The 56,553-nt window shown below is 63.7% G+C and carries 50 protein-coding genes and 2 pseudogenes; 20 read left to right on the plus strand and 32 right to left on the minus strand.

Features of this window, described 5'->3' with window-relative positions:
- Positions 1 to 241 precede the first annotated feature (241 nt).
- From FFS21_RS19850 to FFS21_RS19870, 5 genes are all read right to left on the minus strand, one after another.
- Positions 242 to 964, minus strand: a complete 723-nt coding sequence (locus tag FFS21_RS19850) for an MgtC/SapB family protein (RefSeq protein WP_137926501.1) — start codon at positions 962 to 964, stop codon at positions 242 to 244.
- 74 nt (positions 965 to 1,038) lie between these two features.
- Positions 1,039 to 2,031 (minus strand): pyridoxamine 5'-phosphate oxidase family protein, encoded by a 993-nt coding sequence (locus FFS21_RS19855; RefSeq protein WP_137926502.1) that lies wholly within the window; start codon positions 2,029 to 2,031, stop codon positions 1,039 to 1,041.
- Between the two features lie 51 nt (positions 2,032 to 2,082).
- Positions 2,083 to 2,694: a glutathione S-transferase family protein gene (locus tag FFS21_RS19860; protein WP_137926503.1), complete on the minus strand. Its 612-nt coding sequence runs from the start codon at positions 2,692 to 2,694 to the stop codon at positions 2,083 to 2,085.
- A gap of 137 nt (positions 2,695 to 2,831) precedes the next feature.
- The gene (locus FFS21_RS19865; RefSeq protein ID WP_137926504.1) at positions 2,832 to 3,740 is read right to left on the minus strand and encodes a LysR family transcriptional regulator; all 909 of its coding nucleotides are present in this window, start codon (positions 3,738 to 3,740) and stop codon (positions 2,832 to 2,834) included.
- 10 nt (positions 3,741 to 3,750) lie between these two features.
- Positions 3,751 to 4,830, minus strand: coding sequence for an AI-2E family transporter (locus FFS21_RS19870; protein ID WP_137926505.1), 1,080 nt, complete (start codon positions 4,828 to 4,830; stop codon positions 3,751 to 3,753).
- 307 nt (positions 4,831 to 5,137) lie between these two features.
- Here FFS21_RS19870 and FFS21_RS19875 point away from each other — a divergent pair, with 307 nt between their 5' ends.
- Positions 5,138 to 7,264, plus strand: coding sequence for a TonB-dependent receptor family protein (locus tag FFS21_RS19875; protein WP_137926506.1), 2,127 nt, complete (start codon positions 5,138 to 5,140; stop codon positions 7,262 to 7,264).
- 16 nt (positions 7,265 to 7,280) lie between these two features.
- On the opposite strand, the gene FFS21_RS19880 is transcribed toward FFS21_RS19875, so the two are convergent.
- The 15 genes from FFS21_RS19880 to FFS21_RS19945 all read right to left on the minus strand — a co-directional run bounded on the left by FFS21_RS19880 (position 7,281) and on the right by FFS21_RS19945 (position 19,566).
- Positions 7,281 to 7,619: a LysR family transcriptional regulator gene (locus tag FFS21_RS19880; RefSeq protein WP_137926507.1), complete on the minus strand. Its 339-nt coding sequence runs from the start codon at positions 7,617 to 7,619 to the stop codon at positions 7,281 to 7,283.
- Positions 7,620 to 7,824: 205 nt separating this feature from the next.
- Positions 7,825 to 8,925, minus strand: a complete 1,101-nt coding sequence (locus tag FFS21_RS19885) for a cytochrome c-type biogenesis protein CcmH (RefSeq protein WP_137926508.1) — start codon at positions 8,923 to 8,925, stop codon at positions 7,825 to 7,827.
- Positions 8,918 to 9,448 (minus strand): DsbE family thiol:disulfide interchange protein, encoded by a 531-nt coding sequence (locus tag FFS21_RS19890; protein WP_137926509.1) that lies wholly within the window; start codon positions 9,446 to 9,448, stop codon positions 8,918 to 8,920. The genes FFS21_RS19885 and FFS21_RS19890 overlap by 8 nt, the downstream gene beginning before the upstream one ends.
- Complete coding sequence (locus tag FFS21_RS19895) at positions 9,445 to 11,430, minus strand: heme lyase CcmF/NrfE family subunit (RefSeq protein WP_137926510.1); 1,986 nt, start codon at positions 11,428 to 11,430, stop codon at positions 9,445 to 9,447. Before FFS21_RS19895 ends, FFS21_RS19890 begins: the two co-directional genes overlap by 4 nt.
- On the minus strand, positions 11,427 to 11,882 hold the full coding sequence (ccmE, locus tag FFS21_RS19900) for a cytochrome c maturation protein CcmE (RefSeq protein ID WP_137926511.1): 456 nt from the start codon (positions 11,880 to 11,882) through the stop codon (positions 11,427 to 11,429). The genes FFS21_RS19895 and ccmE overlap by 4 nt, the downstream gene beginning before the upstream one ends.
- Positions 11,879 to 12,004, minus strand: coding sequence for a heme exporter protein CcmD (locus tag FFS21_RS32715; protein WP_160474071.1), 126 nt, complete (start codon positions 12,002 to 12,004; stop codon positions 11,879 to 11,881). The genes ccmE and FFS21_RS32715 overlap by 4 nt, the downstream gene beginning before the upstream one ends.
- Positions 12,001 to 12,711: a heme ABC transporter permease CcmC gene (gene ccmC, locus FFS21_RS19905; protein ID WP_249359506.1), complete on the minus strand. Its 711-nt coding sequence runs from the start codon at positions 12,709 to 12,711 to the stop codon at positions 12,001 to 12,003. The genes FFS21_RS32715 and ccmC overlap by 4 nt, the downstream gene beginning before the upstream one ends.
- A gap of 52 nt (positions 12,712 to 12,763) precedes the next feature.
- Positions 12,764 to 13,432 (minus strand): heme exporter protein CcmB, encoded by a 669-nt coding sequence (gene ccmB, locus FFS21_RS19910; RefSeq protein WP_137926513.1) that lies wholly within the window; start codon positions 13,430 to 13,432, stop codon positions 12,764 to 12,766.
- Positions 13,429 to 14,070: a cytochrome c biogenesis heme-transporting ATPase CcmA gene (gene ccmA, locus FFS21_RS19915; protein WP_137926514.1), complete on the minus strand. Its 642-nt coding sequence runs from the start codon at positions 14,068 to 14,070 to the stop codon at positions 13,429 to 13,431. Before ccmA ends, ccmB begins: the two co-directional genes overlap by 4 nt.
- Before the next feature lie 4 nt (positions 14,071 to 14,074).
- A complete protein-coding gene (locus tag FFS21_RS19920) occupies positions 14,075 to 14,674 on the minus strand; it encodes a NapC/NirT family cytochrome c (protein WP_137926515.1) in 600 nt (199 codons plus the stop codon).
- Positions 14,675 to 14,695: 21 nt separating this feature from the next.
- Positions 14,696 to 15,247 (minus strand): nitrate reductase cytochrome c-type subunit, encoded by a 552-nt coding sequence (locus tag FFS21_RS19925; RefSeq protein ID WP_249359508.1) that lies wholly within the window; start codon positions 15,245 to 15,247, stop codon positions 14,696 to 14,698.
- Positions 15,248 to 15,256: 9 nt separating this feature from the next.
- Positions 15,257 to 17,752, minus strand: coding sequence for a periplasmic nitrate reductase subunit alpha (napA, locus tag FFS21_RS19930; protein ID WP_137926517.1), 2,496 nt, complete (start codon positions 17,750 to 17,752; stop codon positions 15,257 to 15,259).
- Positions 17,733 to 18,059, minus strand: coding sequence for a chaperone NapD (locus tag FFS21_RS19935; protein WP_137926518.1), 327 nt, complete (start codon positions 18,057 to 18,059; stop codon positions 17,733 to 17,735). The genes napA and FFS21_RS19935 overlap by 20 nt, the downstream gene beginning before the upstream one ends.
- Before the next feature lie 97 nt (positions 18,060 to 18,156).
- Positions 18,157 to 18,339 (minus strand): periplasmic nitrate reductase, NapE protein, encoded by a 183-nt coding sequence (napE, locus tag FFS21_RS19940; protein WP_137926519.1) that lies wholly within the window; start codon positions 18,337 to 18,339, stop codon positions 18,157 to 18,159.
- Between the two features lie 327 nt (positions 18,340 to 18,666).
- Positions 18,667 to 19,566: a LysR family transcriptional regulator gene (locus FFS21_RS19945; protein ID WP_137926520.1), complete on the minus strand. Its 900-nt coding sequence runs from the start codon at positions 19,564 to 19,566 to the stop codon at positions 18,667 to 18,669.
- 110 nt (positions 19,567 to 19,676) lie between these two features.
- On the opposite strand from FFS21_RS19945, the gene FFS21_RS19950 reads away from it, so the two are divergent.
- From FFS21_RS19950 to FFS21_RS19970, 5 genes are read left to right on the plus strand one after another with little or no spacing between them, the layout of a single operon-like run.
- The gene (locus FFS21_RS19950) at positions 19,677 to 20,846 is read left to right on the plus strand and encodes a CaiB/BaiF CoA transferase family protein (protein ID WP_137926521.1); all 1,170 of its coding nucleotides are present in this window, start codon (positions 19,677 to 19,679) and stop codon (positions 20,844 to 20,846) included.
- Positions 20,847 to 20,881: 35 nt separating this feature from the next.
- Positions 20,882 to 21,340: a MaoC family dehydratase gene (locus FFS21_RS19955; RefSeq protein WP_137926522.1), complete on the plus strand. Its 459-nt coding sequence runs from the start codon at positions 20,882 to 20,884 to the stop codon at positions 21,338 to 21,340.
- Between the two features lie 34 nt (positions 21,341 to 21,374).
- A complete protein-coding gene (locus FFS21_RS19960) occupies positions 21,375 to 22,394 on the plus strand; it encodes a tripartite tricarboxylate transporter substrate binding protein (RefSeq protein WP_137926523.1) in 1,020 nt (339 codons plus the stop codon).
- A gap of 30 nt (positions 22,395 to 22,424) precedes the next feature.
- Complete coding sequence (locus FFS21_RS19965) at positions 22,425 to 23,582, plus strand: acyl-CoA dehydrogenase family protein (protein ID WP_137926524.1); 1,158 nt, start codon at positions 22,425 to 22,427, stop codon at positions 23,580 to 23,582.
- Positions 23,583 to 23,594: 12 nt separating this feature from the next.
- Entirely contained in the window at positions 23,595 to 24,569 is a 975-nt protein-coding gene (locus FFS21_RS19970) for an acyl-CoA dehydrogenase family protein (RefSeq protein ID WP_137926525.1), read from the plus strand.
- 75 nt (positions 24,570 to 24,644) lie between these two features.
- Here the strand turns inward: FFS21_RS19970 and FFS21_RS19975 are convergent, their stop codons facing one another.
- Together FFS21_RS19975 and FFS21_RS19980 are read right to left on the minus strand one after the other, a co-directional pair.
- A complete protein-coding gene (locus tag FFS21_RS19975; RefSeq protein ID WP_249359505.1) occupies positions 24,645 to 25,298 on the minus strand; it encodes an MliC family protein in 654 nt (217 codons plus the stop codon).
- A gap of 21 nt (positions 25,299 to 25,319) precedes the next feature.
- Positions 25,320 to 25,706, minus strand: a complete 387-nt coding sequence (locus tag FFS21_RS19980) for a cupin domain-containing protein (protein WP_137926526.1) — start codon at positions 25,704 to 25,706, stop codon at positions 25,320 to 25,322.
- 498 nt (positions 25,707 to 26,204) lie between these two features.
- Between FFS21_RS19980 and FFS21_RS19985 the strand changes: the two genes are divergently transcribed.
- Together FFS21_RS19985 and FFS21_RS19990 are read left to right on the plus strand one after the other, a co-directional pair.
- Positions 26,205 to 28,409: a TonB-dependent receptor gene (locus tag FFS21_RS19985; protein ID WP_502705187.1), complete on the plus strand. Its 2,205-nt coding sequence runs from the start codon at positions 26,205 to 26,207 to the stop codon at positions 28,407 to 28,409.
- Positions 28,410 to 28,454: 45 nt separating this feature from the next.
- Positions 28,455 to 29,138: a Fe2+-dependent dioxygenase gene (locus FFS21_RS19990; protein ID WP_137926528.1), complete on the plus strand. Its 684-nt coding sequence runs from the start codon at positions 28,455 to 28,457 to the stop codon at positions 29,136 to 29,138.
- Positions 29,139 to 29,622: 484 nt separating this feature from the next.
- Here FFS21_RS19990 and treF read toward each other — a convergent pair whose 3' ends face one another.
- The 3 genes from treF to FFS21_RS20005 all read right to left on the minus strand — a co-directional run bounded on the left by treF (position 29,623) and on the right by FFS21_RS20005 (position 33,178).
- The gene (gene treF / locus FFS21_RS19995) at positions 29,623 to 31,392 is read right to left on the minus strand and encodes an alpha,alpha-trehalase TreF (RefSeq protein WP_137926529.1); all 1,770 of its coding nucleotides are present in this window, start codon (positions 31,390 to 31,392) and stop codon (positions 29,623 to 29,625) included.
- Positions 31,393 to 31,468: 76 nt separating this feature from the next.
- Complete coding sequence (locus tag FFS21_RS20000) at positions 31,469 to 32,044, minus strand: shikimate kinase (protein ID WP_237380585.1); 576 nt, start codon at positions 32,042 to 32,044, stop codon at positions 31,469 to 31,471.
- Between the two features lie 192 nt (positions 32,045 to 32,236).
- Entirely contained in the window at positions 32,237 to 33,178 is a 942-nt protein-coding gene (locus FFS21_RS20005; protein ID WP_137926530.1) for a LysR substrate-binding domain-containing protein, read from the minus strand.
- A 103-nt stretch (positions 33,179 to 33,281) separates the two neighbouring features.
- Between FFS21_RS20005 and pcaH the strand changes: the two genes are divergently transcribed.
- The 6 genes and pseudogenes from pcaH to FFS21_RS20030 all read left to right on the plus strand — a co-directional run bounded on the left by pcaH (position 33,282) and on the right by FFS21_RS20030 (position 40,589).
- Positions 33,282 to 33,995, plus strand: coding sequence for a protocatechuate 3,4-dioxygenase subunit beta (pcaH, locus tag FFS21_RS20010; protein WP_137926531.1), 714 nt, complete (start codon positions 33,282 to 33,284; stop codon positions 33,993 to 33,995).
- 3 nt (positions 33,996 to 33,998) lie between these two features.
- Complete coding sequence (gene pcaG / locus FFS21_RS20015; RefSeq protein WP_137926532.1) at positions 33,999 to 34,565, plus strand: protocatechuate 3,4-dioxygenase subunit alpha; 567 nt, start codon at positions 33,999 to 34,001, stop codon at positions 34,563 to 34,565.
- Positions 34,566 to 34,671: 106 nt separating this feature from the next.
- Positions 34,672 to 36,045 (plus strand): annotated as a pseudogene (locus FFS21_RS20020) (3-carboxy-cis,cis-muconate cycloisomerase); the annotation flags it as partial.
- Positions 36,046 to 36,126: 81 nt separating this feature from the next.
- A complete protein-coding gene (gene pcaC / locus FFS21_RS32535) occupies positions 36,127 to 36,516 on the plus strand; it encodes a 4-carboxymuconolactone decarboxylase (RefSeq protein WP_171020453.1) in 390 nt (129 codons plus the stop codon).
- 75 nt (positions 36,517 to 36,591) lie between these two features.
- Complete coding sequence (pobA, locus tag FFS21_RS20025; protein WP_137926533.1) at positions 36,592 to 37,779, plus strand: 4-hydroxybenzoate 3-monooxygenase; 1,188 nt, start codon at positions 36,592 to 36,594, stop codon at positions 37,777 to 37,779.
- A 119-nt stretch (positions 37,780 to 37,898) separates the two neighbouring features.
- The gene (locus tag FFS21_RS20030) at positions 37,899 to 40,589 is read left to right on the plus strand and encodes a tannase/feruloyl esterase family alpha/beta hydrolase (protein ID WP_137926534.1); all 2,691 of its coding nucleotides are present in this window, start codon (positions 37,899 to 37,901) and stop codon (positions 40,587 to 40,589) included.
- A 64-nt stretch (positions 40,590 to 40,653) separates the two neighbouring features.
- On the opposite strand, the gene FFS21_RS20035 is transcribed toward FFS21_RS20030, so the two are convergent.
- Entirely contained in the window at positions 40,654 to 41,604 is a 951-nt protein-coding gene (locus FFS21_RS20035) for a LysR family transcriptional regulator (RefSeq protein WP_137926535.1), read from the minus strand.
- Between the two features lie 141 nt (positions 41,605 to 41,745).
- Between FFS21_RS20035 and FFS21_RS20040 the strand changes: the two genes are divergently transcribed.
- Complete coding sequence (locus FFS21_RS20040; protein WP_137926536.1) at positions 41,746 to 42,861, plus strand: hypothetical protein; 1,116 nt, start codon at positions 41,746 to 41,748, stop codon at positions 42,859 to 42,861.
- Between the two features lie 98 nt (positions 42,862 to 42,959).
- Entirely contained in the window at positions 42,960 to 43,946 is a 987-nt protein-coding gene (locus FFS21_RS20045; RefSeq protein ID WP_137926537.1) for a Bug family tripartite tricarboxylate transporter substrate binding protein, read from the plus strand.
- 223 nt (positions 43,947 to 44,169) lie between these two features.
- Here the strand turns inward: FFS21_RS20045 and FFS21_RS20050 are convergent, their stop codons facing one another.
- Positions 44,170 to 44,409, minus strand: coding sequence for a hypothetical protein (locus tag FFS21_RS20050; RefSeq protein WP_137926538.1), 240 nt, complete (start codon positions 44,407 to 44,409; stop codon positions 44,170 to 44,172).
- A gap of 418 nt (positions 44,410 to 44,827) precedes the next feature.
- Here FFS21_RS20050 and FFS21_RS20055 point away from each other — a divergent pair, with 418 nt between their 5' ends.
- Positions 44,828 to 45,322 (plus strand): BON domain-containing protein, encoded by a 495-nt coding sequence (locus FFS21_RS20055; protein WP_137926539.1) that lies wholly within the window; start codon positions 44,828 to 44,830, stop codon positions 45,320 to 45,322.
- Positions 45,323 to 45,445: 123 nt separating this feature from the next.
- Here the strand turns inward: FFS21_RS20055 and ku are convergent, their stop codons facing one another.
- The 5 genes from ku to ligD form a co-directional block, all read right to left on the minus strand.
- Positions 45,446 to 46,417 carry a non-homologous end joining protein Ku gene (gene ku, locus FFS21_RS20060; protein ID WP_137926540.1) on the minus strand — a complete coding sequence of 324 codons (972 nt, stop codon included), beginning with the start codon at positions 46,415 to 46,417 and terminating at the stop codon, positions 45,446 to 45,448.
- Between the two features lie 12 nt (positions 46,418 to 46,429).
- Entirely contained in the window at positions 46,430 to 46,573 is a 144-nt protein-coding gene (locus FFS21_RS32070; protein WP_171020451.1) for a hypothetical protein, read from the minus strand.
- A 27-nt stretch (positions 46,574 to 46,600) separates the two neighbouring features.
- The gene (locus tag FFS21_RS20065) at positions 46,601 to 48,628 is read right to left on the minus strand and encodes a hybrid sensor histidine kinase/response regulator (RefSeq protein WP_137926541.1); all 2,028 of its coding nucleotides are present in this window, start codon (positions 48,626 to 48,628) and stop codon (positions 46,601 to 46,603) included.
- Between the two features lie 196 nt (positions 48,629 to 48,824).
- Positions 48,825 to 48,971: a hypothetical protein gene (locus FFS21_RS32075; protein ID WP_160474048.1), complete on the minus strand. Its 147-nt coding sequence runs from the start codon at positions 48,969 to 48,971 to the stop codon at positions 48,825 to 48,827.
- A 126-nt stretch (positions 48,972 to 49,097) separates the two neighbouring features.
- Positions 49,098 to 51,704, minus strand: a complete 2,607-nt coding sequence (gene ligD / locus FFS21_RS20070) for a DNA ligase D (protein WP_137926542.1) — start codon at positions 51,702 to 51,704, stop codon at positions 49,098 to 49,100.
- 265 nt (positions 51,705 to 51,969) lie between these two features.
- Here ligD and FFS21_RS20075 point away from each other — a divergent pair, with 265 nt between their 5' ends.
- The 3 genes and pseudogenes from FFS21_RS20075 to FFS21_RS20085 all read left to right on the plus strand — a co-directional run.
- Positions 51,970 to 52,995 carry an SDR family oxidoreductase gene (locus FFS21_RS20075; protein WP_137926547.1) on the plus strand — a complete coding sequence of 342 codons (1,026 nt, stop codon included), beginning with the start codon at positions 51,970 to 51,972 and terminating at the stop codon, positions 52,993 to 52,995.
- A 188-nt stretch (positions 52,996 to 53,183) separates the two neighbouring features.
- Entirely contained in the window at positions 53,184 to 55,907 is a 2,724-nt protein-coding gene (locus tag FFS21_RS20080) for a T6SS effector BTH_I2691 family protein (RefSeq protein ID WP_137926543.1), read from the plus strand.
- Positions 55,901 to 56,553: pseudogene (locus FFS21_RS20085) on the plus strand (hypothetical protein); the annotation flags it as partial. The gene FFS21_RS20080 and the pseudogene FFS21_RS20085, both read left to right, overlap by 7 nt.

The following is a 56,553-nucleotide window of genomic DNA, read 5'->3' on the forward strand; positions in this document are numbered from 1 at the left end:
AATCAATTCCTTCGGGATGGCGGGCAATTCCCGCAATGGGGCTTTCGGTTTGCGTGGCATACATGCTCCTTAACGACATGTTATGCCCTACACACAAAATTCCTGACAGGCCCAATTGCGACAACATCGGCAAGCAGAACCTCCAGCCCTCTCCCCCAACCCCTCTCCCGCAAGCGGGAGAGGGGAGCGCATATCTGCGGGAGAGGGGAGACAACAAGCGCATAGCGAACGCCTTCGGCGTTCAATCCGACGTACTAGCACTCCAGAACGCCTGACTCACCACACTCGTTCCACCTAACCGGGCCACGATCTTGTCGAGCACGTCCCCGTCCACCGACGTCGCAGCCAGCACCGCTTCGATCTCCACGTCCTGTTCCCCGAACGCGCGCACTTCCAGATCTCCCGTGGGATATTGCGCGGCCTCCAGCGCTTCTTCGAGCAAACGCATCGCAGTCTTCTGATACGACCGCGCCGTGATCACATGCACGGTGTGCGTAACTTCCACGGCGGGTGTATCGAGTGGCTGACGGTTGATGCGGTCCACCACGGGGCGCAGCAGTGTATTGGCAGCCAGCACGAACAGCGCGCCAATGCCGGCCTCGACGATCAGATCGGCGCCAGCGCAGGCGCCCACCGCTGCAGAGCCCCACAAAGTGGCCGCCGTATTCAGCCCGCGCACATTCCCTTCCTCGCGCATGATCACGCCAGCGCCGAGAAAGCCGATGCCCGATACCACATACGCCACCACACGCACCGCACCTTCGGGTCCGGTCAAATGATTGGCCATATCGACGAAGATCGCCGCGCCCACGGCCACCAGCACGTTGGTGCGCAGGCCGGCCGTGCGCTGGCGATACTGGCGTTCGAAACCGATGATGCCGCCGAGGATGAACGCGGCGGCCAGGCTGATCGCGGTGTCGAGCAGCGATTGCGGATTGATGTGCTGCAGGGCTTGGAGGGACATGGGCGGTATCCGTTCGGGCCAGAAGTTGGCGCGATTGTGGCACAGCCGCATGTCCGTTCAAATACCCGCCGATTTCACGCCCAGCTTCCCGTCGCCAGCGCCTGCGGCGACTCGCCTCCCGGAATGAAATCCCAACGCAGTGGCAGCGCTCGGGCGCGTCGCACGATGGTTTCGGGCAGAAAGCGCCAGAGCAACTGCGCGCGTTCGAACCGGGCGATGTCCGGGGAGTCGGTGAGCACTTCGGCGCGGCCCGTCATTTGCAGCAGTTCGCCCGTCGCGTAGTTCACAAACACGAGCCCCGCCACGGGATTCACCATCAGGTTGCCGAGCGTGTTGAAGAACGTATTGCCCGGGAAGTCGGGAATCGTCAGCCCGCCATCGTCATCCACGCGCACAAAGCCCGGCTTGCCGCCGCGATGCGAGACGTCGACCTGCCGCTCGCCATCCGCGAGATCCACATACGACGCTACGAAAAACGAATCCGAAGCACGAATCAGCTTGCGCGCATGGTCGTCGAGCGCGGTCATCGCTTGCGACGGCGTATCGGCCGGTTCCGCCGGATCGCGCGTGAACGTGAAGTCGCGCTTCTGGATGTACTGCGGGCAATTGCCGAAGCTCTGTCCCACCTCCACGCTGAAATGCTGCGCATCGTCGCGCCGCACTGTGCCATTCATCCGGTTGCGCCGACGCGTGGCCGGTTCGATGCCGAGCATTCCGATGGGGTCGCCATCCTCCATGCCCGCATCGGCGGGATCGGCGGCATCGCGCACCAGCGACATGTCGAGCACGCGCGGATCGGGCGAGTGCATGAAGCCCGGATGCGCGGCCCGCACGGTGGCCCAGGGGCGGCCATCGGGTGCCACGGTGCCGATCACGATCGATGGCAACTGATGGAAAAAATCGCGATGCTGGTCGGGCATGAAGGGGCGCACCACGCGCGACCCCACTTCCGCGAGCCGTTCTTCCATGCCTGCGTGGGCTTGCAACACGCGCTCACCGGCATGCCACGGCGTGCCCGGTTGGCGTTCCACTTGCGATGGCGAGTGCGAATTCGAATGCGAGGTCATGTCAGGCTCCAGTCGAGGAACGTGCGGCGTGTCTATGCGATGCAGTGCAATTCAGGCGGCCAGGCCGACCGGGGTTTGCTGGAACGGCACGAAGCCGGGCAGCGCTTCCACGCGTGCCAGCCACTGACGCACGTTGGCGTAGCTCGCGAGATCGACGAACCCTTCGGGCGCACGCGCCGTGTAGCTGTACAGCGCCACATCGGCGATGGTCGGATGATCGGCGGCGATCCACTGATTGGCGGCCAGGGCATCGTTCATACGGCCCAGCACCAGATGGGCGCGGGCGATGGCCGCGTCGGCGTCGACGGGGGCGTTGAAAACCGTCTTGAGCCGCGCGGTGGCCGGTCCGAAGGCGATATCGCCAGCGGCCACCGACAGCCAGCGCTGCACGGCTGCCGCCGCAGCGGGCGATTCTGGCAGCCAGTCGGTGCGGCCCAGCTTCTTGCTCAGGTAGACCAGGATCGCGTTGGAATCGCAAACCACGGTCTCGCCATCGACCAGCACCGGCAACTGGCCAAACGGGTTGAGCGCGAGGAATTCGGGGGCCTTGTGCGCGCGGGCTGCCAGATCGAGGTCGATCAGTTCGACGGGCTGGCCAAGCAGCGCCAGGAACAGGCGGGCGCGGTGCGAGTGTCCGGAGAGGGGGTGGCCGTAGAGTTGCATGGCGAGGCGTCCTGGAGTCGATTGTTGCGGCGTCCGGTATGGATCCGCGTTGGAATCGACTATAGATGCGCCTCAGCCGTGGAAAAACGGTCGGCGCGAGAAGGCACTCTTCTGGATTCAGGAAGAATCAAGAAAAATCAGCGCACAGGATTCAGGGCAGGGGAACTGCGCAGGGTATCCACGGCCAGGTCGATAAAGGCGCGCACCTTGTGCATGGCATGGCGGCCTTCGCGGTGGATGATGTTGATGGGCAGCGGCACCGGCTCCACATCCTCCAGCACCAACTGCAGCCGGCCGTCGCGCACTTCATCGGCCACCTGGTAGGACAGCACGCGCACCACGCCGAAACCGGCAACCGCCGCGGCGATGGCCGAGTCATTGGTGGTCGTGGACATGCGCGGCGCCACGCGTATCGGCAACGGTTCGCCGTGGCGCTGGAACCGCCACTCGGGCAGTGTGGAAATACCGGTGGTCTGGATGATGGTGTGTTGCGCGAGGTCCTCGGGCGTAGCCGGGACACCATGCCGTGCGAGGTAGGCCGGCGAGGCGCAGGTCACGCGCCGCACGTACCCCACCGGAATGGCCTGCAGCGATGAGTTCGGCAGCGGGCCGATGCGCACGCCCACGTCGATACCCTCGTCGATGAAGTTCACAACCCGGTCGATGAACAGGCAATCGACATCCACCTCGGGATAGCGATTCAGGTACTCCACCACCACCGGCGTGACATAGTGCCGGCCGAACAATACCGGGGCCGTGATCGACAGTTGCCCGCGCGGCGCCGTGTGTGCGCCGGCAGCGGACAATTCCGCATCGTCGATCTCGCCGAGGATGCGCCGACAGTTCTCGAAATAGGCCACCCCGGTAGCGGTGGGCCGCACCACGCGCGTGGTGCGCGTCAGCAGCCGCACGCCGAGGTGGGTTTCCAGCTCCGTGATCACGCGGCTGACCACGCTCAACGACATATCCAGCCGGCGCGCGGCAGCCGTGAAACCGCCGCTTTCCACGACGGCCACATAGGTCTTCATTGCCTGAAGCCGGTCCATGCCGCGTGCCTCAGTGCGGGGGGTCTTCGAACGTGGGACGGGTGGGATCGTCCGCACCGTTCAGGTCCCAGCAGGCGATGAACAGCGCCGCCACCAGCGGACCGATCACGAAGCCGTTGAGTCCGAACAGCGCCATGCCGCCCAGCGTGGAAATCAGCACCACGTAGTCCGGCATCTGCGTGTCCTTGCCGACCAGGATGGGGCGCAACACGTTGTCCACCATGCCGATCACCAGCACGCCAAAGCCAATCAGCACGCAGCCTTTCCAGATTGCGCCGGTGAGCAGGAAGTAGACGGCCACGGGTGCCCAGATGAGGCCCGCGCCCACGGCCGGCAGCAACGACAGGAACGCCATCACCACGGCCCATAGCAGCGCGCCCTGGATGCCGAGGATCGCAAAGATGCCGCCGCCGAGCATGCCCTGCACCAGCGCCACGACGATATTGCCCTTGACCGTGGCACGCACCACCGTCGTGAACTTCTGCATCAGGTGGGTCTTGTGCCCGGCGCTGAGCGGTACGGCCTGCCGGATCCGGCGCGCCAGCGTGGGGCCGTCGCGCAGCAGGAAGAACAGCAGGTACAGCATGATGCCGAAGCTGATCATGAACTGCGCCGTGTTCTGGCCGATGCTCAGTGCCCGCGTGGCCAGCGTCTGGCTGGCCTGCAGCGCGCTGGCACTGAGCTTGTCCTTGACGTCGGAGATGCTGGCGAGATCGGCTCGCGCGAGGATGTCGCGCACAAAGGGTGGCAGGGCGTCGGCGGCAGACTGGAAGTAGTGGCCGAAGTTGATCTGGCCCGAGCGGATGCTCTCGTAGAGGTTCACGCCTTCCCGGATCAGCGAGGCCGTGATGAGTGTCATCGGCAGGATCACCAATACCAGTACCAGCAGCAGGGTCAGCAGTGCCGCCACGTTGTTGCGGCCCCGCAGGGCTACCACCAGCCGCCGTTGCAGGGGCGCGAAGATGATGGCCAGCACCGCGCCCCAGAACACCGCACCGTAGAACGGCAGCAGGATCCACGCAAATGCGATGGATACCACCGCCAGGAGCAGCAGGAAGACTTTGTGATGCAGACCGGAAGATTCGGTCATGGGCGATTCCCTATGTCGGACGAAGCCAGGCGCCATTCTACGATGCCGGCTGCGTCGCTTCTGTCTGGCGGCCGCCTACATGTCTGTGGCAGGTATGCGCACATGGAATGTCTGGACAACCGGCTGGCTTGCCGCGTCAACAACCCCATCGAGCAAGGGGTAAACAGCATTTCGTCGTGTCCAGGCAACAGTTGGTTTTGGGACGCAAAGATTATCCCCGTCTTTTATTTCAAGACAGACTTCCGCGAACAATTATCATTTACATTCCTCCCTTTCGTATCGCTATCGTTACAAGGAAGGACCGATCATGAATTCGAGCCGCCGCGGCCAGCAGCCCGCCGTTCCTCAATCCGCATTGTGCGCAACGGCGGTGGCCGTCGCGATGCTCTGCATGGCGCCGCTTGGGGCACTCGCCCAGCAGGCCGAGGGGGCAGGGGAATCTGCCGGCAACGAAAAAATGCTCGAAACGGTGTCGGTCAGCGGTAACTGGCTTGGTACGGGCCTGCAGAACAGCGTGAAGACGTTTGCCGGCGCGCGCACCATCGTCGACGAGAAGCAGATCGAGCAGAGCGGTGCCACCAACATCGGCGATGTGATGCGCCGCATCCCGGGCGTGCAGTCCACGGACAACTCCGGCACGGCGGGCAGCTCGATTTCGCTGAACATCGGCGTACGTGGCCTGACGGGCCGCTACACGCCGCGCTCGACAGTACTGCTGGATGGTATCCCGATGGCCGTGGCGCCTTACGGCCAGCCGCAACTGTCGTTCGCGCCGGTGAGCCTCGGCAATATCGAATCGATCGACGTGGTGCGCAGCGGCGGCGCCGTGCGCTACGGCCCGCAAAACGTGGGCGGCATCATCAACTTCACCACCAAGCCGATTCCGGCCGGCCCGGGCATCACCGGCGACGCATCGGTGCGCGAGAACATCTACACCGAAGGCGGTGGCAAGAACACCCAGTACGACGCCTTCGTGGGCACCACGCTCGACAGCGGCCTCGGGATCGCGCTGCTCTACTCGGGCATGACCGGCCGCGACTGGCGCAAGGGCAGCGACGACGACGTGAACGATCTGGCGGTGAAGTTCGCGTACGACATCACGCCGACGCAGCAGGTCTACGGCAAGCTCTCGTACTTCGACGTGAAATCGAAAACGCCGGGCGGCCTGACCGTGGCCCAGTACAACGCCGATCCGTTCCAGAACACGCGTCCCAACGACTACTGGAGCGGCAACCGCTACGGTTTCGACCTGGGTTATCTGAACACGATCTCGGCGAACCAGGAGTTCGAGATCCGTACCTGGTACAACGACAGCTACCGCCAGAGCACCCTGCAGCAGACCGCCACGACCGCATCGTTCCAGCCGCGCAACTACAACACCTTCGGTATCGAGCCGCGCTTCACGCAGCGTTTTGGCGTGGGCCCGACCACGCATGACGTGACGGTCGGCTATCGCTACATCCGCGAGCGCGGCGATGACAACGTCATCACCATCAACACCCGCACGGGCGTCCGGACCCCGAACTCGACGTTCGACAATGCCACCGATGCGCACGCCGTCTACATCGACGACCGTATCGCCTATGGCCAGTGGCGCATCGTGCCGGGCGTCCGCTTCGAGCACATCAGCACCAACCGCCAGCAGGCCGGCACCACGACGCAGTACGACAGCGTGAACAACAAGGCGCTGCCGTCGGTCAACGTTTCGTACCTCGTGAACAATGCCTGGACCGTGTTCGCGGACTACAGCACGTCGTTCGGCCCGGTGCAGAACATCCAGTTGAACTCGCAGACGCCGAACAACCCGCTGCAGCCGGAAGTGGCCAAGACGTTTGAAGTGGGTACGCGCTGGACGGATAGCCGCATCAAGGGCGAGCTGACTGCGTTCAAGATCAAGTTCGACAACCAGATCCTGCAGGTGCCGGGCATCAATCCGGCCACGTTCCAGAACATCGGCGCGACCGACCACGACGGTGTGGAATCGGCCATCGACTACACGTTCGACCGTGCGAGCATGCTGGGCGGCCTGAACGTGTACGCCAACTACACCTACACGCGTGCGATCCAGAAGTCGGGCACGACGGCGGGCCTGGACGTACCGTTCTACTCGCGTACCACCGATACGATCGGCGCGCGCTACGACTGGCGCAACTGGACGTTCAACGTGTCCACCACGCACCAGAGTTCGCAGTATTCGGACACTGCAAACACGGTGGCGGAATCGCCAAGTGCCAATGTGGGCAAGATCCCGGGCTTCCGTACGTGGAATATTCAGGCGATGTTCAAGGTGCCGCAGATGAAGCGGACCGACATCACCATCGGCCTGAACAACCTGTTCGACAAGCGCTACTACACGCGCAATGTCGACGGCAACGCTGGCCGCATGGTGGGTGCGCCGCGCATGGTCTACATCCAGGCCCGCGCAGGCTTCTAAAGGCAGGCGGGCCGCTTCACGCGCTGGCCGGGGCTTCGTCCTGGCCGCGCGTGTCGGCCATCAGGGTGTCCCACATGCTCAGCAGGCGGATCGCGCACGGATAAAGGCGGACTGCAGCAGCCGTGGGATGCATCTGCGTGGATTCGCGCGTGAATAGCGCCACGCCAAGGCGCTCTTCGATGCGGCGCGTCGCGTAGAGAATGCATGCGGCGCGAATGCCGCTGTGCCGCTCCGCTGCAATGGCGGAGCGAAACTGCATCAGCAATACAAACCGGCGCAGGTGATCGGTATTGACGTGGCGGATTGGAGTATTGGGATGCTGGACATCTTCCGGCGGACGTACTGGCAACGCCATGCTAAGCCGCTCACGAGGAGCGGGAGCACCGTCCGGCTGGGACGATCCATCCGGCGTGTGAAACGAATCAGTCGACCACATAAGCCTCGAAGGTCAGATTGGATGCGAGGCATTGTCTGACTAATCCCGGGTATGGCGTTTGCGCTCGCGCAAGGTCGATACGCAGCATCCTGATACCGGTCTGTGCTGTAGCGCGGAGTTTTCGTCACTTGCCACGGGCCGCCGCGAGGTTCGCCGCGACGCGTGCTGCCGTCGATGAGTCGGGCGGCAGCAGTTTCAGAAGATGCTCCCAGTACCTTGTGGCTTCGGCGGCGTCACCACGTTGAGCCGCCGCACTGGCAGCCAGCGCCAGCCCCTTCGGGTCATCGGGGTCTGCGGCGAGCGCGGCCCGGATTTGCACCAGCGCTGGTCCTTGCAGGGAGCCTTCGTTGACACTGGCGAGCACGTCGGCATAGTCCGAACGCAACGACGCCACAGTGGGTTCCAGCGCCACCGCCTTGCCGTATGCAGCGGCCGCATCATCGAACCGTTCCATCACCGTATAAGAGCGCGCCAGCATGGCCCAGCCTTGCGCATCGTTGGGATTGGCCTGCAGGCGCCGCGCCAGTTGATCGACCATGGTTTCGATCTGCGCGATGGTGGGCGTGTGAGCGTCGCCGGACAGGCTATGCGAATCGTCACCTTGGATCACCGCGGCGGGATTGCCGAGGTGGAGGTAGATCATGGCGGCAGCGGGGGGAAGCACGACGCATAGGGTGGCGGTGGTCCATCGGCTTCTCGCTGCGCCACCGGTTTGCGCCCCTCTCCCGCGCGCGGGAGAGGGGTTGGGGGAGAGGGCGGGAGCTCCTGCTTGCCGACTTGTTGCAATTTGATCGGCCAGCCCTCTCCCCCGCCCCTCTCCCGCAGGCTGGAGAGGGGAGACCACCGGGCGGGCGTGGAGCCGTGTACGGCGCAGCCGCTGCCACAACACCGCCACCACCACAACCAACAACCCGAACGGCCCCAACCAAAGCAACCACGTCGACGCCTTGAACGGCGGATCGTAAAGCACGAACTCACCATAGCGTTCGACGAGATACCCCTTGACCGCGTCGTCGCTCGCCCCCTGCATCAACTGCGCACGTATCAGCGCGCGCAGATCGATCGCCAGCGGTGCATTGGAGTCTGCCAGCGTCTGGTTCTGGCACACCACGCAGCGCAGTTGCTGCGCCAGTGCATGCACGCGCGCATCGAGTTCGGCGTCGGTGGCAGCGCTCGCCTGCATCGACATCGCAACAAAGAGAACACCCAGCAGCGCCTTACGCATGCTCTCGCTCCAGTTGCAGCAGCAGCGGCTTGATCTGCCGCTCCAGCGTGTCCTTCGTCACCGGACCCACCTGCCGATACCGCACCACGCCGCGTCGGTCGATGATGTAGGTCTCCGGTACGCCATAGACGCCGAAGTCGATGCCTACGCGGCCATCGGCATCGACCAGCGATTGCACATACGGATCGCCCATCTGCTGCAGCCAGCTTCGCGCCGCTGGCACGGTGTCCTTGTAGTTGAGTCCATAGAGCGGGACCGTGGATTTGCCCGCGAAGTCCACCAGCAAGGGATGCTCGCTGCGGCAAGCGGCGCACCACGACGCCCATACGTTGAGCATCCACACCTTGCCTCGCATATCGGCTGCGCTGACTGAAGAAGGCGCATCCAGTACCGGCAACGAAAACTGTGGCGCCGGCTTGCCGACCAGCGCCGATGGCAGTTCGCGCGGATCATGCCGCAGGCCCGCAGCCAGGGCGAGCACGATGGCGACGAAGACGGCCAGTGGCAGGAGGAAGCGCGTCATGGCCGGGTGTCGAATGAGGGCAGCGGCGTGGCGATTGGCGCGGCATCTGCCACGGGACGGCGCACGCGATAGCGACGGTCGCTCGCGGCAACCAGTCCGCCAAGTGCCATCAGGCCGCAACCGGCCCAGATCCATTTCACGAAAGGCTTCACGTAGATGCGCACGGCCCAGACTTTTTCTCCGGCGGCCTCGCCAATCGCAACATAGAGATCACGCGCAAAGCCCGTGTCGATGCCCGCCTCGGTGGTCGGCATGTCCTGGCTGCGGTAGATGCGGCGCTCGGAAGCCAGCGTGGTGACGGCCTTTCCATTGCGGCTGACCGTGAACACGGCGCGCAACGCCTCGTAGTTGGGACCCACTACCGGCACCACACCATCGAAGCGGAACACATGGCCGTCCACGTTGACCGTATCGCCAGCCCGCATCGGCAGTTCGCGCATGGTCTCCTGGCTGTTCACCATGGTCACGCCGATAATGAACACGCCCACGCCGGCGTGGGCCAGCAGCATGCCCCAGTAACCAGCCGGCAACTGCCGTAGCGACGCGCGCCAACCGTCGCGGTGTTTCAGCTTGCCTGCAAGGCTTACCGCTGCTCCGGCCAGCGACCAGGTGGCCAGCGTCAGGCCGAGCCCCGTCAGCGCCGACGGGTGACGAAGAACAAGCAGCAGACCGATGCCGATCACCACGCTGGCGAGCGCCGCCCAACGCAGCCGCCGTACCATCGGCGGAAACTCGCCACGTCGCCAGCGTGCCAGCGGCGCTGCACCCATGAGCAGCACGGCGGGCGCCATCAACGGCACGAACACCTGCTCGAAGTACGCGGGCCCCACCGAGACCTTGCCCGCACCCAATACATCGAGCAACAGCGGATAGAGCGTGCCGAGCAACACCGCGGCGGCGGCCACGGCCAGCAGCACATTGTTGGCCAGCAGGAAGGTCTCGCGCGAGGCCAGCGTGAAATCGGCGCGACGCGTCAGTTGCGGTGCGCGCCATGCGAAGATCGCCAAGGCGATGCCCGTGACCAGCGCGAGCAGCGTCAGGATGAAGATGCCACGTTTGGGATCGACTGCAAACGCATGCACCGATGTCAGAACGCCCGAGCGAACAAGGAAGGTGCCCAGCAGGCTCAGCGAAAACGTGAAGATCGCCAGCAGCGCCGTCCATGCGCGAAACGCGCCGCGCTTTTCGGTCACGGCCAGCGAGTGGATCAATGCGGTGCCCGCCAGCCACGGCATGAACGAGGCGTTTTCCACGGGGTCCCAGAACCACCAGCCGCCCCAGCCGAGTTCGTAGTACGCCCACATGCTGCCGAGTGCGATGCCGATGGTCAGAAACAGCCACGCGAAGATCGTCCATGGCCGGGACCACCGTGCCCAGGCGGCATCGAGGCGGCCTTCGAGCAGCGCGGCCAGCGCGAAGGAAAAGGCCACTGCAAAGCCCACATAGCCCATGTAGAGGAAGGGCGGATGGAACACCATGCCGGGGTCCTGCAGCAGCGGATTGAGGTCGCGACCTTCCATCGCGCGCGGCAGCAGATGGATGAACGGATTCGACGACAGCAACAGGAACAGCAGCAGACCGCTAGAGATCGCCCCCATCACGCCGAGCACGCGCGCCACGAACGGCAGCGGCAGGGGCCGGCTGAACAGCGCCACCGCGCACGACCATCCGGCCAGCATCAAGGTCCACAGCAACATCGAACCTTCATGGCCGCCCCAGACCGCAGCGATGCGATACATCAGCGGCAGCGCACTGTTGGAGTTGCCGGCCACATAGCGCACGCTGAAATCGTTATCGACGAAGGCGAACGTCAGCGAGAGATACGCGCCCAGTACCAGCAGCCATTGCGCAATGGCTGCCCGCCGCGCCCACAGCATCCACGGCACGACGTTGCGCGCTGCACCGGCCAGCGGCAGCACGGCCTGCACGAACGAGGCCAGCAGCGCGCAGATCAATGCAAAGTGGCCAAGTTCCACGCTCATCGCTGCACCTTCCGATTCACGGCATCATCGTTGGCCGCGCGTTTCAAGGCTTCGGCGGCTTCGGGCGGCATGTAGTTCTCGTCGTGCTTGGCCAAGACTTCGCTGGCGACGAACGTACCGTTGGCATCGAGCGCGCCACGCGCGACCACGCCCTTGCCTTCGCGGAACAGGTCGGGCAGCAGGCCGCGATACACCACAGGCACGGTGTGCCGGGTATCGGTGACCACGAAGTGGATCGTCAGCGATTCGCCTTCGCGCCGGATCGATCCCGGTTCGACCAACCCGCCGACGCGGAACGCGCGTCCCTGCGGCGCTTCGTGCGCGGCGATCTGGCTGGGGCTGAAGAAGAACACAAGGTTCGACTGGAACGCATTGAGCACCAGTGCGAGTGCTACGCCACCACAGGCCAGTGCGGCGAGCAGCAAGCCGAGACGTCGCCGGCGCGGCGTCATGGTGTGTCGTCCTCGTGATCGGCATGCCTGCGACTGCGTCGCCTCAGCAGCACCATTTCCAGCGCAATGGCGACGCATGCCACGCCAAATGCGCCGACGAGGTAGGGAATGTGCCCGCTCATGATGCCTCTCCACGCTCGCGCAGCAGGCAACGCACGCGCACCAGCGCCACGGCGATGGTGTACATCCAGCACGCCAGTGTCATCGCCAGCATGCCGGCGAGCATCGTCGCCGCCATCGACGGAGCGGCGGTCAGACTGACCGATGCGCCTTGATGCAGCGTGTTCCACCACTGCACGGAGAAGTAGATGATCGGGATGTTCGCCACGCCCACGAGGCATAACACTGCACAGGCACGTTCGGCGCGGCGGGGTTCTTCGATGGCGGAAGCGAGCGCAATGTAGCCGAGATACAGGAACAACAAGATCAGTTCGGACGTGAGCCGTGCATCCCACACCCACCATGTGCCCCATGTGGGTTTGCCCCACAAGGCGCCGGTCCACAGTGCGAGGAACGTGAACATCGCGCCGGTGGGGGCGAGTGCCAGCGCCATCATCGACGAGAGCCGCGTGCGCATCACCAGTGCCAGTGCGCTGTAACCGGCCATGACAAGGTAGATGAACATCGACATCCACGCGGCAGGAACGTGGATAAAGATGATGCGATAGACCTCGCCTTGCTGTGCATCGGTGGGCGCTACGGCGAAGCCGATCCAGAGACCGATGACGAGCCACGCAGCAGCAAGCAAAAAGAACCACGGCGCCATGCGTCCTGCCAGCGGATAGAACACAGCGGGCGATGCAAGCCGCGTCCACCGGCTACGCGCCATGTGGTGCTTGCGCGCGGAAGTGTCTTGCAGTGGAATATCGCGGTTCATCGCCTCATTCCATGGCAATGCGCAGGCCCGCCGCCGTCGCCAGCGGGCACACGCACAACGAAAGCGCCAGGCATGCGCCCAGCAACGAAAAATGCGGCATCACATCGAGTCCTGCATCGGCGGCAGCGCCGGCACTGGCGCCGAATACCAGCACGGGAATCGACAGCGGCAGTACCAGTACGCACAGCAACACCGCGCCGCCGCGCACGCCGAGCGTCAGCGCGGCGCCGACGGCACCGATCAGGCTCAGTGCCGGGGTGCCGATCAGCAACGATGCGGTCAGCAACAGCGTGGCACCGCCCGGCAGGCTGTATTGCTGGGCGAGCAGCGGGGTCAGGATCAGTAGCGGCAGGCCGCTCGATAGCCAGTGCGCGCAAATCTTGCCCAGTACCAGCAAGGCCAGCGGATGGGGCGAGAGCAACAACTGGTCGAGGCTGCCATCGGCATGCTCCTGCGCAAAGAGGCGTGACAGCGACAGCATCGACGCCAGCAACGCCGCTACCCACAGGATGCCGGGTGCAAGCATGCGTAGCTGTTGCGGGTCGGGTCCGATGGCCAGCGGAAACAGACTCGACACGATCACGAAGAACACCACGCTCGCCAGCAGGCTGCTGCGCCGTTGCCACGCAATCGACAGGTCATGAGCGATCAGCGAAGCCAGTGTCGCGATCATCGCCGTGCGCTCGTCGTGGGCCCGAGCGTGAGCGTCTGACACGGCAACGGTATCGCCTGGTGTGTGGCGATCACGGCCATGCCGCCATCGGCAAGGTGTTGCGCCAACAGTGTATGAAAGCGATCCGATGCATCGAGGTCGAGCGAGGTCAGCGGTTCGTCGAGCAGCCACAGTTCGCGCGGTGCCAGTGCCAGGCGGGCGAGCGACACACGGCGGCGCTGGCCTTGCGACAGCGCACGCACCGGGACATCGCGCAAGGTATCGAGGCCCAGTCGCGCCAGCGCGTGGCGGATCGCAGTGGCATCGGGTGCGGACAGACCCGCCATGCGCGCCGCAAAGCGCAGATTGGTTTCCGCATCGAGGTCCACATCGATACCGTTGGTGTGACCCACATAGGCGAGCGATGCGAGGAATTCGGCATCGCCAGCCCGCACCACGCGTCCGCGCCACAGCAACCGTCCTTCGGCAGGCGGAACGAGGCTCGACAACACACGCAGCAGACTGGTCTTGCCCGCACCGTTGGGACCGACTACCTGCATGAGCGTGCCCGGTGTCAGCGACAGGTCGAGGTCGCGAAAAATGATCCGGCCCATGCGCCGCACCGTCAACTGGCTGGCTTCGAGCACCGGGGTCGCCATGGCGCTATTTCTCCGGCGCAGCGGCCACATCGGGCAGGCGGTGCGCAATGCCCTTGTGGCAGTCGATGCAGGTCTTTTCCTTGTTGGCCAGGTAGGTGGAGTGCATGGCCTGCGCGCGCGGACTCTGGCGCGTGAAGTCCATCGACTGGTAGTCGTGGCAGTTGCGGCATTCGAGGGAATCGTTGGCCTTGAAGCGTGCCCATTCGTGCTGGGCGAGTTCCAGCCGGTGCGCCTGGAATTTCTCGCGCGTGTTGACCGTGCCGAAGATCTTGGCCCAGACCTCTTTCGACGCCTGCATCTTGCGCGCCATCTTGTCGGTCCAGTTATGCGGTACGTGACAGTCCGAGCATTTGGCGCGCACGCCGCTACGGTTGGTGAAGTGAATGGTGCCCTGCAGCTCCTGGTAGACGTTGTCGCGCATCTCGTGGCAACCCGTGCAGAACTTCTCGGTATTGGTGACTTCCAGCGCGGTATTGAACGCGCCCCAGAACAGCACGCCGGCGATGAAGCCGCCCAGCGTCAGGAAGCCCAGGCTGAAATACGCGCTGGGGCGGTTGATGGTGCGCCAGTAGCGCACGAGGAGGTCCCAGAGTCTGCCTTTCATCGCTCGCCCCGTTCGATCCCGTTATTTGGTGCTCGTTGTACCGGATGTTCCGGCCTTGGCGCTGCCACCCTTGCCGTCCTTCGCGCCTTTCTCGCCGCCCGCGCGCTTGAGCATCGTTTCCACATCCACGAACGAGTTGCCCACCAGCGGCTTGGTGTCGGCCTGCGGCACATGGCATTGCGTGCAGAAGTAGCGGCGCGGCGAGACCTCGGCCAGCACGTTGTTGTCGCGGTCCATGTAGTGCGTGATGCTGACCGGGATCGAACCGGTTTCCTCGCTCTTGGTGCGCGCGTGGCAGAACATGCACCGGTTGAAGTCGCGATCCAGCTGGTAGCCGTCGATCTTGTGCGGGATCGTCGGCGGCTGCATGGTGTAGTTGCGTGTGCGGCGGATGTCCTTGTTCTCGGTCGGGAAGAGCAGCGGCGGCTTGGTCTCATTGGCCACCGGCGTGGGGCCGCGCATGGCATCGACCAGACCCTGCGCATTGGCCGGGGCGATGCATAGCGTGACCAGCGCCAGCAGCAGCCAGACGCCAAAGGCCAGCAGGGCGGGCCAGGAACGTGTCGGCATGATGGCGTCCTCCTAGACCTTGACGATCTTCACCGCGCACTTCTTGAAATCGGTCTGCAGCGAGATCGGGCAGGTGGCGTCGAGCGTCACCTTGTTGATGAGTTGGCTCGCATCGAACCACGGCACGAAGACCAGCCCCTTCGGCGGCGTATCGCGTCCGCGTGTTTCGATGCGCGTGCGCATGCGGCCACGCCGTGACACCACTTCCACTTCGACACCTCGCCGCAGGCCCATGGCGCGCGCATCCTCGGGATGCATGAAGCAGACCGCGTTCGGAAATGCACGATACAGTTCCGGCACCCGGCGCGTCATCGAACCCGAGTGCCAGTGTTCGAGCACGCGGCCCGTGGCGAGCCAGAAGGGATATTCCTTGTCCGGCGACTCGGGCGGCGGCTCATAAGGCAGCGCAAAGATCACGGCCTTGCCGTCAGGATGCCCGTAGAACTGAAAGCCCGTGCCCGCCTTGACGTAGGGATCGCTGCCTTCGCGATAGCGCCAGCGCGTTTCCTTGCCGTTGACCACAGGCCAACGCAGCCCGCGCACCTCATGGTAAGTATCGAACGGTGCGAGGTCATGGCCGTGACCGCGTCCGAAGGTGGCGTATTCCTCGAACAGCCCCTTCTGCACGTAGAAGCCGAATTCCTTCGACTCCGCGTTGTGGTACTCGGCGTTGACTTCCTTGAGCGGGAACTTGTCGACGTTGCCGTTGCGATACAGGACGTCGAACAGGGTCTTGCCGCGCAGTTCGGGTTTCTTCGCGATCAGGTCGGCGGGCCAGACTTCCTCTACCTTGAAGCGCTTGGAAAACTCCATCAACTGCCAGAGATCGGAGCGCGATTCACCGGGGGCATCGACGAGCTGGTGCCAGAACTGCGTGCGGCGCTCGGCGTTGCCATAGGCGCCTTCCTTCTCCACCCACATCGCGCTGGGCAGGATCAGGTCGGCGGACAGCGCGGTCACGGTGGGATACACGTCCGACACGACGATGAAGTTATCGGGGTTGCGATAACCGGGCAGCCCCTCTTCCATCATGTTGGCGGCGGCCTGCATGTTGTTGTTGACCTGCACCCAGTAGGCATTGAGCTTGCCGTCCTTGAGCATGCGGTTCTGCAATACCGCGTGATAACCGGGCTTGTCGGGGATGGTGCCAGCGGGCAGCTTCCAGATGCGTTCGGCTTCCTCGCGATGCTTGGGATTCGTGACCACCATGTCGGCGGGCAGCCGGTGCGAGAAGGTGCCCACCTCGCGCGCGGTGCCGCATGCGGACGGCTGCCCCGTCAGCGAGAACGGGCTATTGCCGGGCGTGGCGATCTTGCCGGTCAGCAGGTGGACGTTGTAGACCATGTTGTTGACCCACGTGCCGCGCGTGTGCTGGTTGAAACCCATGGTCCACAACGACATCACCTTGATGTTGGGGTCCGCATAGAGATCGGCCAGTTGCAGCAGCTTGTCCTTGGGCACACCCGACAGCTTGCTTACGTAGTTGACGTCGTACTTCGAGACGAACTTCGCGAACTCGTCGAAGGTGATGGGCTTGGCGTCGGTGGCATTGCCCGCATTCTTGGCGGCTTTTTGCAGGGGGTTGTCGGGCCGCAGGCCGTAGCCGATGTCGGTGACGCCTTCCTTGAACACCGTGTGCTTGTTGACGAAATCCTTGTTGACGCGGTTCGTGCTGATGATGTGATGCGCGATGAAGTTCAGCATCGCCAGATCGGTCTGCGGCGTGAAGATGATCGGCACATCCGCGAGGTCGAACGAGCGGTGCGTGAAGGTGGAGAGCACGGCCACGCGCGTCTTGGGATGGCTCAGGCGCCGGTCCGTGATGCGCGTCCACAGGATCGGGTGCATCTCGGCCATGTTCGAACCCCACAGCACGAAGGCATCGGCGTTTTCGAAGTCGTCATAGCAGCCCATCGGCTCGTCCATGCCGAAGGTGCGCATGAAGCCGGTGACGGCCGATGCCATGCAGTGCCGGGCGTTGGGATCGATATTGTTGGTGCGGAATCCGGCCTTCATCAGCTTGGAGGCGGCGTAGCCCTCCCAGACCGTCCACTGGCCCGAGCCGAACATGCCCACCGCTGTAGGGCCTTTCTCCTTGAGCACGCGCTTGAACTGCTTTTCCATCTCGTCGAAGGCGCGGTCCCAACTGACCGGTGCGAAATCGCCGTTCTTGTCGTACTTGCCGTTCTTCATGCGCAGCAGTGGCTTGGTAAGCCGGTCCTGGCCGTACATGATCTTCGACAGAAAGTAACCCTTCACGCAATTCAGGCCCTTGTTGACCTCGCATTGCGGATCGCCCTGCGTGGCCACCACCTTGTTGTCGCGCACGGCCACGGTCACGCCGCAGCCAGTGCCGCAGAAGCGGCAGGGCGCCTTCGACCATTTCAGCTTGGTGACTTCGCTGTCCGTGACGAAATTGGCCGCTTCGGCAGCCGTGGGGATGCCGGCCACGGAGGCCGTGGCCGCAATGGCGGTCTGCTTGATGAATTCACGTCGCGTGACTGGCATCGCCGATCTCCTCGTACATGGCTGCGGCATCCTCGTTGTGCTGGTAGACCAGTGTCGCGGAGATCACGCCTTCAAGCTGATGCAGGCAGGTGAGTTGGGCCACGATAGCCTGCGAGGTAGGGGCCTCGGCCGTGACCACGAGCTTGCCGATGTCGCTGACCGCATGGATCTCGACACCCGTCATGGCCGCGATGGCGGCCTGCACCCGATCCAGGCTGGCTGGATGGGCATAGACCATGATGCCGGCGATATGCCACTCGTCGCCCGATGCGACGGGCGTGATGGGGATGGAACGTCTTGCAGGCATGCAGATACCCCGCAAACAAGACTGCTGGTTGGAGTGTTCCAGTCTTTCTGTTTTTTGCCATTGGCCCTTGGACCAAGGGTGCTACCGGTAATGCACGTCAGTGCGTGGGCGGTCCGCTGATCAGTTGGCTCATCCAGACAATGAAGCCATAGCCGGCCACGATGATGACGGACAACACCGGCACCATCACGGCGGTAAGAAACAGGAAACTGCGCAGTTCTTCCTTCTTGCGCTGTGGGTCGTGAGGGTTCCGTGGTTCCTGAACGCTGCCCGAATCCATGTGTTTCCCCGGCTCTTGAACAGGCGCACCCGGCACGAGCGCCGGTGATGCGTAACCCATTAAAGAAACCCGGAGCAGGAGTGTCAAGACATGCACCCGTCCGGAGATGCGGACTTTTCTGCCACTGACCGTGCGATGCCTGCGCGACTTCGCAGGCGGCGCGCAGCCTCCGGCGGCGCGACGATTGGATCAGGCCGTGATGTGAAGAAGTTTTCCGCCGATATCAATAAATTCGACAACAGCGAGTTCAACAGCGAGTTCAACAGCGAGTTCGATTCCGCCGTCGTGAACGGTTGTGGGGGAATACGCACTTTCCCGCGATGTCCGCTATCCCCCGGCCTTCGCAATCTTCTGCGCCGCAGCAACAAAGCGCAGCACGTGGCGATCATCGGTGTCCTCCTTCGTGGCCAGCGCGATGCCGATGGCGGCAGCCGGGCGCGGGCTCGACAGCGGCAGAAAGCGCACACGCCGATTGGTATAGCGCGCGGCCACGCCGGGCACCAGTGCCACGCCAAGGCCGCTCTCCACCAGGCTGACGATAGTCTGCACCTGCACGGCTTCCTGCGCGATTTTCGGCACGAAGCCCGCCTGCTGGCACAACAGCATTGCCACGGCGCGCAGGTTGGGCACATCGGCGCCGGGATGCATGATGAACGGCTCGTTGGCCAGCGCCTTCAGCGCGATGCGATCCTGCCTGGCGAAGCGGCTTTCGGCCGGGACGGCGGCGACGAACGTATCGGACTCCAGTGGCATCAGTGCAAATGGTCCGCTGCTCAGGATGGGAAAGCGCACGAGTCCGGCATCGAGCTGCCCCTGTTCGATGCGTTCGAGGATCGACGCCGAGGTGGACTCATGCAGGATCAGCTCGATGCCGGGGTGTTCGCCGCGAAAGGCGGGAATCAGGCGCGGCAGCAGCGCATAAGTGGCCGAGCCGACAAAGCCGATGCGCAGCGCGCCACGTTCGCCATGTGCGGCAGACAGCGCGGCGGCGCGCGCCTGATCGGCGTGGAAGAGTGCCCGGCGCGCATCGTCGAGCGCGGCCTCGCCCGCCTGCGTCAGCCGCACGCCGCGTGTGGTGCGCACGAACAGCGGCGTGCCCAGCGATGCTTCCAGCTTGCGGATCGAGATCGACAGCGGCGGCTGCGCCATATGCAGCCGTTCTGCCGCGCGGTGGAAGTTGCCGGTTTCGGCGAGGACGACAAACTGCTGGAGCTGACGTAGATCCATGGTGATATACAGCGGATATCGGTTACTAAAAAACTAATATTAGACACGATTGACTGCCGGGCATAGGCTGTGGTCTTCGGAACCCCTAGAAAAAACAAGGAGACCCAGGCATGTTGCCCCTGGCCGGAATTCGCGTAGTGGACCTCTCGACGGTTGTGATGGGGCCGTACGCCAGCCAGTGGCTGGCTGATCTGGGCGCCGAAGTGATCAAGGTGGAGACGCCCGAGGGCGACTCCACACGCCGCACCGGGCCAGCCACCGAGGAGGGCATGTCGGCGATCTTCCTCGGCGTGAATCGCAGCAAGAAAAGCGTGGTGCTGAACCTCAAACAGCCCGCCGCACAGGCTGCGCTGCACAAGCTGCTGGAAACCGCCGATGTCTTCCTGCACAGCATGCGTCCGCAAAAACTCGGCAAGCTCGATCTCGACCCGACGAGCGTGATGGCGCGGCATCCGCAACTGATCTACGTGAGCCTGCTCGGTTTCGCGGAAGAGGGGCCCTACGGGGGCCGGCCCGCCTATGACGACATCATCCAGGGACTCTGCGGCAATGCCGCACTGATGGCGGCGCAGACCGGCACCGTGCGCTATTTCCCGACGATCTCTGCGGACAAGACCAGCGGGCTGGTTGCGGCACTGTCGATCAGCGCGGCACTGGCTGGACGCGAGCGCAATGGCGGCAAGGGCGGCATGGTGGAAGTGCCGATGTTCGAGTCGATGGTGGCGTTCAACCTCGTGGAGCATCTGTACGGCCAGCACTTCGAGCCGCCACGCGCGCAGGCCGGTTATCCGCGCGTGCTGGCGCCGCTGCGCCGCCCCTATCAGACCGCCGATGGCTACGTCTGCATGATGCCGTACACCGACGCGCACTGGCGCGACTTCTTCAAATCCGCAGGCCGCGTCGATCTGGCGACCGATGCGCGCTTTGCCGATATCGCGGCACGTACGCGCCATATCGAAACGCTTTACGAGATCACTGGCGAACTGGTGCGCGAGCGGACCACCGATGCGTGGATCGACGTTTGCGAATCGCTGCAGATACCGGTGGCACGCGTGAACGGTCTCGACGAACTCGTGGACGATCCGCATCTGCGCGCCACCGGATTCTTCGATCAGGTAAGCGATCCGGCCATGGGCACGCTGCGCTTTCCCGGCGCACCGGTGCGATTCGATGGCGAACGCGCACGCGCCAGCGTGCCGCCGCGGCTTGGCGAACACACGCGCGAAGTGCTGGGCGGCGTAGGACTCAGTGACGAAGAGATTGCCGCATTGGGCGGCTGAACACGCATCCATCAAGAATCCATCAAGGAGGGGACATGAGCACGCAGCCGCAACGACTGGGGCAGGGGTTTTACTGGCAGGACATTCAGGAAGGACAGGTTTTCGAGACCTTCCGCCGCACCGTGACCGAGACCGATCTCGTCAATTTCATTTCGGTGACAGGCATGCTCGAAGCAATCTTCATCGAGGAAGGCTACGAGGGGAGTGCGATCAAGGGGCGCCCGGTGCCGGCGGCGCTGACGTATTCGCTGATCGAAGGCTTCATCCTGCAAACGATGATTCAGGGCACGGGGCTGGCGATGCTGGAGTTGACGCAGAAGATCCTCGGCCCCGTACTGGTGGGCGACACCATCCATGCCCGCATCACCGTGACCGGCATTCGTCCAACGTCGAAGAGCGGCCGTGCAGTGGTCGATTCATCGATCGAGGTGTTCAACCAGCGACAGGAACTGGTGATGACGTACACGGCGCGGCGGCTGCTGGCTGGGCGCTAGCCAGCTAACGGATTCACCCGGAGGAGACACAAGCATGCCAATACAGAGCAAGAATGCCAGGCATCCCCAACCCATCGCGCTGCGCCGCAAATGGTTGCGAGCGGTGGCCGCGTGCGGCGTTGCCGTAGCCCTACTGCCGCAAGCCGCGTTGGCAGCAGACTACCCTGATCGTCCTATTCGGCTGGTCGTGCCGTTCCCGCCGGGCGGTCCCACCGATCTCGTCTCGCGCGTGATCGCCAAGAAGATGTCGGAGGATCTGGGCCAGACGGTGCTCGTGGACAACCGTCCCGGCGCGAACGGCAACATCGGCAACGAGATCGTGGCCAAGGCGCAGGCCGATGGCTACACGGTGCTGTACAACACGTCGTCCATCGCGCTCAGTCCCGCGCTCTACAAGAAGCTGTCGTACGACGTGAAGCGCGACCTGCTGCCCGTGGCGCTGACTGCCAACGTGCCGTTGGTGCTCGAAGTCAATGCGCAGGTGCAGGCGAACACCGTGCCCGAGTTCGTGGCGTGGCTCAAGGCCAATCCCGGCAAGATGACCTATGGCTCCGCCGGCAACGGCAACGTGACCCATCTCGCCGCGTTCCTGTTCCTGCAGGCCAATGGCATCGAAGCGGTGCACGCGCCGTACAAGGGCAGCGCGCCGGCGCTGACCGACCTCGCGAGCGGACAGGTGCAGTTCATGACCGACACGATCAACTCGTCGCTGCCGTTTATCCGGGACAAGCGCATGAAGGCGCTGGCAGTGACCAGCAGCGCCCGCAGCGCACAGTTGCCGGATGTGCCGACGCTCGCCGAGTCTGGTCTGAAGGGCTTCGAGGTGGGCGCGTGGCAGGGCATGATGGTTCCCGCAAAAACGCCGCCAGATATCGTGCGTCGGCTCAACGGTGCTGTGCTGAAGGCGCTGGCATCGTCGGACGTGCGCGCCAGCCTGGCCGCGCAAGGGGCTGAACCGCGCGGGTCGTCGCCCGAAGCCTACGGGACGTATCTGTCCCAGGAACTGGAGCGGTGGCGCAAGGTCGTCAAGGACACTGGCGTGACGCTGGACTGACCGACCGCATTCCCTGGAAGGAGATCGATCTTGCGTTCCCTGTTTGACACGTTCGCCCTGACAGCGCTGCCGCGAGAAGCCTCGGCGTTTCGGGGCGAGGTCAAGGCATTCTTGCGCGACCATCTTCCCGATCTGCCGCCCGACCGTCGCGCACGTTCGTGGATGGGATTCGATGCAACATTCAGCCGCGCGTTGGCGCAGCGCGGCTGGGTTGGCATCACGCTGCCGGCGCAATACGGCGGCGCGGGGCTCGATGCGTTTTCGCGCTTTGTGCTCGTGGAGGAATTGCTGGCCTGCGGCGCGCCGGTGAGCGCGCACTGGATTGCGGATCGGCAGAGCGGTCCGCTGATCCTGCGCTATGGCACCGATGCGCAGCGGGCTTTCTACCTGCCGCGCATTTGTCGGGGCGAGGCATTCTTCTGCATCGGCATGAGCGAGCCCAACGCAGGCTCCGACCTTGCGAGCGTGACCACGCGCGCCACGCCGTGCGAGGGTGGATGGCGCCTGAATGGCCGCAAGATCTGGACGACCAATGCGGATCGCTGCCAGTTCATGCTGGCACTGGTGCGCACCTCGGGGCAGCCCGAGGATCGGCAGAAGGGCCTGTCGCAAGTCATCGTCGATCTGTCCGCGCCGGGTGTGAGTGTTCGACCGATCCACGATCTTGCAGGCGACGCGCATTTCTCGGAGGTTGCATTCGACGATGTGATGCTGCCCGCCGATGCGTTGGTGGGGCAGGAAGGCGCTGGCTGGGAACAGGTCAATGCTGAACTCGCCTTCGAGCGCAGCGGGCCCGAGCGGCTGTATTCGAGCGTGGTGCTGCTGGATGCATGGATTGCCGCGCTGCGTCGCTTGCCGGCTGTGCAGCGCGATACCGTCACCATTGGCAGGGTGGTGGGCCGGCTGGCCGTGCTGCGTGCGATGTCGCTGGCAGTCACCGCGCGGCTGGCCGCGGGCGAAAGTCCGCTGATCGAGGCAGCGGTGGTCAAGGACCTTGGCACTGAACTCGAACAGGCGGTTGGCGCGCTGGCGGAAGCGGCGCTCGGGGATGATCCGGTGCTGGCTGCCGATGCCGACTTGTATCGCACCTGCGCGTACATCAGCCAGATTTCGCCGACCTATTCGCTGCGCGGCGGCACCCGCGAGATCCTGCGCGGCATGATCGCGCGCGGGCTCGGCCTGCGTTAACGGGGACTTGTCATGGAAAACGTCTATTCGGATGCCCTGGAAGCGCTGCTGCGTGATGCCTGCACGCCAGCGGTGGTGCGAGACATCGAGGGTGGCAGATCGGCATCGACGCTATGGGATGCGCTGCACGAGAGTGGTTTCGCTGACAGCCTGCTGCCCGATGCTGGGTTGTCGTTGGCCGATGTGCTGCCGATGCTGATGGCGATGGGGCAGTACGCGTTGCCATTGCCACTGGCGCAGACGATGTTCGCGCGCGCGGTGCTGCATGCTGCGGGCCACGAGATTCCTGCTGGACCCATCGCACTTGCTACGTTAGAAGATGTACCTCGCACGCATGTTGCCGACGGGGCGAGTGCTGCGTGGTTTCTCGTTCAGCGCGGGGATGTCGCATGGTTGCTGGCGCGTGACGATGCCACGATGCAATCGACAGGCGTGCATGGTGACCTGACAGTGAGCATTGCTGGAAAGCCGTCAATGTCGTTCCCGCTGCCGCACGGCTTGTTGCGGACCATCGGTGCGACCCTGCACACGGCGTTGATGGCTGGCGCGATGTCGCGCGTGTTCGACCTCACGCTCCAGTACGCCAACGACCGCACGCAGTTCGGGCGCTCCATCGGCAAATTCCAGGCGATCCAGCACCAGATCAGTACGATGGCGGAGCAAGTGGCGGCCGTGCGGATGGCGGCGCAGATCGCATGTTCGGGCGAAGGCTGGCAACCGGACCGGATGCACGCGGCTATCGGCAAGTTCAACGCCAGCGATGCTGTGACATCAGTTAGCGCGGCTGCGCATGCCGTACATGGCGCGCTGGGTATCACCGCTGAATACGATTTGCAGCTATTCACACGGCGGCTTCACGCGTGGCGTATGGCCGATGGATCGGAACGCTACTGGGCGCGGGAAATCGGCACGGTGGTGTGTGAGACGGAGATGCAGACGGTAGATCAGATCCGGCGATGGGCTGGGGAGACGGCAAGCACCACGTAAAGGCGAACGCCCGTAGCTATGCGCTCCCCTCTCCCATGTCAATGGGAGAGGGGAGCAAACCAAACGCGTCGCCGGCTACACTCCCGACATTTCCACCCGGCAACTCGTCTCCGGCTTGCCCGGTATCACCAGTTGCGCATCCGGTCCCTTGTCCCAGAACAGTGCGTCGCCATCCTTCAATGTGGCGGCATACCGCGCGCCAGACGCAGCGCGTGTTTGGGGCAGCACCAGTTGCTGGTCGAGCCAGCGCAGATACGCATAACCGGGATCGGTCTGTATAAACGTGCCGCTGATCACCGCGTCCAACCCTTCGCAGCGAATATTGAAGGGGCCGCGGCTGATGCCCTTGCCGTCCTGCCGACGCGCGCCGGCATAGCTGTGCCGCAACGTGTAGATCCGTTCCAGATACGTCGATACCGTACAGGCCCGTGCGTCGTCGGCGTTCGCGCAGGCATCGCGGCCCTTGATCCAGCCACGTTGCCCGGCGATCAGTTGCTTCTTCTGAGACTTCGGCAAGGACTGCGCATCGAGTGCAAGCCCATACAGCCGCGTGGTTTCGCGGTCGAGCCGGGCAAGGGTGTCGTCCTTGCAGATCAGTGTCTCGACCTCGCCCTGGGCCTTTCGGCAATCGAAAGACGGTGATGGGGTCGCGGCAGTGACCGGTGCAACAGGAACAAGCCAGGATGCGATAGCGGCGCCCAGCATGGCGAAGAACCTGTTCACGGACATGGCAGTCTCCTGCGGAGCGAACTACCCCGCGTTGCGGTCGATGACGACGAAATGTTTGCGCACGGGCTCGATCACCTCGAATACGCCTTCGAAGCCAGCGGGAATCACGCAGGCATCGCCCGGCCCGAACTCGCGGGCGTCGCCGTCGTGGCGGGTGATGCGCAGGCGGCCGCTGATCACATGGAAAAACTCTTCCTTGCCTGCGGGAAATGCAATCCGCCAGGCGCCCGGCTCGCACGCCCAGATCCCGCAATCGAAATCGCCTTGACTGGCGCTGTAGTGCGTCCACGTCGTTCGGTCGGGGTTGCCGTTCACGAGCCGGTCGGGGCGCGGGTTGTCATGAGCCGGTGCGGGATCGGCGCGGAAGTCGGTCAGGAAAGGGGCGGAGGCGAGCGTAACGGCAGACACGATGCGATCAGGGCAGCAGCAAGGTTGCAAAGTCGTAAGTGTAGTGGTCAGACACTTTCGAATCTGCCTGTTTTGGTGTCCTGTCACGCACGGGGCCGCGTTCGATGCCCCTTCGTCCCATACGTGTAATGCGGTCCCTGTCGCGTTCCGTACACGGTTTGTTACCGAACATTACAAGACGATTACAAACGGATGAATCAACGATCCCGAGCAGTTGCCGACAGAAGACATCTGATCGGTCAGATTGTGATGAAGGCGCCGCTACACATACGGATGATTATAAGAATGATTCGTATTTGAGGTTTTAGTGACGCCTCCATACAATCGCGCCCCGAGGAAAGCCGCGTTCAGCGCCCTCGGATGCCGATACGGCGATCAGTGATGACCACTGACGACGCGTGACGGTATCCACACAAGCAATCCACGGGGAAGAGAGTAATGAGCAAGTATTCGGAGGTGTTCCGGCCCAATGTGCTGGTGACGGCGCTCGCCGGCCCGATGGCCGCCATGGCCATGCATGGGGCTGCGGCCCAGGAAGCCAAGCCGGCCACCACGGCCAAGGCCAGCCCGGTTCAGCAACTGCAAGGCGTGACTGTGAAAGCTGCCCGTGAGGATGGCTACAAGGTCGACAGGGCCGAATCTCCGAAATTTACTGCACCGCTGCTCGACACGCCAAAGTCCGTGACGGTGGTGCCCGCCGAAGTGATCCAGCAATCGGGCTCGAACTCCCTGCAGGATGCACTGCGTACTACGCCGGGTATCACATTCGGCGCGGGCGAGGGCGGTAACCCGATTGGCGACCGTCCGTTCATTCGCGGCTTCGACTCCGGCAGCAGCATCTTCGTGGATGGTGTGCGCGACGCCGGTTCGCAAACGCGCGATACGTTCAACATCGAGAACATCGAGGTCATCAAGGGGCCGAGCTCGGCCTACGGCGGCAAGGGTTCGGTCGGTGGCCTGATCAACATCGTGACCAAGCTGCCGACGAAGGAGAACTTCGTGCAGGGTTCGTTCGGTATTGGCACCGATGCGTACAAGCGCGCCACGCTCGACGGCAACTACGTACTCAACGACAACACCGGCCTGCGCCTGAACGCGATGGCCCAGGATGCCAACACGCCGGGCCGCGAGGCGGTGGGCGGCCACTCGTGGGGCTTCGCGCCGTCGGTCACGTTCGGCCTGAACAGCCCGACCAAGCTCACGCTGTCGTACTACCACCTGCAGGGCCAGAACATGCCGGACTACAGCATCCCGTATGCGCGTCCGGCTGCGCAGTCGTCGAAGGCCAACCCGGCCGGCCCGGCCAACGTGAACCGCAACAACTTCTATGGTCTGGTCGATCGCGACTTCCAGCACACGCAGTCCGATATCGGCACGGCCATCTTCGAACACGCGTTCAGCGACAAGCTGACGTTCCGCAACACCACGCGCTGGGGCCGCAGCACCAACGACTACATCGTCACGAACCCCGACGACAGTCGTGGCAACGTGGCGCGTGGCTACGTCTATCGCAGCAGCAAGAATCGCGATTCGGGCACCGATTCGCTGATCAACCAGACCGATTTCATCGCCAAGTTCGATACCGGCAGCCTCAAGCACTCGATGCTGTTCGGCTTCGAGTTCAGTCGCGACGATACCGATAACACCCCGTACAACGTGGTGCCGGGCGGCGGTGCGGGCAACACCTGCAATGCGTCGCTGCTGGCCAGCGGGGACTGCACGAACCTGTACAACCCGAACCCGGGCGATGTCTGGACGGGCCGCGTCGGCAAGATGGGCTACACGCAGAAGACCAAGACCGATACGCGCGCGGTCTACCTGTTCGACACGGTGGAGATTACCAAGCAGTGGCTCGTGAACGGCGGCATCCGCTACGACAGCTACCGCACCACCTCCGCCACGCCGGCCTACATCAACCCGAACACCGGCGCATCGGTGGCGGCGGTGAACCTCGGCAACAACGCGAATTTCTTCAACTACCAGGCCGGCATCGTCTACAAGCCCGTGGACTTCGGCAGCATCTACGTGTCCTACGGCACGGCATCGACGCCACCGGGCACGTCCAACGGCGATGGCTCCGACAACCTCTCCGCGCAGATCCAGAACCTCGACCCCGAGCGCAGCCGCGCCTGGGAACTGGGTACCAAGTGGGATCTGCTTGGTCGCCGCCTCTCGTTGACGGGTGCCGTGTTCCAGATCGACAAGGACAACGCACGCGTGGCCGTCGATGCCAATACCACGCAAAACGTGGGCAAGCAGCAGGTGCGTGGTTTCGAACTGGGCTTTGCGGGTAGCGTCACCGAAAAGTGGAACCTGTTCGGCGGCTATACGTTCCTGGACAGCGAACTCAAGAACAACGGCCCCGTCGCGGCGAATGCCGCCAACAACGGCAACCAGTTCCCGAACACGCCGAAGAACAGCTTCAGCCTCTGGTCGACCTACCAGGTCCTTCCGGCCCTGACCGTGGGCGGCGGCGCCTACTACGTCAGCCAGGTCTACGGCAACGCGGCCAACTCGCTGTACGTGCCGTCGTACTGGCGCTTCGATGCCATGGCCGCGTATCGCGTGAACAAGAACCTGACGCTGCAGCTGAACGTCCAGAACCTGCTGAACAAGACGTACTACACCAAGGCATTCGCCGCCCACTATGCCGCATTGGGCGCGGGCCGCTTTGGTATGCTGACGGCCAACTTCCGCTTCTAAGTCGACATACCCCGGGGTTACTCCCGGGGTTCTGGTTTTCCCATCATGATGCTGCACATTCCGGACGTCCTGTCCAAAGCCCAGGTTGCCGACTGCCGCGCGCTGATGGACGCCGCGGACTGGACGGATGGCAACCTCACCTCGGGCCACCAGTCCGCGCTGGCCAAGCGCAACCTGCAGTTGCCAGAGTCCTCGCCCGTGGCACAGCAACTGGGCGGGTTCATTCAGGACGCGCTCGCCAACAGTGCGCTGTTCTTCTCCGCCGCGCTGCCACTCAAGGTCTTTCCGCCGTTGTTCAACCGGTACGAAGGCGGCCAGACATTCGGCCAGCACGTGGACAACGCCATCCGCTACCTGGGCGGCACGGATTTCCGCATCCGCAGCGATCTCTCCGCCACGTTGTTTCTCACTGAACCCGAGGAATACGACGGCGGCGAACTGGTGATCGAAGACACCTTCGGACCCCAACGCGTGAAGCTGCCCGCCGGCCACATGGTGTTGTACCCGGCCACCAGCGTTCACCACGTCACGCCAGTCACGCGCGGCGCGCGGGTATCGTCCTTCTTCTGGATCCAGAGCATGGTGCGCGACGATGGCCAACGCGCACTGCTGTTCGACCTCGACAATCGACTGCGCCAGGTTGCGGACACCATCGGGCAGGACCACGAGTCCGTGATTGGATTGACGGGCGTTTATCACAACCTGCTACGGCGTTGGGCGGACGCGTAGGGCGGGGAAGCTCATGGCGGGTGCCGCAATCTGCTGAACTAGCGATCTGCAGAGTCTCGACCACGCGTGCGTCGACGCTCAAGACGTTGCGCCCGTAGTGACGTTGCATCGCCTGGAGCCAGTCTTCGAGCACCTTGCACTGTGGACGGTCGTCATGCGATTTTGAGGATCGTCTCATAGGCGGGTGGCCCGGAACCTACTGCACAAAACCCTTCGCCTAAAAGAAATACCCCGACGCGCGGGATCGTCGGGGCAGTAAGAGTTGCCAAGTCGTTTGGGGTCGTGTCGAGTGACCCTGCGGCAAGTGTGACGTTGCCAGCGCCGAGCGCCAATAACTCACATGAGGTATTGGCGTATGTGCGGTGCCGCACGAATCATGCGCCGCGCAGCGTGAGCATTCCGAACAAAAGAATCGGGTTCCAAACGCGAGGCGTTGGCAGGGGCGCGAGGGCTTGATGCATCGTACGAGGTCGCGCCATGACGCTTAGTCGGCAGTCTCCGGCCTGCCCGCCTGGCTATGTCGAGCCGGATGCTCCGGATAACACGCCAGTAGCGCGCTGACCACGCCGTTGGTCCATCCGAATCCATCCTGCAGCGGGTATTCGCCACCACTGCCGCCTTCGGCGCTATGCGGATGGCGTCGCACCAACCGGTACTTTTCCACCAGCTTGTACTCGCGCGTGTAGAGGTTCGACACCGTGCAGAGCCATCGATGAGCGATGTCGTCGGCCAGCGCGCCGTAGCCATAGCGGCGCAGTCCGGCGATGGCGATCCACTGCAGCGGTGCCCAACCATTGGGCCGGTCCCACTGCTCGGCCGAGCGCACTTCCGTGGTGGCCAGTCCGCCGTCTTCGAGCAATCGCGCCGGGATCATCGCGGCCATGCGAGCGGCCTGTTCCGTGCTGGCGAGTCCCACGAACAGCGGCATCAGCGTGGCCGCGGTCAGGTGTGGCCGTATGGCGTGGCAATGCCAGTCGAAATCGAGAAACGCGCCGGAACCTTCGTCCCACATGAAATCGTTCATCGCCTGCTGTCGGTGCGATGCTGCGTCGCGATAGCGTGTCGCTTCGTCTGGCGTGCCGGCCATGTCGCAAAGTTCCGCCAGGCGGCATTCCGCGTGCCAGAGCAGCGCGTTCAGATCCACGGGCAGGATGGCCGTGGTGCGGATGGTGGCGAGATCGGGGGTGTCCTGCAAGGCCACGGGTTCGCACCAGCGCGAACTGAAATCCCAGCCCGATTCGGCGGCTGCACGCAGGTCGCGAAACACCAGGTGGGCGGGCCTGCCGCTGCGCCGCGCGGTTTCCACATCCTCCAGATAGGCCTCCTCGCGCGGATGGGCGCGGTCGTCCCAATAACGGTTGAGCCATGTGCCATCGGGCAGGCACACCACGCGCCGGTGGGCACAGCCGGGCTGCAGATGCGTGCTGCCGTCCATCCAGAACGCGTGTTCGCGTTTTAGTTGGGGCAGGTAGCGCAGGGCGGTTTCGGCGCCTTCTTCCAGGTCATCGATCAACTGGATCATCAGCGAGAACACCGGCGGCTGCGAACGGCTCAGGTAGTAGGACCGCGTACCGTTTGGCACATGCCCATACGTGTCGAGCAGATAGGCGAAGTTATCGGCCATCGGGCGGAGCAGGTCGTGTCGCCCACTGGCGGACAGGCCCAGCATCGTGAAGTACGAATCCCAGTAATAGAGTTCGCGGAAGCGGCCACCGGGCACGACATAAGGACCGGGCAGCGGCAGCAGCGAACACATCGGCGGATGTTCGGTTGGCTCGCGTGTCAGCACCGGCCAGAGGTCGTCGATGTGCTGGCGCAGCGAGTGCTCGGGGTGCGACACGTAATGGGAATCCGGCACGGTCTCGCGCTCGAAGTGCGCACCGACGAAGGCTTCCAGCGAAAAATCCGGCGTATCGCGCTGGGCACGATAGCGCGCGAGGATGGCTTCCGGCGCATCCAGCGGCACGCAATCGGGAAACGTCTTGCTGTCCGCGAACAGGCCACTGGCCTGCACATCGACGAACAATTCTTCATAGCGCTCAGCGGGCGACAGCGCATCGCATGCCGCGCAGCCCGGCAGCACGGACGGATCGGGGCACGGCAGGTGGGTGATCGACGGGGCGTGCGCGTGGCAATGAGAGGGATGGCCGCCCGATGGCGCCGGCCGGGTTTGCTGCGCCGCCGCATCGACGCCTGCATTCGGTTGGGCCGGTTCAGTTCGCGGGCTGGCGTGCGGCACGGATGCAGCGCGCATGGCGTCACTCTCCACGGTTGTCATCCACGGTCAGAGCCGGGTGCCGGCTGCAAAGTTCAACGTTTCCGCCTGCCGGCTAGTCGCTGGGCGCTGCGTCGTGCGCGGTGCCGCAGTCCACAAAGCCAAGCTGGGCCAGCACGCTGGCGGCGGCCTGCGCCACGCTGCCGCTGTGCGCGGGCATGATGACGTGGGCGGTTTCCCGATAGAGCGGGTCGCGCTCCATGAACATGGATTCGAGCCGGGCGCGCGGGTTTTCCACCTGCAGCAGCGGACGATTGCGGTTGCGCCGCGTGCGTCGCCACAACTCCTGCACCGTGGCATCGAGATACACCACATGGCCGCGCGTGCGCAACATGTCGCGGTTTTCGGCCCGCAGCACGGCGCCACCGCCGGTGGCCAGCACGATGCCGCTGCGTTGGGTCAGGTCATCCAAAACGCGCGTTTCACGACGCCGGAAGCCTTCTTCGCCTTCGAGCTCGAAAATCGTGGCAATGCGCACGCCGCAGCGGGCTTCAATCTCATGGTCGGTGTCGAAGAACGGACGGCCGAGCAAATGCGCAACCGTCCGGCCAATGGTCGTCTTGCCGGCGCCCATGAAGCCGATCAGGAAGAGATTGCCTGCGAGGTTGTCCGAAGGGTTGCTCGAAGCCATGGAAGCGATGTGCTGGTCAAAGAGAGTGCGCCGCAACGTGACTGCCAGTCCTGCGCAACGGTAGCACGTCCTTTGCACGATTTGTTGTCGCGGGAGGAGGGCGAACCGAGCGCGTCGTAAATGACATCACCCGTCGCTATGCGCTCCCCTCTCCCATGCCAGTGGGAGAGGGGAGAAAAAACAGAGCCGGGATCAGTCAGGCTGGCGCGCAGCGATGGTCCGGATGGTGTCGACGAACGCTTCCGCCACCGGTTCGAGCGTGCGGTCGCTCCGGCGCAGCAGGCCGATGGGTTCCTCGGTGCCGGGCGTGGCGATGGGCAGCAACGTCATGTCACCATCGGCCACCGCCAGCCGCGTGGCAGACAACGGCGCGGCCCAGACGCTGTCGCTGCGCAGCGTGACGAGCTGGCTCAGGTAGGCATCGGCGGTTTCCAGGCAACCCTCCGGCAGCGTCAGCCCATGCCGCGCGAGCAGGCTTTCGGTGCTGTGGCGTGGAATGGAACCCATGGCGGGCACCACCATCGGATGCGCCAGCACATCGTGCATCGTGGGGCGCGCGTGCGTAACCAGCGGATGTCCGGCGCGCACGGCCAGCACCAGCGGCTCGCCGGCCAGCGATTCAAACCATAGCCCTTCCATGGCGGCAGGATCGTCCAGGCGGCCGATCACCACATCGAGCACATCGGCCTTGAGCAAGTCGATCAGCGTGCGGTTCATGCCGGTCTGCACGGCGAGCGCCACGTCCGCGTGGCTGCTGCGGAAGCGGGTAACGGCGTCGATCAGCAGCGCTGGCACGATACTCGGCAGCGCGCCCACGCGGATGCGTTCGTGACGCAACGCATCGCCGGACAAGCTCTGCGCTGCCGCATCCAGATCTTCGAGAATCCGCAAGGCATGGCGCAGGAAGCGCATGCCGGCCGCCGTGAGATCGGTGCCGGCACGCTGGCGCACCAGCAGTCGCGTGCCAACCAGTTCCTCCAGCTCGGTCAGTGTCTTGGACACGGCGGGCTGCGTCAGACCCAGCCGTTCACCTGCACGGCCAAGGTGCTGCGCCTGCGCCACCGCGACAAAGCAATGCAGATGCCGCAGACGGATACGGCTGAGAAAGGCATCGGGCGGCGGCGAGGTTTTCATAATTAAAATTCATGCTAATTACTCAAAAACTCAATTTACATGAATTCCTGCGTTGCTTACAGTCTTCGTCCAACGCCCCCACATCCACCTCACGGAGACAGCGATGCCCCCTCGCTCCGATCGTCCGGCCCAGTACCGCAAGCCCTACTGGGACACCCAACCCGAATACCTGTATCCGCCCTATGGATCGACACAACTGCGCGCGCCGGCCCAGCCGCTGATCGGCTTGCCGCAGTCGCTGTCCGAAGTGACCGGTCCCACGTTCGGCCCGGAATTCGTGCGTGAAGGGGATAACGACCTCACCGTTGGCAATGGCGGTGAACCGATTGGCGAGCGCATGCTCGTCACCGGCCGCGTGCTCGACGAGAACGGCCGCCCCGTGCCTAACGCGCTGATCGAGATCTGGCAGGCCAATGCGTCCGGACGCTATACGCACAAGCGCGACCAGCACGACGCACCGCTCGATCCCCATTTCTCGGGCGAGGGCCGCACCATCACCGATGCGCACGGTAACTACCAGTTCAAGACGATCAAGCCAGGTGCGTATCCCTGGCGCAATCACCACAATGCCTGGCGGCCCCAGCACATCCACTTCTCGCTGTTCGGCAATGCGTATGCCACGCGGCTCGTGACGCAGATGTATTTCCCGGGCGATCCGCTGCTCGCGTTCGATCCGATCTTCCAGTGCGTGCCCGACGAGAAAGCGCGCAACCGTCTGGTTGCCACGTTCGACTGGGAGACCACCGCGCCCGAGTACGCCCTGGGCTACCGTTTCGATATCGTGCTGCGTGGCCGCGATGCCACGCCGATGGAGTAAGCCATGCTGTACGCCACCGCATCCCAGACCGTGGGACCGTATCTTCATATCGGCCTGACGGGGCTCAACTGCGCGGACCTGACCGCCGATGCGCCAGAGCTTGCCACGCAGCGCATCGTGATCGAAGGCCACGTGACCGATGGCCGGGGCGATCCCGTGCCTGACGGCATGATCGAGATCTGGCAGGCCAATCCGGCGGGCCGTTATCGCCACGTTGACGATACGCGAGAGATACCGCTTGTTGCTGGCTTTACCGGGTTTGGCCGCGTGCCGACGGGTCCCGATGGCGAGTTCCGGTTCGTCACCGTGAAGCCGGGCGCCGTGCCCGGTATCGATGGGCGCCCGCAGGCACCGCACATCATGGTGTCGGTCTTTACGCGCGGACTGGTCAAGCATGTCGCCACACGCCTGTATTTCTCCGACGAGGTCGAGGCCAATAACGCGGACGCAGTCCTTTCGCTCGTGCCAGCAGCGCGGCGCAACACGCTGGTTGCCGAGGGAGATGCCGGTCACTACCGCTGGAACGTGGTGCTGCAGGGCGCGGGCGAGACGGTGTTTTTCGACATCTGACGAGGGATCGCCCGAAGATACCCGCAGCGCAATATCCCTCACAATCGGCGCACCGCCCTGATGCCACGACACGCCACGACACGCCACGACACGCCACGACACGACGATGCCCACGTACTCCCGCCTGACCGATCCGATGTTTGGCAGTCCCGCCGTACTCGCGGCGTTTTCCGATGCAGGCACGGTGCGCGCCATGCTCGATACCGAGGCCGCACTCGCGCGCGCCGAAGCGTGTTGCGGCGTGATTCCGCAGCAGGCGGCGCAGGCGATTGCAGAGGTCTGCGCCGCCGATCCCATCGATGCGGATCAGCTCGCGATCGACGCGGTGGCGGCTGGCAACCTCGCCATCCCGTTCGTGAAGCAACTGACGGCGGCCGTGGCGCAGCGCGATGCCGATGCCGCGCGTTACGTCCACTGGGGTGCCACAAGTCAGGACATCATCGATACCGCGCTGGTCCTTCAACTGATGCAGGCACTGCACGCGCTAGACAACGACCTGTCGACGCTTGGCGATGCCTGCGCGGATCTGGCCGCCGCGCATCGCGCCACACCGATGGTGGGACGCACCTGGCTGCAGCATGCACTGCCGATGACGTTCGGACTCAAAGCAGCAGGATGGCTCGACGCGCTGCGACGCGACCGCGATCGGCTCGATGCATCACGCCAGCAGGCACGCGTGCTGCAATTTGGCGGCGCGGCGGGCACGCTGGCCAGCCTCGGCGATGATGCGCCCGCCGTGGCTGCGCAATTCGCGCAAGCCTTGCAACTCGAATTGCCGACGCTGCCATGGCATGCGCATCGCGATCGTCTGGTCGAAGTTGCCAGTACGCTCGGCATGCTGACCGGCACACTGGGCAAGATGGCGCGCGACATCTCGCTGATGATGCAAACCGAGATCGCGGAAGTCAGCGAGCCCGCCGCGCCGGGTCGCGGCGGCTCCAGCACCATGCCGCACAAGCGCAATCCGGTGGGTTGCGCGGCGGTGCTGACCGCTGCCGTGCGCGTGCCGCCACTGGTGGCCACGATGCTGGCGGGCATGACGCAGGAGCACGAGCGCGCGCTGGGCGGCTGGCAGGCCGAGTGGGACACGCTGCCGCAGATCGTGGCGCTGGCCGCAGGCGCGTTGCGACAGATGGGCGAGGTCGTGAGCGGCCTGCAGGTGGATGCGGCACGCATGCGCGCCAATCTCGATATCACGCGTGGCCTGATTCTTGGCGAGGCCGCCATGCTCGAACTTGGCCGACATATCGGACGGCTTGCCGCACACCATGTGGTGGAGCGTGCTTCGCGTCGCGCGGTGGATGAGGGCAGCACGCTGCGTGATGCGCTGGCCAGGACGCTCGCGGAAGATCCGAAACACGCCGGTCTGCTCGATGACGCCACGCTGGATCGTCTTGCAGACCCTGCGCATTACGCGGGGCAGTCGATGCGGTTTGCCGATGCGGCAGTCAAGGCGTGGCGCAATGGACGTGGACATCGCACGGCGTCGGTCGCATCGCACATCGAACCATCATCTTCCGGCAGCGCGCCGCACGCGGAAGCGGCGCCAACGCAAGCGCCCATTCGCGACGACAAGGCGCGCTACGCAGCGGGCCTCGCGGTGCGCCGCGACGTATTGGGCAGCGCGCACGTGGATCGCTCGCTCCAACGGCTCACCCCGCTGACCGAGGAATTCCAGAACCTGATCACGCGCTACGCATGGGGCGAGATATGGACGCGTCCCGGCCTGCCGCGCCATACGCGCAGCCTGATCACGATTGCGATGATGGTGGCGCTGAATCGTTCCGAGGAACTGAAGCTGCATCTGCGTGCGGCGGCCAACAACGGCGTGACACGCGACGAGATCAAGGAAGTGCTGCTGCAAACGGGCATCTATTGCGGCGTGCCCGCTGCGAATTCGGCTTTCCATCTGGCGCAGGAAATTCTCGGTGACGAGGGCGGGACGCGCTGACCCACGGGCAGTACCACGTAGCCTCGCCGACATAGAGCGGGGCGCGCACCATAACAACAAGACAGGAGACACGCCATGGCCCCCCATGGAACCCATGCCACGCGCGTAGCAATTGTCGGCGCCGGCCCCGCCGGCCTGTTGCTCGGCCAGTTGCTGACTGTCGCGGGCATCGACAACCTCATCATCGAGCAACGCAGTGCAGACTACGTGCTGGGCCGCATCCGCGCCGGCATTCTCGAATGTACGACCGTGGAAGCACTGGAGCGCGCAGGCGTGGCCGCGCGGTTGCAAGAAGAGGGACTGAAGCACCACGGCATCGAACTTTCGTTCAACGGCACGCGGCACCGCATCGATTTTCATGCGCTGATCGGCCGCGATGTCACGGTGTACGGCCAGACCGAAGTCACGCGCGATCTCATGGCCGCGCGCCAGGCGTCTGGCATGCCCATCGTGTACGAGGCCGAATCCGTGTCGCTGCACGATTTCGATGGCAGCCGGCCGAGCGTGCAATATCGCAAAGACGGCGTCACGCATACCGTGCCATGCGAATTCATCGCCGGTTGCGATGGTTTCCACGGTGTCAGCCGTGCGAGCGTGCCCGCACCTGCGAAGCAGATTTTCGAACGCGTCTATCCATTCGGTTGGCTCGGCGTGCTCTCCGATACCCCGCCCGTTGCGGACGAACTGATCTACGCCAGCCATCCGGACGGCTTCGCGCTGTGCAGCATGCGTTCGATGACGCGCAGCCGCTACTACGTGCAGGTGCCCTCCACCGAGCAGGCCGCGAACTGGTCCGACGAACGATTCTGGGGCACGCTGCGCAGCCGCCTCGATCCCGAAGCCGCAGACGCACTGATCACCGGACCCAGCATCGAGAAAAGCATCGCACCGCTACGCAGCTTCGTCTGCGAGCCGATGCGATACGGCCGGCTGTTCCTCGCCGGAGACGCCGCGCACATCGTGCCACCCACCGGCGCCAAAGGACTGAACCTCGCCGCCAGCGACGTGCTGTATCTCGCCGATGGATTGATCGCGCACTATCAGCAAGGCGATGCGCACGGCCTCGACCAGTATTCGGAGACATGCCTGCGCCGCATCTGGAAGGCCGAACGCTTCTCGTGGTGGATGACGTCACTGCTGCATAGCTTTCCTGACGCCGACGTCTTTGCGCGCCGCATCCAGCAAGCCGAACTCGATTACCTCGTGGGTTCCGAAGCGGCGTGCCGATCGCTTGCGGAGAACTATGTGGGATTGCCGCGATGAGGCATATTTCATAAGTATGAATACCGCATCCGGCATATATTTTACGTAGCCCCAACGCGGTGCTACCGTCTCGCTCCAGCACGCCGGCAAAAGTATCGGCTGCACTGGAGGAGACGAACATGACAACCCAAATTCCTGGGCGGCGGCAGCCATGGCTGCTGGCCGCGATATGTGCCGCTACGCTGGCATTGACGGCATGCGGTGGTGGCGACGACGCGCCGGCTGCATCGAATAGTGGCAGCGGCAACAACGGCGCAGGGCAGGGCGACACAGGTAGCGGCACGCCGACGCCGGACAAGCCTGCACTGAGCGCACTCGATGCGTGCAATGCGCTGAACGGCGTCAGTATCGCGGCGTCGAGCCTTGCGCTGGCCACGGGCGGCGCCACGGTCACGGGTGCGACGCTGATTGCGGAGAACGCCAGCGGCAATGCGCTGGGCGAGTACTGCCAGGTGCGCGGCGCGATTGCGCCGGTGGACCCGGCATCGCCGAACATCAATTTCGCGGTCAACTTGCCGACGCAGTGGAATGGCAAGGGCATCCAGTTCGGCGGCGGCGGATTCGACGGCACGCTGATCGACGGCACCGAGACTGTGCGCTTTGCCTTGCCCGATGATCCCGCGCCGCTGGCACGTGGGTATGCAACCTGGGGCGACGATTCCGGCCACCAGAGCACGAGCATCACCGATGGCCGCTTTGCCACCAACGACGAGGCCCTGACCAACTACGGTGGCGACACGCTCAAGAAGACCCATGATGTGGCCATCGCGCTGATTACGCAGCGCTATGGCAAGGCGCTTACCAAGGCTTACTTCCTGGGGACCTCAACGGGCGGGCGCGATGCATTGAGCTATATCCAGCGCTGGCCGGCGGACTACGATGGGGTGATCGCCAACGAGCCCGCACTCAATTACACCGGTACACGGCTGTCCAACGTGGCACTGGGTCGCGCGCTCTATCTGAACGGTGGCACGGGCTGGCTCAATATCAACAAGACCTTGCTCGTGCAGAAGGCCGCCATGGACGCCTGCGATACGCTCGATGGTGTGGCCGATCGCGTGGTGAGCAACGTGGAAGGCTGTCGCGTAGGTGCGCTGCAGGTACTGCAAAGCCTGCGCTGCGCGGGTGGCACTGATACCGGCGATACCTGTCTCTCCGATGCGCAGATCGCCACCGTCAAGACCATCGAGCAGCCGCTGCAGTTGAACTATCCGCTGGCCAATGGCGTGACGGTGGCGGGCGGCTACAACATTCTGGAAGGGGCGCTGGTGGCGGGACCGTTCACGTCGCGAGACCTCGGCACGCGTCCCGTGCCGGGCAATCCCGCAACCACTGCCGATGCGAACATGTACCTCACTGGCGACCAGTGGGTGAAGTACTTCGTCACGCGCAATGCCACGTTCGATGCGCTGACATTCGATCCAGCCAGCCCCGGTAGCTGGACCTCGCGGGTGCAGACCGTGTCGGCACTGACCGACGCGACCAATCCCGATCTCTCCGCGTTTCTCGGTAAAGGTGGACGCCTGATCCTGCTGCATGGCCTGGCCGATGAAGTGATCAGTCCCAATTCGACGATTGCCTGGTACAAGGCCGTGATCGGTCGCGTGGGACAGACGGCGGTCGATCAAGGTATCCGCTTCTATACGGTGCCGGGCATGGGCCATGGCACGGGCAGCTTCCTGCCGGCGTGGAACTCGCTGACTGCGCTGGAGAACTGGGTCGAACTGGGCGCTGCACCGGGCACGCGCACAGTGATGGATACGAATGCAGGCACCTATGGACGTACGCGTCCGCTGTGCCTGTATCCATCGTGGCCGAAGTACAAGGGCACGGGCAGTGCCGATGCAGCGGTCAACTACACGTGCGAAGGCGCGTCCGGCATCGTGCAGTCATGCCTGAACATGCCTTCGACGCCCACGACGTGGAAGGGCGGCAATACCGATGGCGAGGAACTGTCGGTGCGCATCGATCCGGTGACGCTGCAATACACGGTGACCATCGACGCCAGCCTGCAGCGCGCGGCAAACACGGCGATCACGGGGCAGCTCGTGTCACAGGGTGGCTGTACCTATGGCAGCGACGAGAACGGCGCGCAGTTCACGCTGGGCGGCGGCGGATTGCTGTCGGCGGGTGTGCGGGCCGCATCGGGCGCCACGTTCCGTCCGTTGATCGCATTCCAGAACGTATCCGCCGACTACACGGCGGTGGCGGATATCTATAACGTGAACGGCATCCAGACGGCGGTTGCCAATGGTGCGGTGTCCACGGTCAACGCTTCGGCTCGGCTGCGTTCCTCGGCGGCCACGTGGCAAACGTGCGCAGCCAACGCGACCGGCGGATACATCGTCTACGACGCCAACTGCACGAACACGACGAAGGGCTACATCGTGTGGAATGCCACGCGGCAGGCGTTCGACTACTTTGTGGGCGGCACCATCGCGGCAGCTAACGGCGTGTTGAGCGGGTCGCTGATCAGCGGCATCGTCAATGGTACGCCGGTGCCTCTGATCCTCACGCGCTCGACCACGGCCTACGGCATGAACGTGTATGCGAAGCAGGCGGCGTCGGGATTGCTGGCCGGAGCGGCCGATGGTGCGTATCGCGTACAGGCCACCGATGGGGCGCAGGTCGCGGCGGATCTGTCGGGAACAACCATCGTGCGCAACGGTGTGTCGGGCACGCTGACCTACAACACGCCGGTGCCGGGCGTGATCGGGGCCACAGGTGGCGTGGTTGCGTCATATCTGTATGGCAGCGGCTTGCTGACAGGCACGTCCACCGGAAAACTGGAGTTTGGTGTGCTGCATTGAGTGATGCATGGCAAAGGAAGGGCAGGGCGCATATGGCTCCCTGCCCTTCATTTTTTTCGAAGCATCAAAGCTCTGGCGGTTCTGCTTTCTTGCGATGACGTGTGGCGATGCGATGGGTCAGTGTCACAAGCGCGGCCAGTGCCGCGTTGTCATGATGCTCGCGATAGCCCAGCGTCAGCGGCGCGCGCAAGCGATCGGCTTCGACCATGCGGCAGTACGCCACGCCATGGCGATTCAGTCCTGCCATCGACGCGGGCACGACGCTGACCCCCGCGCCAGCCGCCACGAGATTCAGGTTCGTCAGCATGCGACTCACTTCCGCGCCGATGCGTGGCGTAAAGCCCAGCGCTTCGCATTCCCGCAGCAGATCGCCATACATGCCGGGTGCGCCAGGACGGCGAACCAGGATGAACGGGTCTGCCGCCAGTTCGCTGAGCGATACCGGGTCTGCAGCACCCTCGCCACGCAGCGCACGTCGGCGCAGCAACGGATGATCGAGCGGCAGCGCAATCACCATCTCTTCCTCGAGCAACAGATCGAAGCGCACGCCTTCCGGATGCGATACCGGCGCACGCAGCAATGCGGCGTCCAGCGAACCATCGGCCAGTCGCTCGATGGCTTCGGCGGCATTGCATTCGGTCAGCGTCAGCGCGACGCGCGGAAACTGACGGCGGCACGCGCGCAGGACTTCCGGCGTGAGCTTGTGCGCGGCAGCGGAACTCGTAAAGCCGATCGACAGCGACCCTTCGTCGCCACGCGCCATGCGCTGCATGCGGGCGCGCATCTGCTCGATCCGCGCGAAGAGATCGGTTGCATCGGCATGTAGCGCGGTGCCGGCTGGGGTCAATGCTACGCCGCGCGGCTGACGATCGAACAGGGTCACGCCCAGTTCGATCTCCAGCGCTTTCAGTTGCTGCGATAGCGGCGGTTGCTGAATGCCAAGCTGTTCGGCGGCGCGCGTGACCGAACCCGTCTCGGCCACGGCGAGGAAATAGCGCAGGTGTCTCAACTCCATCGCGGTATATCCGTGAAATATGGAAATCGTGTCATGCATATATTTTACGAACGGACGCCACGCGCCTATATTGGCGTTTTGCCGGATGGCGGGCGCCGCCATCGCGCGCAGGATGCGTGAACAGAACATCAAGGAGACGCCATGCCATCCCACGTCCGCCTCGCTGCGGTAGCCATCGCCATCAGTACCATCGCTGCGTTATCCGGTTGCGCTACGTCGCCGTCGCCAACGGTCGATGGTCCCGCGATGGCCAGCAAGGCTTCCAAACCGTCATGGCAGCGCGTACACCTGGGGGCGGGCGCGGGTTATGACTTCCCGGTCTACGCCAATCATCGGCTCGACGGCGATCTGAGCCGGATTCGCGAGGTGATACTGGTGCAGCACGGGCTGCAGCGCAATGGCGACGACTACTACGCAGCCGGTGCGGAACTGCTGAAAACCAGCGGCCGCAACGCCGACGAGGTGCTGCTGATCGCGCCGAATTTTCCGGGCACGCCCGATACCGCGAAGCACTTCGACAACATGCCGGTCTGGACCGTGCAGGGGTGGATCGGCGGGGAAGATGCGGTGTCGGGTCCGGGCAAGGGCACCAGTTCGCTGCAGGTGCTCGACGATCTGCTGGCCTTTGTGACCGACCGCAAGCGCGTGCCGCTGGTGAAAAAGGTGACGGTGGCCGGCCACTCGGGCGGCGCGCAGATCGTGCATCGCTATGCGGTGCTCAATAACGTGGATGAAAAAGTGCGCGGTACGGGCATCGACCTGCGCTACGTGGTGGCCAATCCATCGTCGTACCTCTACTTCACGCCGGATCGGCCGGTGGCGCCGGACTACAAACGCTTTGCGCCCTACAGCACGGCGGTCTGTGCCGACTATGACAAGTACCGCTACGGCATGGGCGACATGGTGGCGTACGCAAAGGGTGCCGATGGCATGACGCTGTATCGGCGCTACATGCAGCGGCAGGTGACGTACATGGCGGGCAGCGAGGACAATGACCCGAACCATCGCGTGCTCGACAAGGCGTGCGGCGCCGAGGCCGAAGGACCAACCCGACTGCAGCGCGCACGCGCCTACTGGCGCTACGAGAAGTTCCTGGCAGGCGCGGCACCGATTACCGCGCACAAGACATTCGAAGTGGTGGGCGTGGGGCACGACCAGGCGCGCATGTTCGGTTCGCAATGCGGTGCGCAGGCGGTGTTCGACACGAATCCGTCCGCAAATTCGGCTGGAGCCACCTGCCGACCGCCGCAGCCGTAGCAGGGCGCAAGACATAGGGCAGGTGGGTTTGTCCGCACGGCGGGCGCGGGCGGCTGGTGCTACGATGCGGCCAGCCTTTCGATTCGCGTCCCCGCCTCATGTTCGTGCTTTCCCGCAGGCGCGTGACCGCAGCGCTGCTGTCGCTGCCGTTTGCACGCCCCTGGCATCCGAGTCTTGCCGCTGATGTCATGCACCTGCTTGTCGGCTATGCCGCAGGCGGCGGGGCCGACCACATCGCGCGCATCGTCGCGGATGGACTCACTGGCGATGGTGCACCAACGATCGTCGACAACCGGCCCGGTGCCGCCGGACAGATCGCCATGCACGAAGCGGCCCGCGCCGACGCCACACGCGAAACGCTGCTGCTCGGCACGGTAGGCTCGGTGAGCATCGCGCCATTGCTGCCCGGTGCATCCGATGCGATGGTCGCATCGCTGCATCCGCTGGCCATCGTCGCCAGCACACCCCACGTATTGCTGATGGCCGGCGACGGCACCCGTTCGCGCGCGGAAGACCGTCGCGCAGCCCTCGCTTTCCAACTCGACGAAGCCCGCCGCCGCCCCGGCGAAATCGCCTATGCATCGTTGGGCGTGCATTCCAGCGCGCACCTCGTGGCCGAACAGATGTGTCGCGAGGCCGGCGTCACGATGTCGCACGTTCCGTATCCCGGCAGCGCCCGCGCATTGATCGACCTGCAAGGCGGGCACGTGGCGCTGCTGTTCAGTACGTTGCAAGCATCGCTCCCCCTGATGCGTCAGGGTCGCGTCCGCGCACTCGCCGTCACCGGCCGCACGCGCAGCCCGCTGGCACCCTCTGTCCCCACCTTCGCCGAGTCCGGCATGCAAAGCATGTGGCAGGACGCGTGGTACGGCTTACTGGCCGCACCCACGGTATCGTCCGCGCGCCGCGCCACGCTTGAACTCCGACTCGCCCGCTTGCTGAAAACATCGTCGCTGCGCCAACGCCTGTCACAGGATGGCGCTGAACCGCTTGGCCTCACTGGCGCGGGAGCTGTGACCTACCTGACGCAACAGCGCGAGGTCTGGCGGAAGACGATTGCTGCGGTGTCAGGACGATTGGTTTGAGGGCGTGAACGCCTCCTCGCTTTCTTGAAAATCCTCCCACAGTAGGGGGCATGACCCCCATCGGCAGGGTGCCCCCCAAAACCAAGACGCCGAAGCATCCTCTCAGATGCTCCGGCGCAGGATCTCGCTTCAAGGATCCCCGTCTTGACCTAAGGCGGGGTGTGACAACCGTGGAGATGTCACTGCGAGATCCGGAAAGCGATGGCTTGAAGCCGCTATCGCGTTACTGCTGGCGATTCTTGTCCTGCTGGCCCTGTTGCCCTTGCTTCTGGCCTGCGTCCTGTTGGGGCTGGCCGGAGCGCTTGTCCTGATTTCCCATCTGGCCGCCGCCTTGCTGGCGTTGCTGGTCCTGGCCGCCTTGCTGTCCACCTTGGCCGGATTGCTGTTGTTCCTGCTGCTTCTGGCCTTGCTGTCCCGACTGTTGGCCCGGTTGGCCCGACTGGCTACCTTGCTGCTGTCCCATTGCTTTCTCCGGAAGATCGCGGCGAGGCTGCCGCGATGGTATTCAGCAATCGGCATGCCATCTGACAAAGTGCGACGGATGCCATCTGTCGGACATACAGGTAGCGGATACGAGACACCGCCTTTCCCGCTTTTACAAGCCATGCATGGTTTTCACACAATGCGCGTGCGAGCGCTCCGCAGGCGGCGCCAGCACCGCTTCGCGCACAGCATCGCAACTTTGATGGGCCAAGGGTTTGCGGCCGATGGCGCCAGATGTGGAACGGGATTTGCAGAACAGTGGGCAGGATGGTCAGTAACGCTATCGGGTCCACGGCTTCATACAGTGTGATGTGAGGAAGGACGCGGCGCCCGGTGACTGATCTTGTTTCACAGACCTTGATTCATTGCGATTCAAACGCTAACAAGGAGATATCACCATGAAAAACGCACCGACCACTCGCACTGTTCGTATCGCTTCGATCTTGCTGGCTACCGCTGCCGCATTTGCTGCGGGCGGCGCGCATGCGCTCGATAACGGCGGCTTCATGAAGGTGGCCGACTCCACCGGCAACACCACGGCCACGCAGACGCCTGCGTACACAGGTGCTGCTACGCCGGGCCGTATCGACGGCGACAAGGAGAAGATGCCCGCTGCAACCACTGGCGCGAAGATGGAAAACAAGGTGGAGAACGGCGCGGACAATGCGAAGCAGGTCGTGACGGACAGCGCGCTGACCACGAAGATCAAGTCGAAGCTGCTGGCCACGAAGGATCTGAAGTCGACGGGCATTCACGTCAAGACGAAGGATCGCGTGGTGAATCTCACGGGCTCGGTGCCGACGAAGGCCGAGCATGAACTCGCGCTGGACGCCGTGCGTTCGGTGGAAGGCGTGGATTCCGTGAAGGATCACCTCAAGGTGTCGTCGCGCTAAGGAGCTGACGTAGCAGACGTACCTGAACGATTGATGATGCGCGGCGGCTCAGGCCGCCCTGCGCTGAGCCGCGACTCTCCCACGTGTCGCGGCTCTTTTTCTTTGGGGCGGCGCAGGCTGGAATCAGGCCGCTTTCTTTCGCGTCGCGGTCTTCGCTGTCTTTGATTTCTTCGCTGTCGCGGTTTTTTTCCTGGCACCAGGTTTCGCGGTCTCCTTCGTCGCTGCTCCCTTCGTCGCCGCTTTCTTCGTTGCTGCTTTCTTCGCCACAGCCTTCCGCGCCGATTTCCTTGCGGGTGCCTTGTCGCGTTGCCCAATGCTCTGCTTGAGCAGCGCCATCATGTCGATGACCTTGGCGCCCTTGGACGGCGTCGGCGTGTCGTCGCCAGCCGGTGTCAGCAGGTGGGTCTTGCCGGCCTTGATCTTGGCGTGGATGACTGCGAGCAAGTCTTCGCGATAGGTGTCGTGGAACTGTTCCGGCTTCCAGTCTTCGCTCATGTCTTCCACGAGCTTGGTGGCCATCTGCACTTCGCGCGCGCTCGCCGCGTGTTTCCTGGCGGCGGGCAATTTCAGGTCCTCGATGGGGAGCACCTCGTCGGCGAACCGCATTGTGTTCAGCACCAGTGCCTTGCCTAGCGGCAACAGTGCCGCCAGATGCTGCCGGTTGCGCAGCACAACGAGCGCTATGGCCGCGCGGCCGGTCTTGCGCATGGTCTCGTGCAGGAGCGCATAGCCGCGCTCGCCGCGCTTGTCGGGTTCGAGATAGTAGGGCGTCTCGAAGTAGTAGGGCGGGATCGCGCCGGCATCGACGAACGACACGATATCCACCGTTTGCGTGGCCTCGACATTGGCCTGGCGGAAATCCTCGTCACTGAGCACGACGTATTCATCCTTCTCGTACGCGTAGCCTTTGACGATCTGCGTGTTCTCGATGACCTTGCCGGTGTGCTTGTTGATGCGCTGATAGCCCACGGGCGCCATGTCGCGCTTGTCGAGCATGTCGAGGTCGAGCGTATTCGAGCGGGATGCGGCCTTCAGTGAGACGGGGATGTTGACCAGCCCGAAGCTGATGGCCCCTTTCCAGATCACGCGTGACACGTTGCGCTCCGGCTATGCGCGCTGCGGCGGGGGTGGCGGCATGTCCCCTGGAGGCGGATCGTTGATGGGCTCCGGCGTGGTATCGGGTGGCTCGGGTGGCGGGGTTTCGGGCTTGGGCGGCACGATGTCGGGTTCGGGCGTGATATGCATGCGCATGGGGTTCCTTGTCCGGGACGCGATGGATCAGGCGTCCAGTTCGTCGAGCAAACGGGTCAACGCGTTGAGATCGGCGGGCTTCACCAGATGCATGTCGAAGCCAGCATCGCGGGTGCGGCGGCGATCGTCGGGCTGGCCGAAGCCCGTCAGTGCCACCAGCCGCGCATTGCGAAGTTCGGGAATCTCGCGCAGCCTTCGCGCGGTTTCAAAGCCATCCATCGTGGGCATGCCCAGGTCCAGCAGCACCACGTCGGGCCGCACGCTGGCCGCGCGATCGATGGCGCTCTGGCCATCCGGCGCGGTCACTACGGTATGGCCCAGCGTTTCGAGCGTCATCGTCATGGCTTCCAGCGCATCGACGTTGTCGTCCACGAGCATGATGGTATGCGGCGCGCCTGGCACGGCGCGCGCCTTGCCGGCAGACGGATGCCAGTTCTGCCACGGCTCCACTGGCAACTCCACGGTAAAGGTGCTGCCCTTGCCAGCACCGGGGCTTTCCGCCGTGATGCGGCCACCGTGCAGTGTGACCAGCTTTTGCACCAGCGTCAGGCCGATGCCGGCACCTTCGCGTGCGGCAAAGTTGTCGGGGTCGGTCGGTGGTGTGGCTGGCAATGTGGCGTTGGTGTTCGGACGGTCATCGTGCTCGCCGATGTGGGCGGCCGCGCCATCCGACTCGCCGCCGCCGACGGCTGCGGCCAGCGGATCGAACAGGTGGCGTTGCAGCGCCGTGGATAACCCATTGCCGTTGTCGCGTACGCGCACGTACACCTTGCCCTCCGCGACCGAGGCCTCCACGGAAAGCTGTCCGCCCTCGGCGGTGTACTTGGCGGCATTGTGCAGCAGGTTGGCGAAGATCTGCGTCAGCCGCACCATGTCGCCGCGAATGGGCAGCGGCTGCTCGGGCAGCGACAGCCGCAGCGCGTGGCGGCGCGTTTCCAGCAGCGGCCGCACGGTCTCAACGGCGGTGTTCAGCGCGCCGCGCAATTCAACAAGGTCGCGCCGCAGCGTGATCTGGCCCTGGTTGAAGCGCGAGATGTCGAGCAGTTCATCCACCAGCCGCGTCATGTGATGCAGTTGCCGGCCGATGATGTCCCGCGCGCGGAACATGTCCTCGCGCGACGGTGTGAGTTGCTGCAGCAAATCCACTGCGCTGCGCATCGGCGCCAGCGGATTGCGCAGTTCGTGCGCGAGCATGGCGAGGAATTCGTCCTTGCGACGCTCCTCGTTATGCAGCGCGCGTTCCGCGCGTTTGTGGCGCGTAACGTCCTGGCAGATACCGGCCACGCGCAGGCAGCGGCCATCGGCACCGCGTACCGGAAACGCGCGCATATGCACCTCGCGTATCTCGCCATTGGGACGTTCGAGCTGAAACTCTGTATCGAGCCGGCCGTCGCGCAACATGCTCTCCCACTCCACTTCCATGCGCACACGGTCTTCCGGCGCCAGCCAGTGCAGCCATTCCGTGGCGTTCTGCTTGAGCGCATCGGCAGGGCGGCCCCACAGTGATTCGAACGAAGGGCTGATGAACAGGAAGCGCTGGCTTCGGGGTTCCAGAATCCACACCACATCGGCCAGTGACTCGGCCAGTTGCCGGAACAGATCCTCGTTCTCGTGAAGGGCCTGCGACGTGCGCTGAAACGCATCCTCGGCGCCGCGCATGCGCAGCAACGCATTGATATTCGAGACCAGTTCCTCGGGTTCCAGTGGTTCCACCAGCAGGCTGTCCGCGCCGCCATTGAGCGCCTGCACGCGGCGATGGGAGTCGGTGACGCCCGCTGTGGTCAGCAGCACCATGGTCCGCGCGGTCAGCGGATCGTCCTTGATCAGGCGGCAGACGTCGAGGCCGTCGATATCGGGAAGCTGGCCCGAAAGCAGCACGAGGTCCGGCGTGTGCTGGCGCACCAGTGCCAGGGCGGATTGGCCGTTCGATGCCTCGAGTACCGAGAACTCCGCCCGGTTCAGGATGCGGCTCTTGACGTAGCGTGGCCCTTCGCGACCCTCGACATTGAGGATCAGCGGGCGGCGCGTCGGTTGCTGGTTCGGCGTGGCATTCATGGCTGGCTGGCGGCAGGGAATGCCGCAATCGTGATGTCGCGATTCGACCTCTCCAGGGCATGACACGTCACGTCGCCTGCACGGATAGCCGTCGCGGGTGGCGTCGCCACATCCTGAATTGTATTTTTTACCTTTTTGCTGCCCATATGCTTTGTATTTTTGACTCGCGTGTTTTCGGGTGTCGAACTGGCTGCTTTTAGCGATACGCCGGGGCGGGGCGCACAGAGGCCGCGCCCGCGTCGAACGGCGAAGACAGCAGATAGGCCAGCGCCAGCGTCAGAATGCAGAGGATGGCGCGCTGCCAGAACTCACTTGAAAACCACGGATCGGGGTCTTGTCTCATTGTTGTTTGCCTTGCTGCGGATGCCCTCGGGGCAACGTTTTGGGTCCACAGTGGCAAGAACCGTGCCGCGCCGTCACAAGACCGCTGACAGACGGACGCCGACAGCGCGGCGTCCCATGCATCCGTTCAGCCGCCGGCGAGTCGTTTGCGGGCGCGCGTGAGCGTCTGGCGCGAGGTGGCGAACCCGGCCCAGGGGTCGTGCCGCGACAGTTCCTGGAGCCGGGCGCCGACATTGGCGATGGTCCAGTGCGCCGCACTCGTCAGTTCTGCAAGCTCGTCCCAGCTGACCGGAATGGACACGCCGAGCCCGGGACGCGCCCGCGCGGAAAATGCGGCAGCGGTGGTAGCCCCGACACCATTGCGCAGGTAATCGATGAAAATCTTGCCAACGCGATTGCGCGGGCCACTTTTGGCGACGAATCGATCGGGAATCGTCCGCGCCATATGGATCACGGCGTCCTGCGCGAAGTCACGCACAGTCTCCCAATCGGCGCGTGGCGCCAGTGGCACCACCACATGCAGGCCCTTGCCGCCACTGGTCTTGAGAAAGCTTTCCAGTTCCAGCGCCTCGAGCAACGCCCTGACCAGGCCGGCGGCTTCCTGGATCTGCGGCCATTTCACGCCTTCGCCCGGATCGATGTCGAACACCACCTGGTTGGGCTTGTCGATCGCGCGGGATGTGGCATTCCACGTGTGAAACTCGATCACGTTCATTTGCGCGGCCTCGACAATCGCCGCTTCGCTGGTGACTTCGATCAGCGCAGGATGGCCGGGCCAGAGGTCAGGGTCGAGCGCCTTCATGCCCGTGATGTGAAGCGTATCGCCGTGCCGCTGGAAGAACTGCTGCCCGTCGATGCCCGACGGTGCGCGCACTAGCGCCAGCGGCCTTGCCTTCAGGTAGGGCAGCATCAATGCGGCGGCACGCGCGTAGTAATCCACGAGATCGCCCTTGGTCAGTCCGGTGGATTTGTCGATGACGCGGTCGGCATGGCTGACGACGACATCGGCAACAACGGTCTTGCCACGGGGGGCGGATGTCTTTGTGGCGGCTTTCTTCGCTGCCATGCGTGTCTTGGTTGCGACCTTTTTCGCTGGCGCCGCTGGTGTTTCTACGGTGATGCTGCCTGCAGCCTTGTCGCTGCGCAGGCCATGGAATACCGAATGCCGGACACGACCCTCGCGCGTCCACGCACCGAACGAGACTTCGGCCACGAGCTTTGGCTTGACCCAATGTCCCTTGACGCCGCGTGGCAGTGGATCGAAGGGCGCGGTGTCCGTGGTCAGCGCCTCGAGTTGCTTGCGCAATCTGTCGAGTGTGGCGGTATCGAATCCGGTGCCGACATTGCCCGCATATCGCAACTTGCCCTGTGCGTCATGCACACCCAGCAGCAGCGAGCCCAGCCCGCTTCGGCTGCCCTTGGGGTCGGTAAATCCGCCGATCACGAACTCCTGGCGATGGGTGCATTTGAGCTTGATCCACGAGTTCGCCCGCGTGCTGACATAGGGCGCATCCACACGTTTGCCGATCACGCCTTCGAGCTTCATGCGACACGCGGCCTGTAGCATCTCGCCGGGGTCGGCCTCGAAGCTGTCGCTGAAACGCACGCGCTGCGACGTGCGATCGGCCATCAGGCTGGCGAGCAGCGCACGTCGATTCGCGAGCGGCACCGCGCGCAAATCATGGCCATCGTAGTAGGGCAGGTCGAAGGCGTAGAACTGAATCTGATCGACGTGCGCGGTCTCGAACGCATTCTGCAGCGCCTGGAAATCGGTGATGCCGTGTGCATCGACCACGACGATCTCGCCATCGAGCCAGCCATCGGGCAAGCCGATATCGCGAATCTCGGCCGCGAGACTGCGCAGCTTCGATGTCCAGTCGTGTCCCTGACGCGTGAAGAGCCGCACGTCATCGCCATCCACGCGCGCCAGGATGCGGTAGCCGTCGAACTTGATCTCGTATTGCCAGTTCGCGCTGTCGGCAGGGGCCTTGTCGACGAGCGTAGCCAACTGGGGAGACAGTGCAAGCGGTAGCTTGGCTTTCTTCGCGCCGTCGGGCAGGGCGATAGGGGTGGCTTTTCCCGCTTGCTTCGTTGTCTTCCTCGTTGCTTTTTTTGATGCGGTCTTGGCTTTCGATGCCGTGCCGCCAAGTACGCTGTCCGGCAGTGCCTCCACCACATCGAATTCCGATGCAGGCCGCGCGAATTCGTCGCGCTCCTTGATCAGCAGCCATGCATTGTCATCGCGCGCACGCTTGCCGCCCATGCGCACGAGCGTCCAGTGTCCCTGCAGCTTTTCTCCGCGTAATGCGAACTTGAGCTTGCCTTCGCGATAGGCCGTCTCCGGATCATTGTCGGGAATCCACACGCCACGGTCCCAGACGATGACGGTGCCGGCGCCATAGTGGCCTGCGGGAATCACACCTTCGAAACCGCCGTAGTCGAGCGGATGGTCTTCCACGTGCACTGCCATGCGCTTGTCGGCGGGATCGTAGCTCGGCCCCTTGGGTACGGCCCAGCTTTTGAGGGTGCCATCGAGTTCGAGCCGGAAATCGTAGTGCAACCGCCGCGCGGCGTGCTTCTGGATCACGAACGAGAGCGCGGCGGTCTTGCGGCGCGCGATCGTCTTGCCAGCTGTCTTGCCACTGGGTTCCGGTGTGGCGGCGAAATCGCGTTTGCGGTGGTATTTCCCGAGCGGGGCGTCTGTTTCGGCGGGTGCGGCGGTTGTCTTGGCCATGGATGCGTCCGACAGGTCGGGGATCGTTCCAGCTTATGCAGCACACGCTGCGCGCGAAAGCGGAAGACGTCCTACATCGCTCATCGGCCTTACGCGCCATTGTAAAAATGTCCACGCCGATGCTGCGCTGCACATCGATGCGTGGCGGCGCGTGCGCGGGAATGGGACTTGCGGAAGAGAGAAGTATTTGCACGGCGCGCCGGACTCACCCGGAATCTCGCGCGCTATCCAGCTCCCCGTGCCGGGCCTATCGATGAAAGACATGATGAAACCCCTCAAGAAGATCGGCTCGCAGGTCATCGTCCTGACCGGCGCCACCAGCGGTGTGGGACTCGTCACGGCACGCCAGGCCGCCGAGAAAGGCGCAAAGCTCGTGCTGGTGGCGCGTAGCGAGGAGGCGCTGCACAAACTTGCCGAGGAACTGCGCGAGCGCGGCACCGAGGTCATCACCGTCACCGCCGATGTGGGCCGGCAGGAAGATATGGTCCGGGTGGCGAACATGGCTGTCGAACGCTTTGGGGGATTCGATACGTGGATCAACAATGCGGGCGTGACGATCTTCGGGCGGCACGGCGATGTGCCGCTGGAGGACCAGCGACGGTTGTTCGAAACCAACTACTGGGGCGTGGTCCACGGTTCGCTGGTGGCCGCCAGCCACCTGCGTGACCAGCGATGCGAATTCGGACGGGATTTTGGCGGCACCATCATCAACATGGGCAGCGAGGCATGCGATGGGCCGCTGCCACTGCAAAGCGCGTACGCGGCCTCGCAGCATGCGATCAAGGGCTTCACCGATACCCTGCGGCTGGAACTGGAGCAGGAAAAGGCGCCGATCTCGATCACGTTGATCAAGTCGGCCGGACTGAACACGCCGCTGGTGACTCACGCCAAGAACTTCCTGCACGTGGAACCCCGCCAGGCCCCACCGCTCTACGACCCCTCACTGGTGGCGGAAGCCATCCTCTTCGTCGCCGAACACCCACGCCGCGACATGTTCGTCGGCGCATCCGCCAAGGCGTTCTCCGCCGCCGCGTATCACGCGCCACATGCCTTCGACCGATTCATGAGCCGCTTCATGGGCCGCGCCCAACAGACCCGCGAACCAGCCGGCCCCATCGAAAACAACGCTCTGCACGATGCCGGCAACACGCTGATAGAACGCACCGGCAACAGCCGCGCAATGCAACGCTGCGCGTACACGACCACGGCACGACATCCGCTGCTGACCACTGCACTGGTGGTGGGCGTATCGGCGGCAATCACGGCGATGGTAAGGAGTCGAAGAGGATAGGCGGCGCGTGATGACCCACAGCTTCCATCCATAGCAGGAAATTGATTTTGCAGTTTCTTTGATCGTCCGCTGTTAACGCGGCGGATAGGCCGTTCTCAGTCGATTGAATTGGGCGTAGCGTGCGCACGCAGGTGCTGGCAGATGAGCCAAGCCGAGTATTCAGTCATAGCGAGAACGGAGCGCGCAGCATGGCGAGTGGGGTCAACGAGAAAAACGCGATGGGGAGTGGGGTGGATAGACAGACCGCTCCAGAAGAGATCTCCAAACTCATAGAAGTATCGGTACTCCCCGGTCAGATGGGCGGGAGAAAAAATTGCCGATTCTGCAAGCCCAAGGGGTACACATTCCTGCCCCTGCGCTATGCCGTGGTGTGCAATGCGCCGGCCAGCCAATGGCCTGACCTGGCGTCGACACTGGGCGCGAACGTCACGGACAAGGCGTTGGGCGCGTCGCGCTACGCCGTACGCCTGCTGCGTGAAGGCTACCTGTACGTGCTGGTCGAACGAAAGCGTGGTCCGCAATGGCAGGGCTACGCCGTCACCCCGGGCGGCATGCTGGCGCAGTTCCCGATCGGCTACCCGCCCCCGGTGCAGGTGCCATTTACGTGCGACCTGGCTACCGACGGCGTAGGCGCCTCTCTCGTCTCGATCGACAGGATCGAGGAAGTTTCGGCCATCCACATGCTGTTTTCGCCCGATATCGTGCCGGCGGCCATGCTCGACCAGCGGGCCAAGGACAGGCTCGGCATGCAGACCCTGTCTCCCAAGGCGGGGAGAGGGCAAGCCCACACACTGCAGGCAAACGAACTGACCCAATGGGTGGCTGAGTTCAAGCTGAACAAGGACGGTGTCGGGGAAATCGACGCGAAAGATCCGCGCCAGATCGGACAGCATCACATTTCGCGTCAACTGTATCCACTGATGGGTGGCCCGGGGGGTTACACGCCCGACTTCGATGCTCACGGCCAGCGCCTCACAAACCTGCTCCAAAGGCTGGAAGAAACGAAATCGCCCGCCATCGTGCTGTGGGACCCCATCGGCATCACGCAAGAGCTGAACCGCTCGATGCGCGCGGTCGAGGAGGATGTAGAGAGGATTATCAAGCCACGTGAATGGGAGTTGCAGACTTCGTTCCGGATCGAAGGGCTCAAGAAGCTTGTCATTGCGCAGGCGGGGCTGCCGCCGCGTGGCCTGGCTACCGTTCCGCAATTCGGTGTCGCAGTTGCCAACCCCGAGTACGCAGAATGGAAGCGAGATCCCGAGAAGTGGGCGCAGCGTCAACAGGCGGAAGCGTGGTCGATCTACGAGCAATACTACGACGAGGCGGCCCGCCTTAAGTTTGTCGATCGGGTCAATGATCAACTCATGTCCGCGTTCGAGGAGGCCGAGCGCCACTTCACCGAACTCAAGCCATGGCTGACCTGCGCTGCGCTATTGGAGGCGCTGGAATGGTATGGCACGAACGATGAACGCTGTGGCGTGCTGTTCGAATATCAGGTTTCGCTGTGTACCTATGGTCTGGGGCTATCCAAAGGCGGACAGGCGCTGCTGAAAGCGTGGGCCACGGATATGGAGGTTCGACCCAGCAACCTGATCAACCGTCAGTTCCTGTTTAACCAACGGGCTGCCATCGAGGAGTTCAGGAGGGTCGCAAGCCATTTGCAGGGCCATCGGGATATCCATACGACGACTCTCCAATCCATGGTGTCGAGTATCGCAGGCACCTTTGACAAGGCCTCTGCGATCGCCGTGGCAGCCGATGAAGCAATGCCGCCGCACGGTATGGGTGGCGTTGCCGCAAAGTTCGTGTTGGGTGCCCAGTTCTACTCGACGATTGGACAGTCGGCGCTGCAACCCGCGAGCGGTGCGGTGACCAAGTTCTATGCATTTCTGCTTTACCTGCGTGGCGGCGCAAAAGACTTCATGCAGGGGATGGCCGACATGGTGATCGGCACGTTCGACGCCGCATACGGATCGAAGGTCGGCGTGCATACCGATGAGGCAAAACGGCTGCTCGACAAGCTGAGGGCGGCAGCCGCCGACAAACGAAATGCCAATTTCGCGTCTTTGCGCCTCGGCACCGCGCTTGGACTGGTTGAAGCCTGGAATCTTGCGTTGAAATGGAAAGCGTTCGACGGCAAGACCGAAAGCTCCCGCCAGCGTTGGGAACTCTATGCAGCCATGACTGCAACCTCAGGGGCGGTTGCAATCTCGGCCGGACATCTGGTCAAGATCGTGCGCAATGGCTCGCCGTGGGTGAGTCATCTTTCGCTGGCGAGTGGGGTACTGGGGGGATTCGCAGCGGGGGTGATGGCGGTGCAGGCGTTTGGTGGGTCCTACGTCGCTCTTGGCGACGATCGCATAAGCGTTGCTGGAGCATTGTTTGTGAAAGGCGTGCTGAACAGCATGGCCGCCGCGGGTTCGGTTTTTGTGGGCGTGCTGTACAGCGGCCCATTGTTGGAGCGCGTGGGCCATGTTATCGGCAAGAACGTTGCTGGGAACTGGATGGCTGGTATGGGAACGCTCTTGAAGACGTTTGCTGCAAGACGGTTGCCGGCCTCGATTCTGGGAGGCATCGCGGTGCGGGCTGGCGCTGAGCTTGTCGTCGGGGTTGTGGGCTGGGTGCTGATCCTGTACCAAGTCATCGAACTTGCGCTGACTGTCACGGCGGAGCAAGGCCGCATGAACGTGTGGCTGATGCGTTGCAGATTCTGCATGCAGCCCGTCGCGTATCGCAATCTGCCGGGACGAAGGCGGTATGCCGATTTGCCCGGAAGACCTTACGCCAGTCAGGCTGAAGAAGAGCTGGAGTTCCAACAGGCGCTGCAATCACTGATAGCCGAAGCCGGTACGCACGCGGACGAACGTAGGCATGTTGCGGGATCGATATCGCGGGGGGCACAGTCATGCTGATGGAAGAGTCCATCGCCTGGGGTTTGAAGACGTCTCCGGAGGTTGACCCCACCCTGCCGATGACTGATGGCATGGCTCACGACAAACGTGCTGCAGAACGGCCGATTTCCAATGCCTCGGTATTCAAGCGTACTGATACCTATCTTGAAGTATGTGGGCAATTCGAGGTGCAGCGCGGGATGTTGGGATTTGCGGTGTGTTTGATTCCAACTGCAATGATCGGCTTTTTGTCCTATCAGTATGTTCTCGTGATTGCGGACACTTTCCAAGGGTTGGTCAACGCAGACGAATCGCTAAATCTTGCGGGGCGAATAGTCCTGCTGACAGGGATGTCGTTGATCCTGTTTGGCCTCATATGGTTCTTCAAGAAACTTGTGCTGCCACTGGCCCGCATAGACTACTTCACGACGCGCCGTACCCTGATTCGGTTCAATCGCGTGACACGCAAGGTCTATGTGCATAACCGGCCAAGCGCGGGCGGGATTGTTGTGCACGACTGGGACGATGCCCGGGCCACGCTCGACAATCCTGCGGCATTCTCTCCCGAACCCGTTAGCGAGAAGGATGCGAACTTGGGCCATGGTCGCCTGATCCTGTGTTGGGTGGACATGGAGGCGGCGCAGATGCGCGGCCTGATCTTCGTGGG

Source organism: Cupriavidus sp. 2SB, from assembly GCF_005503625.1.
Classification (GTDB): Bacteria; Pseudomonadota; Gammaproteobacteria; order Burkholderiales; family Burkholderiaceae; genus Cupriavidus.

What these genes read in the sequence shown, in the direction of transcription:
- FFS21_RS19850 (WP_137926501.1), bottom strand. Translation starts at nt 964, where the DNA reads ATGTCCCTCCAAGCCCTGCAGCACATCAATCCGCAATCGCTGCTCGAC.
- FFS21_RS19855 (WP_137926502.1), bottom strand. Translation starts at nt 2,031, where the DNA reads ATGACCTCGCATTCGAATTCGCACTCGCCATCGCAAGTGGAACGCCAA.
- FFS21_RS19860 (WP_137926503.1), bottom strand. Translation starts at nt 2,694, where the DNA reads ATGCAACTCTACGGCCACCCCCTCTCCGGACACTCGCACCGCGCCCGC.
- FFS21_RS19865 (WP_137926504.1), bottom strand. Translation starts at nt 3,740, where the DNA reads ATGGACCGGCTTCAGGCAATGAAGACCTATGTGGCCGTCGTGGAAAGC.
- FFS21_RS19870 (WP_137926505.1), bottom strand. Translation starts at nt 4,830, where the DNA reads ATGACCGAATCTTCCGGTCTGCATCACAAAGTCTTCCTGCTGCTCCTG.
- FFS21_RS19875 (WP_137926506.1), top strand. Translation starts at nt 5,138, where the DNA reads ATGAATTCGAGCCGCCGCGGCCAGCAGCCCGCCGTTCCTCAATCCGCA.
- FFS21_RS19880 (WP_137926507.1), bottom strand. Translation starts at nt 7,619, where the DNA reads ATGGCGTTGCCAGTACGTCCGCCGGAAGATGTCCAGCATCCCAATACT.
- FFS21_RS19885 (WP_137926508.1), bottom strand. Translation starts at nt 8,925, where the DNA reads ATGCGTAAGGCGCTGCTGGGTGTTCTCTTTGTTGCGATGTCGATGCAG.
- FFS21_RS19890 (WP_137926509.1), bottom strand. Translation starts at nt 9,448, where the DNA reads ATGACGCGCTTCCTCCTGCCACTGGCCGTCTTCGTCGCCATCGTGCTC.
- FFS21_RS19895 (WP_137926510.1), bottom strand. Translation starts at nt 11,430, where the DNA reads ATGAGCGTGGAACTTGGCCACTTTGCATTGATCTGCGCGCTGCTGGCC.
- ccmE (WP_137926511.1), bottom strand. Translation starts at nt 11,882, where the DNA reads ATGACGCCGCGCCGGCGACGTCTCGGCTTGCTGCTCGCCGCACTGGCC.
- FFS21_RS32715 (WP_160474071.1), bottom strand. Translation starts at nt 12,004, where the DNA reads ATGAGCGGGCACATTCCCTACCTCGTCGGCGCATTTGGCGTGGCATGC.
- ccmC (WP_249359506.1), bottom strand. Translation starts at nt 12,711, where the DNA reads ATGGCGCGTAGCCGGTGGACGCGGCTTGCATCGCCCGCTGTGTTCTAT.
- ccmB (WP_137926513.1), bottom strand. Translation starts at nt 13,432, where the DNA reads ATGATCGCGACACTGGCTTCGCTGATCGCTCATGACCTGTCGATTGCG.
- ccmA (WP_137926514.1), bottom strand. Translation starts at nt 14,070, where the DNA reads ATGGCGACCCCGGTGCTCGAAGCCAGCCAGTTGACGGTGCGGCGCATG.
- FFS21_RS19920 (WP_137926515.1), bottom strand. Translation starts at nt 14,674, where the DNA reads ATGAAAGGCAGACTCTGGGACCTCCTCGTGCGCTACTGGCGCACCATC.
- napA (WP_137926517.1), bottom strand. Translation starts at nt 17,752, where the DNA reads ATGCCAGTCACGCGACGTGAATTCATCAAGCAGACCGCCATTGCGGCC.
- FFS21_RS19935 (WP_137926518.1), bottom strand. Translation starts at nt 18,059, where the DNA reads ATGCCTGCAAGACGTTCCATCCCCATCACGCCCGTCGCATCGGGCGAC.
- napE (WP_137926519.1), bottom strand. Translation starts at nt 18,339, where the DNA reads ATGGATTCGGGCAGCGTTCAGGAACCACGGAACCCTCACGACCCACAG.
- FFS21_RS19945 (WP_137926520.1), bottom strand. Translation starts at nt 19,566, where the DNA reads ATGGATCTACGTCAGCTCCAGCAGTTTGTCGTCCTCGCCGAAACCGGC.
- FFS21_RS19950 (WP_137926521.1), top strand. Translation starts at nt 19,677, where the DNA reads ATGTTGCCCCTGGCCGGAATTCGCGTAGTGGACCTCTCGACGGTTGTG.
- FFS21_RS19955 (WP_137926522.1), top strand. Translation starts at nt 20,882, where the DNA reads ATGAGCACGCAGCCGCAACGACTGGGGCAGGGGTTTTACTGGCAGGAC.
- FFS21_RS19960 (WP_137926523.1), top strand. Translation starts at nt 21,375, where the DNA reads ATGCCAATACAGAGCAAGAATGCCAGGCATCCCCAACCCATCGCGCTG.
- FFS21_RS19970 (WP_137926525.1), top strand. Translation starts at nt 23,595, where the DNA reads ATGGAAAACGTCTATTCGGATGCCCTGGAAGCGCTGCTGCGTGATGCC.
- FFS21_RS19975 (WP_249359505.1), bottom strand. Translation starts at nt 25,298, where the DNA reads ATGTCCGTGAACAGGTTCTTCGCCATGCTGGGCGCCGCTATCGCATCC.
- FFS21_RS19985 (WP_502705187.1), top strand. Translation starts at nt 26,205, where the DNA reads ATGGCCGCCATGGCCATGCATGGGGCTGCGGCCCAGGAAGCCAAGCCG.
- FFS21_RS19990 (WP_137926528.1), top strand. Translation starts at nt 28,455, where the DNA reads ATGATGCTGCACATTCCGGACGTCCTGTCCAAAGCCCAGGTTGCCGAC.
- treF (WP_137926529.1), bottom strand. Translation starts at nt 31,392, where the DNA reads ATGCGCGCTGCATCCGTGCCGCACGCCAGCCCGCGAACTGAACCGGCC.
- FFS21_RS20000 (WP_237380585.1), bottom strand. Translation starts at nt 32,044, where the DNA reads ATGGCTTCGAGCAACCCTTCGGACAACCTCGCAGGCAATCTCTTCCTG.
- FFS21_RS20005 (WP_137926530.1), bottom strand. Translation starts at nt 33,178, where the DNA reads ATGAAAACCTCGCCGCCGCCCGATGCCTTTCTCAGCCGTATCCGTCTG.
- pcaH (WP_137926531.1), top strand. Translation starts at nt 33,282, where the DNA reads ATGCCCCCTCGCTCCGATCGTCCGGCCCAGTACCGCAAGCCCTACTGG.
- pcaG (WP_137926532.1), top strand. Translation starts at nt 33,999, where the DNA reads ATGCTGTACGCCACCGCATCCCAGACCGTGGGACCGTATCTTCATATC.
- pobA (WP_137926533.1), top strand. Translation starts at nt 36,592, where the DNA reads ATGGCCCCCCATGGAACCCATGCCACGCGCGTAGCAATTGTCGGCGCC.
- FFS21_RS20030 (WP_137926534.1), top strand. Translation starts at nt 37,899, where the DNA reads ATGACAACCCAAATTCCTGGGCGGCGGCAGCCATGGCTGCTGGCCGCG.
- FFS21_RS20035 (WP_137926535.1), bottom strand. Translation starts at nt 41,604, where the DNA reads ATGGAGTTGAGACACCTGCGCTATTTCCTCGCCGTGGCCGAGACGGGT.
- FFS21_RS20040 (WP_137926536.1), top strand. Translation starts at nt 41,746, where the DNA reads ATGCCATCCCACGTCCGCCTCGCTGCGGTAGCCATCGCCATCAGTACC.
- FFS21_RS20045 (WP_137926537.1), top strand. Translation starts at nt 42,960, where the DNA reads ATGTTCGTGCTTTCCCGCAGGCGCGTGACCGCAGCGCTGCTGTCGCTG.
- FFS21_RS20050 (WP_137926538.1), bottom strand. Translation starts at nt 44,409, where the DNA reads ATGGGACAGCAGCAAGGTAGCCAGTCGGGCCAACCGGGCCAACAGTCG.
- FFS21_RS20055 (WP_137926539.1), top strand. Translation starts at nt 44,828, where the DNA reads ATGAAAAACGCACCGACCACTCGCACTGTTCGTATCGCTTCGATCTTG.
- FFS21_RS32070 (WP_171020451.1), bottom strand. Translation starts at nt 46,573, where the DNA reads ATGCGCATGCATATCACGCCCGAACCCGACATCGTGCCGCCCAAGCCC.
- FFS21_RS20065 (WP_137926541.1), bottom strand. Translation starts at nt 48,628, where the DNA reads ATGAATGCCACGCCGAACCAGCAACCGACGCGCCGCCCGCTGATCCTC.
- FFS21_RS32075 (WP_160474048.1), bottom strand. Translation starts at nt 48,971, where the DNA reads ATGAGACAAGACCCCGATCCGTGGTTTTCAAGTGAGTTCTGGCAGCGC.
- ligD (WP_137926542.1), bottom strand. Translation starts at nt 51,704, where the DNA reads ATGGCCAAGACAACCGCCGCACCCGCCGAAACAGACGCCCCGCTCGGG.
- FFS21_RS20075 (WP_137926547.1), top strand. Translation starts at nt 51,970, where the DNA reads ATGAAACCCCTCAAGAAGATCGGCTCGCAGGTCATCGTCCTGACCGGC.
- FFS21_RS20080 (WP_137926543.1), top strand. Translation starts at nt 53,184, where the DNA reads ATGGCGAGTGGGGTCAACGAGAAAAACGCGATGGGGAGTGGGGTGGAT.